54 protein-coding genes and 1 tRNA gene are annotated in these 52,171 nt (G+C 58.7%); 46 read left to right on the top strand and 9 right to left on the bottom strand.

Annotated elements, in window-relative coordinates:
• Nucleotides 1-223 precede the first annotated feature (223 nt).
• Complete coding sequence (locus tag I2E13_RS08985; RefSeq protein WP_022093864.1) at nucleotides 224-478, bottom strand: hypothetical protein; 255 nt, start codon at nucleotides 476-478, stop codon at nucleotides 224-226.
• Between the two features lie 150 nt (nucleotides 479-628).
• Between I2E13_RS08985 and I2E13_RS08980 the strand changes: the two genes are divergently transcribed.
• The 7 genes from I2E13_RS08980 (at nucleotide 629) to I2E13_RS08950 (ending at nucleotide 7,588) form a co-directional block, all read left to right on the top strand.
• Nucleotides 629-1,933, top strand: coding sequence for an aminotransferase class I/II-fold pyridoxal phosphate-dependent enzyme (locus I2E13_RS08980; RefSeq protein ID WP_195404867.1), 1,305 nt, complete (start codon nucleotides 629-631; stop codon nucleotides 1,931-1,933).
• Nucleotides 1,934-1,984: 51 nt separating this feature from the next.
• Complete coding sequence (locus tag I2E13_RS08975; RefSeq protein ID WP_089572422.1) at nucleotides 1,985-2,299, top strand: STAS domain-containing protein; 315 nt, start codon at nucleotides 1,985-1,987, stop codon at nucleotides 2,297-2,299.
• Between the two features lie 153 nt (nucleotides 2,300-2,452).
• Nucleotides 2,453-3,046 carry a twin-arginine translocase TatA/TatE family subunit gene (locus I2E13_RS08970; protein ID WP_195404866.1) on the top strand — a complete coding sequence of 198 codons (594 nt, stop codon included), beginning with the start codon at nucleotides 2,453-2,455 and terminating at the stop codon, nucleotides 3,044-3,046.
• Entirely contained in the window at nucleotides 3,046-3,837 is a 792-nt protein-coding gene (gene tatC / locus I2E13_RS08965) for a twin-arginine translocase subunit TatC (protein ID WP_055285525.1), read from the top strand. The genes I2E13_RS08970 and tatC overlap by 1 nt, the downstream gene beginning before the upstream one ends.
• 6 nt (nucleotides 3,838-3,843) lie before the next feature.
• Nucleotides 3,844-4,200 carry a hydrogenase maturation nickel metallochaperone HypA gene (gene hypA / locus I2E13_RS08960; RefSeq protein WP_117565013.1) on the top strand — a complete coding sequence of 119 codons (357 nt, stop codon included), beginning with the start codon at nucleotides 3,844-3,846 and terminating at the stop codon, nucleotides 4,198-4,200.
• Nucleotides 4,201-4,255: 55 nt separating this feature from the next.
• Nucleotides 4,256-4,939 (top strand): hydrogenase nickel incorporation protein HypB, encoded by a 684-nt coding sequence (hypB, locus tag I2E13_RS08955; RefSeq protein WP_006235936.1) that lies wholly within the window; start codon nucleotides 4,256-4,258, stop codon nucleotides 4,937-4,939.
• Nucleotides 4,940-4,993: 54 nt separating this feature from the next.
• On the top strand, nucleotides 4,994-7,588 hold the full coding sequence (locus I2E13_RS08950) for a DNA topoisomerase I (protein WP_195404865.1): 2,595 nt from the start codon (nucleotides 4,994-4,996) through the stop codon (nucleotides 7,586-7,588).
• 151 nt (nucleotides 7,589-7,739) lie between these two features.
• On the opposite strand, the gene I2E13_RS08945 is transcribed toward I2E13_RS08950, so the two are convergent.
• Entirely contained in the window at nucleotides 7,740-8,783 is a 1,044-nt protein-coding gene (locus tag I2E13_RS08945) for a zinc ribbon domain-containing protein (protein ID WP_195404864.1), read from the bottom strand.
• A 345-nt stretch (nucleotides 8,784-9,128) separates the two neighbouring features.
• Here I2E13_RS08945 and I2E13_RS08940 point away from each other — a divergent pair, with 345 nt between their 5' ends.
• The 22 genes from I2E13_RS08940 to nagA all read left to right on the top strand — a co-directional run bounded on the left by I2E13_RS08940 (nucleotide 9,129) and on the right by nagA (nucleotide 31,452).
• A complete protein-coding gene (locus tag I2E13_RS08940; RefSeq protein WP_195404863.1) occupies nucleotides 9,129-10,040 on the top strand; it encodes a serine hydrolase in 912 nt (303 codons plus the stop codon).
• Between the two features lie 231 nt (nucleotides 10,041-10,271).
• Nucleotides 10,272-10,955: a dTMP kinase gene (gene tmk, locus I2E13_RS08935; protein ID WP_195404862.1), complete on the top strand. Its 684-nt coding sequence runs from the start codon at nucleotides 10,272-10,274 to the stop codon at nucleotides 10,953-10,955.
• Nucleotide 10,956: 1 nt separating this feature from the next.
• Nucleotides 10,957-12,084 (top strand): DNA polymerase III subunit, encoded by a 1,128-nt coding sequence (locus I2E13_RS08930; RefSeq protein WP_195404861.1) that lies wholly within the window; start codon nucleotides 10,957-10,959, stop codon nucleotides 12,082-12,084.
• Entirely contained in the window at nucleotides 12,075-13,775 is a 1,701-nt protein-coding gene (locus I2E13_RS08925) for a PSP1 domain-containing protein (RefSeq protein WP_195404860.1), read from the top strand. The genes I2E13_RS08930 and I2E13_RS08925 overlap by 10 nt, the downstream gene beginning before the upstream one ends.
• Nucleotides 13,776-13,877: 102 nt before the next feature.
• Nucleotides 13,878-14,684, top strand: a complete 807-nt coding sequence (locus I2E13_RS08920) for a ComF family protein (protein WP_271817631.1) — start codon at nucleotides 13,878-13,880, stop codon at nucleotides 14,682-14,684.
• A 10-nt stretch (nucleotides 14,685-14,694) separates the two neighbouring features.
• A complete protein-coding gene (locus I2E13_RS08915) occupies nucleotides 14,695-15,804 on the top strand; it encodes a hypothetical protein (protein ID WP_195404859.1) in 1,110 nt (369 codons plus the stop codon).
• A 733-nt stretch (nucleotides 15,805-16,537) separates the two neighbouring features.
• Nucleotides 16,538-17,548, top strand: coding sequence for a substrate-binding periplasmic protein (locus tag I2E13_RS08910; RefSeq protein WP_229057910.1), 1,011 nt, complete (start codon nucleotides 16,538-16,540; stop codon nucleotides 17,546-17,548).
• A gap of 317 nt (nucleotides 17,549-17,865) precedes the next feature.
• A complete protein-coding gene (gene hpf / locus I2E13_RS08905) occupies nucleotides 17,866-18,450 on the top strand; it encodes a ribosome hibernation-promoting factor, HPF/YfiA family (RefSeq protein WP_055285508.1) in 585 nt (194 codons plus the stop codon).
• 79 nt (nucleotides 18,451-18,529) lie between these two features.
• On the top strand, nucleotides 18,530-19,483 hold the full coding sequence (locus I2E13_RS08900) for a DegV family protein (protein WP_117637062.1): 954 nt from the start codon (nucleotides 18,530-18,532) through the stop codon (nucleotides 19,481-19,483).
• Nucleotides 19,484-19,581: 98 nt separating this feature from the next.
• On the top strand, nucleotides 19,582-20,661 hold the full coding sequence (locus I2E13_RS08895) for an NAD(P)-dependent oxidoreductase (protein WP_195404857.1): 1,080 nt from the start codon (nucleotides 19,582-19,584) through the stop codon (nucleotides 20,659-20,661).
• A gap of 5 nt (nucleotides 20,662-20,666) precedes the next feature.
• Entirely contained in the window at nucleotides 20,667-21,095 is a 429-nt protein-coding gene (locus I2E13_RS08890; protein WP_195404856.1) for a hypothetical protein, read from the top strand.
• Nucleotides 21,096-21,110: 15 nt separating this feature from the next.
• Nucleotides 21,111-21,809 carry a HEAT repeat domain-containing protein gene (locus I2E13_RS08885; RefSeq protein WP_117564743.1) on the top strand — a complete coding sequence of 233 codons (699 nt, stop codon included), beginning with the start codon at nucleotides 21,111-21,113 and terminating at the stop codon, nucleotides 21,807-21,809.
• Between the two features lie 6 nt (nucleotides 21,810-21,815).
• Nucleotides 21,816-22,901: an isocitrate/isopropylmalate dehydrogenase family protein gene (locus tag I2E13_RS08880; RefSeq protein WP_089572410.1), complete on the top strand. Its 1,086-nt coding sequence runs from the start codon at nucleotides 21,816-21,818 to the stop codon at nucleotides 22,899-22,901.
• A gap of 126 nt (nucleotides 22,902-23,027) precedes the next feature.
• On the top strand, nucleotides 23,028-24,131 hold the full coding sequence (locus I2E13_RS08875) for a hypothetical protein (protein WP_195404855.1): 1,104 nt from the start codon (nucleotides 23,028-23,030) through the stop codon (nucleotides 24,129-24,131).
• Between the two features lie 629 nt (nucleotides 24,132-24,760).
• Nucleotides 24,761-25,204, top strand: a complete 444-nt coding sequence (locus tag I2E13_RS08870) for a PTS sugar transporter subunit IIA domain-containing protein (protein WP_117564748.1) — start codon at nucleotides 24,761-24,763, stop codon at nucleotides 25,202-25,204.
• Nucleotides 25,204-25,485 carry a preprotein translocase subunit YajC gene (yajC, locus tag I2E13_RS08865; protein ID WP_117583566.1) on the top strand — a complete coding sequence of 94 codons (282 nt, stop codon included), beginning with the start codon at nucleotides 25,204-25,206 and terminating at the stop codon, nucleotides 25,483-25,485. Before I2E13_RS08870 ends, yajC begins: the two co-directional genes overlap by 1 nt.
• Before the next feature lie 36 nt (nucleotides 25,486-25,521).
• Nucleotides 25,522-26,004: a PTS N-acetylgalactosamine transporter subunit IIB gene (agaV, locus tag I2E13_RS08860; protein ID WP_089572404.1), complete on the top strand. Its 483-nt coding sequence runs from the start codon at nucleotides 25,522-25,524 to the stop codon at nucleotides 26,002-26,004.
• Between the two features lie 90 nt (nucleotides 26,005-26,094).
• Nucleotides 26,095-26,895: a PTS mannose/fructose/sorbose/N-acetylgalactosamine transporter subunit IIC gene (locus I2E13_RS08855; protein ID WP_089572403.1), complete on the top strand. Its 801-nt coding sequence runs from the start codon at nucleotides 26,095-26,097 to the stop codon at nucleotides 26,893-26,895.
• Nucleotides 26,885-27,967, top strand: a complete 1,083-nt coding sequence (locus I2E13_RS08850; protein WP_022094609.1) for a PTS system mannose/fructose/sorbose family transporter subunit IID — start codon at nucleotides 26,885-26,887, stop codon at nucleotides 27,965-27,967. Before I2E13_RS08855 ends, I2E13_RS08850 begins: the two co-directional genes overlap by 11 nt.
• A gap of 185 nt (nucleotides 27,968-28,152) precedes the next feature.
• The gene (locus I2E13_RS08845; RefSeq protein ID WP_117564750.1) at nucleotides 28,153-28,884 is read left to right on the top strand and encodes a GntR family transcriptional regulator; all 732 of its coding nucleotides are present in this window, start codon (nucleotides 28,153-28,155) and stop codon (nucleotides 28,882-28,884) included.
• A gap of 114 nt (nucleotides 28,885-28,998) precedes the next feature.
• Entirely contained in the window at nucleotides 28,999-30,165 is a 1,167-nt protein-coding gene (gene agaS / locus I2E13_RS08840; RefSeq protein ID WP_117640368.1) for an SIS domain-containing protein, read from the top strand.
• Between the two features lie 117 nt (nucleotides 30,166-30,282).
• Nucleotides 30,283-31,452, top strand: coding sequence for an N-acetylglucosamine-6-phosphate deacetylase (gene nagA, locus I2E13_RS08835; protein ID WP_022094606.1), 1,170 nt, complete (start codon nucleotides 30,283-30,285; stop codon nucleotides 31,450-31,452).
• 75 nt (nucleotides 31,453-31,527) lie between these two features.
• Here nagA and I2E13_RS08830 read toward each other — a convergent pair whose 3' ends face one another.
• Nucleotides 31,528-32,112, bottom strand: a complete 585-nt coding sequence (locus I2E13_RS08830) for a flavodoxin domain-containing protein (protein ID WP_118372965.1) — start codon at nucleotides 32,110-32,112, stop codon at nucleotides 31,528-31,530.
• 157 nt (nucleotides 32,113-32,269) lie between these two features.
• On the opposite strand from I2E13_RS08830, the gene I2E13_RS08825 reads away from it, so the two are divergent.
• From I2E13_RS08825 to I2E13_RS08815, 4 genes are read left to right on the top strand one after another with little or no spacing between them, the layout of a single operon-like run.
• Entirely contained in the window at nucleotides 32,270-33,151 is an 882-nt protein-coding gene (locus I2E13_RS08825) for an aldose 1-epimerase family protein (RefSeq protein WP_089572398.1), read from the top strand.
• 59 nt (nucleotides 33,152-33,210) lie between these two features.
• Complete coding sequence (locus I2E13_RS08820; protein ID WP_117648435.1) at nucleotides 33,211-34,146, top strand: hexose kinase; 936 nt, start codon at nucleotides 33,211-33,213, stop codon at nucleotides 34,144-34,146.
• A gap of 37 nt (nucleotides 34,147-34,183) precedes the next feature.
• On the top strand, nucleotides 34,184-34,318 hold the full coding sequence (locus tag I2E13_RS11130; protein ID WP_255413760.1) for a hypothetical protein: 135 nt from the start codon (nucleotides 34,184-34,186) through the stop codon (nucleotides 34,316-34,318).
• Nucleotides 34,319-34,350: 32 nt separating this feature from the next.
• Nucleotides 34,351-34,824 (top strand): YhcH/YjgK/YiaL family protein, encoded by a 474-nt coding sequence (locus I2E13_RS08815; protein WP_089572396.1) that lies wholly within the window; start codon nucleotides 34,351-34,353, stop codon nucleotides 34,822-34,824.
• A 134-nt stretch (nucleotides 34,825-34,958) separates the two neighbouring features.
• Here the strand turns inward: I2E13_RS08815 and I2E13_RS08810 are convergent, their stop codons facing one another.
• The gene (locus tag I2E13_RS08810; protein ID WP_117766459.1) at nucleotides 34,959-35,324 is read right to left on the bottom strand and encodes a hypothetical protein; all 366 of its coding nucleotides are present in this window, start codon (nucleotides 35,322-35,324) and stop codon (nucleotides 34,959-34,961) included.
• A gap of 14 nt (nucleotides 35,325-35,338) precedes the next feature.
• Nucleotides 35,339-35,848, bottom strand: a complete 510-nt coding sequence (locus I2E13_RS08805) for a hypothetical protein (protein ID WP_117766461.1) — start codon at nucleotides 35,846-35,848, stop codon at nucleotides 35,339-35,341.
• A gap of 823 nt (nucleotides 35,849-36,671) precedes the next feature.
• On the opposite strand from I2E13_RS08805, the gene I2E13_RS08800 reads away from it, so the two are divergent.
• Nucleotides 36,672-37,655: a site-specific integrase gene (locus I2E13_RS08800; RefSeq protein WP_195404854.1), complete on the top strand. Its 984-nt coding sequence runs from the start codon at nucleotides 36,672-36,674 to the stop codon at nucleotides 37,653-37,655.
• Nucleotides 37,656-37,686: 31 nt separating this feature from the next.
• On the opposite strand, the gene I2E13_RS08795 is transcribed toward I2E13_RS08800, so the two are convergent.
• Nucleotides 37,687-38,415: a hypothetical protein gene (locus I2E13_RS08795; RefSeq protein ID WP_195404853.1), complete on the bottom strand. Its 729-nt coding sequence runs from the start codon at nucleotides 38,413-38,415 to the stop codon at nucleotides 37,687-37,689.
• A gap of 292 nt (nucleotides 38,416-38,707) precedes the next feature.
• On the opposite strand from I2E13_RS08795, the gene I2E13_RS08790 reads away from it, so the two are divergent.
• The 5 genes from I2E13_RS08790 (at nucleotide 38,708) to I2E13_RS08770 (ending at nucleotide 43,356) form a co-directional block, all read left to right on the top strand.
• A complete protein-coding gene (locus tag I2E13_RS08790) occupies nucleotides 38,708-38,959 on the top strand; it encodes a hypothetical protein (protein ID WP_195404852.1) in 252 nt (83 codons plus the stop codon).
• On the top strand, nucleotides 38,950-39,816 hold the full coding sequence (locus I2E13_RS08785) for a DnaB-like helicase C-terminal domain-containing protein (RefSeq protein ID WP_195404851.1): 867 nt from the start codon (nucleotides 38,950-38,952) through the stop codon (nucleotides 39,814-39,816). Before I2E13_RS08790 ends, I2E13_RS08785 begins: the two co-directional genes overlap by 10 nt.
• A 325-nt stretch (nucleotides 39,817-40,141) precedes the next feature.
• Nucleotides 40,142-40,480 carry a plasmid mobilization protein gene (locus tag I2E13_RS08780; RefSeq protein WP_195404850.1) on the top strand — a complete coding sequence of 113 codons (339 nt, stop codon included), beginning with the start codon at nucleotides 40,142-40,144 and terminating at the stop codon, nucleotides 40,478-40,480.
• A gap of 9 nt (nucleotides 40,481-40,489) precedes the next feature.
• Nucleotides 40,490-42,394 (top strand): type IV secretory system conjugative DNA transfer family protein, encoded by a 1,905-nt coding sequence (locus I2E13_RS08775; protein ID WP_195404849.1) that lies wholly within the window; start codon nucleotides 40,490-40,492, stop codon nucleotides 42,392-42,394.
• Nucleotides 42,395-42,420: 26 nt separating this feature from the next.
• A complete protein-coding gene (locus tag I2E13_RS08770) occupies nucleotides 42,421-43,356 on the top strand; it encodes a relaxase/mobilization nuclease domain-containing protein (protein WP_195404848.1) in 936 nt (311 codons plus the stop codon).
• A gap of 511 nt (nucleotides 43,357-43,867) precedes the next feature.
• Here I2E13_RS08770 and istB read toward each other — a convergent pair.
• Nucleotides 43,868-44,653 (bottom strand): IS21-like element helper ATPase IstB, encoded by a 786-nt coding sequence (istB, locus tag I2E13_RS08765; protein WP_195404847.1) that lies wholly within the window; start codon nucleotides 44,651-44,653, stop codon nucleotides 43,868-43,870.
• A 345-nt stretch (nucleotides 44,654-44,998) separates the two neighbouring features.
• Between istB and I2E13_RS08760 the strand changes: the two genes are divergently transcribed.
• From I2E13_RS08760 to I2E13_RS08740, 5 genes are all read left to right on the top strand, one after another.
• Nucleotides 44,999-45,859 carry a PqqD family protein gene (locus tag I2E13_RS08760; protein ID WP_195404846.1) on the top strand — a complete coding sequence of 287 codons (861 nt, stop codon included), beginning with the start codon at nucleotides 44,999-45,001 and terminating at the stop codon, nucleotides 45,857-45,859.
• Nucleotides 45,860-45,867: 8 nt separating this feature from the next.
• The gene (locus I2E13_RS08755; RefSeq protein WP_195404845.1) at nucleotides 45,868-46,956 is read left to right on the top strand and encodes a radical SAM protein; all 1,089 of its coding nucleotides are present in this window, start codon (nucleotides 45,868-45,870) and stop codon (nucleotides 46,954-46,956) included.
• The gene (locus tag I2E13_RS08750; RefSeq protein WP_195404844.1) at nucleotides 46,957-47,160 is read left to right on the top strand and encodes a hypothetical protein; all 204 of its coding nucleotides are present in this window, start codon (nucleotides 46,957-46,959) and stop codon (nucleotides 47,158-47,160) included.
• A complete protein-coding gene (locus I2E13_RS08745; RefSeq protein WP_195404843.1) occupies nucleotides 47,157-47,498 on the top strand; it encodes a hypothetical protein in 342 nt (113 codons plus the stop codon). Before I2E13_RS08750 ends, I2E13_RS08745 begins: the two co-directional genes overlap by 4 nt.
• 272 nt (nucleotides 47,499-47,770) lie before the next feature.
• Nucleotides 47,771-49,408, top strand: a complete 1,638-nt coding sequence (locus tag I2E13_RS08740) for an ATP-binding cassette domain-containing protein (protein WP_195404842.1) — start codon at nucleotides 47,771-47,773, stop codon at nucleotides 49,406-49,408.
• A gap of 36 nt (nucleotides 49,409-49,444) precedes the next feature.
• Here the strand turns inward: I2E13_RS08740 and I2E13_RS08735 are convergent, their stop codons facing one another.
• Nucleotides 49,445-49,693, bottom strand: a complete 249-nt coding sequence (locus I2E13_RS08735; protein ID WP_195404841.1) for a hypothetical protein — start codon at nucleotides 49,691-49,693, stop codon at nucleotides 49,445-49,447.
• A 298-nt stretch (nucleotides 49,694-49,991) separates the two neighbouring features.
• On the opposite strand from I2E13_RS08735, the gene I2E13_RS08730 reads away from it, so the two are divergent.
• Nucleotides 49,992-51,029 carry a hypothetical protein gene (locus I2E13_RS08730; protein ID WP_195404840.1) on the top strand — a complete coding sequence of 346 codons (1,038 nt, stop codon included), beginning with the start codon at nucleotides 49,992-49,994 and terminating at the stop codon, nucleotides 51,027-51,029.
• Nucleotides 51,030-51,221: 192 nt separating this feature from the next.
• Here I2E13_RS08730 and I2E13_RS08725 read toward each other — a convergent pair.
• Nucleotides 51,222-51,297: transfer RNA gene (locus tag I2E13_RS08725), tRNA-Thr, on the bottom strand.
• Nucleotides 51,298-51,454: 157 nt separating this feature from the next.
• Between I2E13_RS08725 and I2E13_RS08720 the strand changes: the two genes are divergently transcribed.
• Nucleotides 51,455-51,937, top strand: a complete 483-nt coding sequence (locus tag I2E13_RS08720; RefSeq protein WP_117862758.1) for a PTS system mannose/fructose/N-acetylgalactosamine-transporter subunit IIB — start codon at nucleotides 51,455-51,457, stop codon at nucleotides 51,935-51,937.
• Nucleotides 51,938-52,171 lie beyond the last annotated feature (234 nt).

Here is a 52,171-nt window from a genome sequence, read left to right as displayed (position 1 = left end):
GCGGTGTCCCCTCCCTTTCAAGAAAGGGCGGAGGCGGGGCATGCCCCGCCTCTTACACCACATCTCTGTGCGCTACCAGTTTCAAGTCGAGTTTTGCCGATTTCGACCAAAAATCGCTGCTACTAAAAAGGTAACAGTACTCATATTTGCCCTTTTTTGGCCACAAGCCCTAAAACAAGCCTCGCCAAGGTCGGGAAGCGGGCCAAATTGCCGGCCTCGAGGCTTATTCCACCGTTCCGTAGACGGCGCCCCAGCCGTGGGCGGCCAAGGCGGAGTTGAGCTGGTCGCAAAGTGACTGGCGGTCGTAATAGCCGGGCGGTAGCAGGTTGACGATTTCCATGAGATCGGGCGCCAGGTCCAAGATTTCGGCCTGTACGATCAGGTCCAGGCGGTCGATGGCGTGGCGGTCGTAAAACAGCCCGTCGACCAAGCGCTGCAGGTCGCCGAATTCCTCGGCCTGAAACGATCCGTACTCCATAGTGCCTCCTTGGCCGCCCCGCGCCGGCATGCGCGGCGATGTCGTAATTCATTGCGATGAACTTAATCTATCACGGCTTCATAACGTTGGGGCGGTGGCGGTCTATACTTAGACGAACTGCAACGTCCCGCTTCGCGAAAGGTCGCACCCATGCAGACGATCTACCAGAAGATGGAAACCACCGAACTCGATGCCGCCATCGAGGCGCTCAAGGCCGAGGTCGCCGAGGTCAAGGCCAAGGGCCTGGCGCTCGATATGGCCCGCGGCAAGCCGTCGCCTTCCCAGGTGGACATCTCGCGCCCCATGCTCGATATTCTCAATGCCGACGCCGATCTGCACGACGGCAACGTCGACTGCTCCAACTACGGCTGCTTTGAGGGCATTCCCTCGGCACGCAAGCTGGCGGGGGAGTTCCTAGGCTGCCCCGCCGAGCAGACGCTCGTGCTGGGTTCGTCGAGCCTGCTGATCGAGCACGATATTGCCGGCATGTTCTGGCGCTGCGGCTCGTGCGGCAGCGAGCCGTGGGATGCCTACGAGGCCGCGCACGATGGCAAGAAGGTCAAGTTCCTGTGCCCGGTTCCCGGCTACGATCGTCACTTTGGCATTACCGCCGATCTGGGCATCGAGAACGTTCCCGTCGCGATGACCGAGGCCGGTCCCGACATGGACGAGGTCGAGCGCCTGGTCGCCGCCGACAATTCCATCAAGGGTATCTGGTGCGTGCCCAAGTATTCCAACCCCACGGGCATCACCTTTAGCGAGGACACCGTGCGCCGCCTGGTCGAGATGCCCACGGCCGCGCCCGATTTCCGCATCTTCTGGGACAACGCCTACTGCGTGCACGACCTGTACGACGAGACCGACGAGCTCGCCAACATCTTTGACCTCGCTCGCGCGGCGGGCACCGAGGATCGCGTGGTGGCCTTTGCCTCGACGTCCAAGATCACCTTCCCGGGCGCCGGCATCGGTTTTATCGGCGCGAGCCCCGCGGTCATCGCGGAGTTCTCCAAGCGCCTCAAGGCCGGTCTGATCAGCGCCGACAAGCTCAACCAGCTGCGCCACGTTCGCTTCCTTCCAACCATCGAGGCGGTCAAGGAGCACATGAAAAAGCACGCCGAGTTCCTGCGCCCGCGCTTTGAGGCCGTTGAGCGCAAACTCACCGAGGGTCTGGGCGAGACGGGCTGCGCTACCTGGACGCATCCTCGCGGCGGCTACTTTGTGAGTTTCGATGGCCCCGAGGGATCGGCCCAGAAGGTTGCGGCGCTCTGCGCCGAGCTGGGTGTTAAGCTCACGCCGGCCGGTGCAACCTGGCCCTATGGCAAGGACCCGCGCGACACCAACATCCGCATCGCGCCGAGCTATCCCACGGTCGAGGATCTGGAGGCCGCGCTCGACGTACTGGTGCTGGCCGTTAAGCTTGTCGCTGCCGAGATCGCGCGTGCCGAGCGCGCCTAACGCGCAGCTTCCCGTACTATCCGCACTTTCGATACGTAAAGGAGCGTATACATGGATTTGGGTATTTCCACCAATCCCACGCCGGAGCTCTACACCATCAAGGTGACCGGCGAAATCGACATCTCTAACGCGGACAGCCTGCGTAACGCCATCGACCTGGCGCTCGAGCAGCCCACCGAGGCCGTTGAGCTCGATTTTGCCCAGGTGAGCTATATCGACTCGACGGGCATTGGCGTGCTCGTGGGCGCCGCGCACCACGCAGCCGATCACGGCAAGCGTTTTAGCTGCGTCAACGTGCAGCCCCCGGTGATGCGCGTGGTCCAGCTGCTGGGCGTCGACCAGGAGATTTCGATCACGGCGGCATAATCCCTGCCCCAAAAGGGGCGTGCCGTTTGGCATATGTTTGTGATGCGCTCGGACGTTTTGGCGTCCGGGCGCTATACTTGACCGAATGAATAGACGAGTTCCGGCCGAATGGCGCGGTGCGGGCTCGAATCACATCGAGCCTTGGAGGTATGTGTGTTTGGTATTGGAGAAGGTGAGCTGGCAATCATCGTGGTCTTCGGCTTTTTGCTGTTTGGCCCGGATAAGCTCCCGCAGATGGGCCGCACGATCGGCCGTGCCATCCGTCAGTTCCGCGAGACGCAGGAAAAGATGACGGCGGTTGTCCAGACCGAGATTATCGATCCGGTAAGCGAGGCCGCTTCGGCGCCGGTTAAGCCCAAGAAGGCTGCCGCTGTCGATGACGATTCCGATGCGGACGATGATGCCGCCGACGCCGCTGCGCCCGCAAAGAAGGAGACCTTTGCCGAGCGCCGTGCCCGCCTTGCCGCCGAGAAGGCCGCGAGTGAGGGTGCCGCAGAGGGCGAGGATGCTGAGGAGACGGAGGCCGAGGGTGCAGAGCCTGCCGCTGCTGCTGATGCTGCCGTCGAGTCCGAGCCTGCTGCAGAGCCGGAGCCCGAGCCCGAGCCGGCAGAGCCCACGACGGCTGACCTCTACGCCCGCCGTCCCCGCAAGCGCAAGGCTGTCGTCGACCAGCTCGCTCGCGAGCTCGAGGCCGAGGACGCTGCCGAGACTGCTGCCGCCGATGCCCCGAAGGGAGGCGATGAGTAATGCCTATCGGACCTGCGCGTATGCCGCTCTTCGATCACCTGGGAGAGCTCCGTCGCCGCCTGACCATCGTGGTCGTGTCGGTGTTTGCCGCCGCCATCGTGCTGTACTTTGCCACGCCCGTGGTGCTCGATATCCTCGAGGATCCCATCCGCTCGTTTGTGCCGGACGGTAAGTTTTACATCACCACCACGCTCGGCGGTTTTGGCCTGCGCTTCTCGCTGGCCATCAAGATGGCCGTGGTCATGTGCACGCCCATGATCATCTGGCAGATTCTGGCATTTTTCCTGCCGGCACTGCGCCCCAACGAGCGCAAATGGGTCGTACCCACGGTGCTCGCCTCGACGGTGCTGTTCTTCCTGGGCGCCATCTTCTGCTACTTCATCATTATCCCGGCGGGCTTTGAGTGGCTCATCGGCGAGACTTCGGCCGTCGCCACGGCGCTGCCCGACCTGGAGAACTACGTCAACATGGAGCTGCTCTTTATGATCGGCTTTGGTGTGGCGTTTGAGCTGCCGCTCATCATCTTCTACCTGTCCGTTTTCCACATCGTGTCCTATGCGGCCTTCCGCAGCGCCTGGCGCTACGTGTACGTAGGCCTGCTCGTGGGTTCGGCTGTGATTACGCCCGACGGCTCGCCCGTTACGCTGGGTCTCATGTATGGCGCCCTGCTCTCGCTCTACGAGATTTCGCTCGCCATCGCTCGCGTGGTCATTACCGCGCGCGAGGGCAAGGAGGGCCTGTTCGTGAGCCGTCTGGACCTGTTCTCGGACGACGAGGACGACGAGGAGTAAATCGGTATGCACGAGGTTGGCATTGTCAACGGCATACTCGATACAGTGATTCGCGCGGCGCGTGGGGCGGGGGCCTCGCGCGCCGTTTTGGTAACGCTTCGTATCGGGGATATGACCGAGGTCGTGCGCGAGGCACTCGACTTTGCGTGGGAGACGTTTCGCGATGAGGACCCGCTCACGCGCGGCTGCGAGCTTGCCGTGGAGGAGGTCCATCCACAAAGCGAGTGCCTGGACTGCGGCGAGGTCTTTGAGCACGACCGTTTCCATTGTCGCTGCCCCCAGTGTGGCGGCGCCAACGTGCGCCTGCTGCACGGCCGCGAGCTCGATATCGCAAGTATCGAAATCGAAACCCCCGACGATTAGCCCGCTAGCCATCTAATGATGGGGTATAAAGGGGCCAAAGTAAGGAGCGCTAAGTATGGCCGAGAAAACGATTGATATCGCGTCGCCGATTCTGTCGCGCAACGAGCGCTTGGCAGATCAGCTGCGTCAGCGTTTTAATGAGACAAACACCTATGTGATCAATGTACTGTCGAGCCCTGGCTCGGGCAAGACCACCACGATTCTGGGCACCAACGAGCGCCTGCGTGACAAGGCGGGCCTGCGTTGCGCCGTCATCGAGGGCGATATCGCCTCGGATGTCGACGCCATTACCATGAAGGAAGCCGGCATGCCCGCCATCCAGATCAACACGGGCGGCCTGTGCCACCTCGAGGGCAACATGATCATGGAGGCCGTCGACGCCTTCGACCAGGCCGTCGGTCTGGAGAACATCGACGTCATCTTTATCGAAAATGTGGGTAACCTGGTCTGCCCGGTCGACTTTGACCTGGGCGAGAACCTGTCCATCATGATCCTCTCGGTGCCCGAGGGCGACGACAAGCCCATCAAGTACCCGGGCATCTTCCAGCACGCCGGCGCGCAGCTGCTCAATAAGGTCGACGTGGCCCCGGCTTTCGATTTTGACATGGATAGGTATACTAAGACACTCGATGACCTCAATCCGCAGGCGCCGCGGTTTGCCGTGAGCGCGCGCAAGGGCGAGGGCATGGATGCCTGGTGCGATTGGCTCATCGGGCAGATTGAGCAAGCAAGGGCGTAAGTCGGCCGCCATACGGGCGGGCGCAGCCGCAGAGATACGAGATAGGAGCCTCTTTTGAAGCTCATCATCGCCGAGAAAAACGATGCCGCGCGTCAAATCGCCGAGCGGCTGTCCACGGGTAAGCCCAAAAAGGACAAGGTGTACAACACCGCCATCTACCGTTTTGAGTGGAAGGGCGAGGAGTGCGTGACCATCGGCCTTGCCGGTCACATCCTGGCACCCGATTTTTGCGACAGTGTGCTGTTCGATAAAAAGCTGGGTTGGTATTCGGTCACCGAGGACGGCGAGATGTTGCCGGCCGATATGCCCGATGGCCTGGCCCGCCCGCCGTACGACACCAAGCGCAAGCCGTTCCTTGCCGATGGTATCTCCATCAAGGGCTGGAAGCTTGAGAGCCTGCCTTACCTTACCTGGGCGCCCGTCATTAAGCTGCCGGCCGAGAAGGAGCTCATTCGTTCGCTCAAGAACCTTGCCAAGAAGTCCGACAGCGTCATCATCGCCACGGACTTCGATCGCGAGGGTGAGCTGATCGGCTCGGACGCCCTCAACAAGGTGCGCGAGGTCGCGCCGGACTTGCCGGTCGCCCGCGCTCAGTATTCTTCGTTTACCAAAGCCGAGATTACGCAGGCCTTCGATAATCTTGTCTCGCTCGACCAGAATCTGGCCGACGCCGGCGAGAGCCGCCAGCACATCGACCTTATCTGGGGTGCGGTGCTCACGCGCTACCTGACGCTCGCCAAGTTTGGCGGCTTTGGCAACGTGCGCTCCGCCGGCCGCGTGCAGACGCCGACGCTTGCCCTGGTGGTCGAGCGCGAGCGCGAGCGCATGGCGTTTGTGCCCGAGGACTATTGGCAGATTCGCGGCATGGGTGCCGCTCAGGGTGCTGCCGAGGATGACCGCTTTAAGATTGCGCACAAGACGGCACGTTTTACCGATAAAGATGCTGCCGAGACGGCGTACGGCCACGTCGACGGCGCTACGACGGCAACCGTCGCCGCGGTGACCAAGCGCTCCCGCAAGCAGCAGCCGCCCACGCCGTTTGCGACGACCTCGCTGCAGGCTGCCGCCGCGGCCGAGGGCATCTCGCCTGCGCGTACGATGCGCATCGCCGAGTCCCTCTACATGGCGGGCCTCATCAGCTATCCGCGTGTCGACAACACCGTGTACCCCGCGACGCTCGATCTGGGCGCCGTGGTGAGCGACCTGGCAAAGATCAACCCGGCGCTGGCGCCCGTGTGCAAAAAGGTACTCGCCGGCCCCATGAAGCCCACGCGCGGCAAAGTCGAGACCACCGACCACCCGCCCATCTACCCCACGGGCGAAGGCGATCCGTCCACGCTCGATGGCGGCCAGCGCAAGCTCTACGACCTCATCGCCCGCCGCTTCCTGGCGACGCTTATGGGTCCCGCGACCATCGAGAATACCAAGCTCGAGCTCGACGTGAACGGTGAGCCGTTCGTGGCTTCGGGCGATGTGCTCGTGACCCCGGGTTTCCGCGAGGCGTACCCGTACGGACTCAAGCGCGACGAGCAGATGCCGCCGCTAGAGCAGGGCGACACGGTCGACGTGTTCGACATTAAGCTTGAGGCCAAGCAGACCGAGCCGCCCGCGCGCTACAGCCAGGGCAAGCTCGTGCAGGAGATGGAAAAGCGCGGCCTGGGCACCAAGTCCACGCGCGCGAGCATCATCGAGCGCCTGTATGCCGTGCGCTATCTCAAAAACGATCCCGTTGAGCCGAGCCAGCTGGGCATCGCCATCATCGACGCGCTGACGCAGTTTGCCCCGCGCATAACGAGCCCCGATATGACCAGCGAGCTCGACGGCGACATGACTCGCGTCGAGCGCGGCGAGGACACCGAAGAGCATGTCGTGACGCACTCGCGTGCGCTGCTGGCCGGCGTGCTCGACGAGCTGCTCAAGCATACGCAGGAGCTCGGCGACGCCATCAGCGACGCCGTCACGGCTGATGCGCGCGTGGGCGCCTGCCCCAAGTGCGGCAAGGACCTGGTTATGAAGACGAGCGCCAAGACCCGTGGCAGCTTCATTGGCTGCATGGGCTGGCCCGACTGCGACGTGACCTATCCGGTCCCGAGCGGCGTCAAGGTGAGCCCGCTCGAGGGCGAGGCCGCCGTGTGCCCCGAATGCGGTGCGCCGCGCATCAAGTGTCAGCCGTTCCGCCAGAAGGCTTTCGAGATCTGCGTGAACCCGACGTGCCCCACCAACTACGAGCCCGACCTTAAAGTGGGCGAGTGCAAGGTGTGTGCCGAGGCCGGACGCCATGGCGACCTGATCGCGCACAAGAGCGAGAAGAGCGGCAAGCGCTTTATCCGCTGCACCAACTACGATGACTGCGGCGTGAGCTATCCGCTGCCGGCGCGTGGCAAGCTCGAGGCGACGGGCGAGACCTGTCCCGAGTGCGGCGCCCCCATCGTGGTGGTCAACACGGCGCGCGGTCCGTGGCGTATCTGCGTCAACATGGACTGCCCGACCAAGGAGAAGAAGCCCGCCCGCGGTCGCAAGACCACAACCAAGGCGAGCACGGCGAAGAAGACAACGGCGGCCAAAAAGACGACGGCTAAGAAAGCTGCTGCCGCCAAGAAGTCGACCGCGAAGAAGTCGACTGCCAAGAAAGCAGCCGCCGACAAGTAATCGAGCACATATAGACACGGCGGGGCCGGGCGCGCAAATGCAAATGCGCGCCCGGCCCCGCTTCTAAGTTGCGGTGAAATAGGGACTGTTTTTGCTGGTAAAAGGTCTAATTAATCCCTATTTCACCGCAAGTTTTGATCAGTTGTTGGGATTACTTCACTTCGACGGGTGCGGCGCCGGGGTAGCGGTCCTCAAAGTCCAGACGGTATTTGTTGTCGTTGGTGCCCGCTACGTTGTCGCGCGCCAGCGGCGCCACGATCTCGTCCTTGTGGTTGGCGGGGCTGGAGTACTCAAGGCTGATCTCCCAGGCATCGCAAATCACGTCGATGCGGTTCTCCAAGTCGTCGTAGAGCGTGATGATGTCTTTCCACGAGCTGTAGTTCTGCGAGTCGATGGGAACGTCCAGGTCCTCGACCTCGTCCTTGAGGTCGCCGATCTGATCCTCGAGCGCCTCGGCAGCATCGCTGGCCGACTGACGCGAGCTGCGGTCATCCTTGAGATAGTACGTGTTAAACGTGGTGGCGCAGTCGCGAACCTGCTGATCAAAATCGGAGAGCATGCTGTAGTAGGAGCTCAGCTGGTCGTAGACGTTCTGCTCGCCGATGGCGTCGTCATCGTCGGCGTCATCGTCATCATCGTCAAACTTGTTGGGGTCGCCCTTAACGGAGACGTCATCGTCGTCGTGGTCGATTTTGACCTTTTCGATCGTCGTGCCCTTGGTATCATCGGCGCCCTTGTCGAAAGGCTTGATCATAAAGAACACGACCAGCGCGATAATCACGACGACTAGCGCGGCGATAATGCCGATGAGCAGCGCATTATTGTTCTTGGGAGCAGCGGGGGCGCCGGCCTGCGGAGCGGCGGTCGGCATGGGCTGCTGCGGCGCGGAGCCGGCTGGCGTCGCCCATTGCTGCGTCGTGCCGACTTCGGGCTGGGGAGCGGGCATGGGCTGATGGGCGGACTGCACGGTCACGTCCGCCTGCTGGGGCTGAGCCGCCGTGGGCTGCTGCGCAGACTGAACCGTGGTCGCGGCGGTGTCGAAGGCGGCATCGGGCGCGGCGGCATGTTCGGCTGCCTGCGCATCCTCTTGCGACTGAGAAGCCTGGCCATCATCGGTTACCGGCGTTCCGCAGCTGGTGCAAAAACGCTCGTCGTCTTTCAGAAGCTTGCCGCAATGGGTACAAAACCGGGGCATGATGGTTCCTTCCATTCGATGTGTTGGCTAGATTATAAGGTGGTTCAGGTGCGGTTGGGCCGCGCCGACCCAACTGGTTATGTGAGGATAGTCGTGCCGCGCAAGCCCTGTCGTATGCGTCACAATGAGTGCGGCGTGCTGGGTGTCCGGCGCGGCCGTTTATCGACGGCTCGGTAGAATGCGATGGTGGGGAGTGAGTCTGTGTACTGCGGCGAGCAAGGTCGGGGTGGCGGCGACAACGTGGAGGCGTTCCGGTTCCCGCCGGGGGATGCGCCCCTCGCTGTGTGCGATTGCTCGCGTCGGGTGTTTTGTGCCGGGATGTTGACGGGAGCGCTTGCCTCGGTGATGAGTCTCGGCGGTTGTGCTGCGCGCCGCAACGAGGCTGAGGGCTCTGCTGTCCCTGCCAAACAAAAGGCGAATCATCCGTCCACTCAAAAGACGGAAGCTGTCTCCCGGGCTTCTTGGATTGCCGGCCTTCAGCAAGATATCGAAGCCCTTGTCGAGCCATATAGTGGGTCTACCTCGGTCTATGCTGTGGCGCTTGACCCTCAAACGTTCGCGTCGCTCGATGGTGAAGTCGCTGTGGCGCCGGACGCGCGACGTGTGGCGGCAAGCATCATCAAGCTTCCCATTCTCGCATGTGCGCTCGAGACCGTGACGGCGGGAGAGCTGTCCCTCGACGAGCAGATAACGGTAACGCAACAGGATATCGTGGGCGGCAGCGGCAACATTCAGTCGCGCGGCGCGGGTGTGTCGTACAGTATTGACGAGCTGCTGCACGCTATGATCGCCCAGAGCGATAACGTGGCAGCGAACCTTGTTATCGGCAGGCTTGGCATGGATACGGTCAACGAAACGTGTGCCGCATTGGGGCTGACCCAGACCGTGCTCGCTCGTTTGATGATGGATGCCGAGGCCCAGGCACAAGGTCGCGAGAACTATACGAGCGCCCGTGATGCTGCGGCCGTGTTGCAACGGCTGGCGGCGGGGACAATCGCGACGCCTGAGCTGTGCGAGCGAGCACGCGGATATCTGCTGGCGCAGGAAGACGCGCGCGGTATTGTCGAGGGCGTTCCCGGCGGCGTTTTGGTCGCGCACAAAACGGGCAGCCTGCCGAATGCTCAGCACGATGCCGCAATCGTCTACGCCGAGCGCCCTTACGTGCTGGCAATCCTCACCCAAGACCTCGAACGCGAGCAGGCCTTGGCCTTGGAGCGCGACATCTCCTCCGCTATCTATGCCCGCGCCCACTCCTAACTTACGGTGAAATAGGGATTGTATTTGCTGTTAGAAGGCGTATCCAGTCCCCATTTCACCGCAACTTAGAGGGTCGGCACTGGGGGACGTTCCTTTTCGGCCGGCAGTTTAGGAATGTCCCTAACTGCCGCCCCAATGACTAGGTCCGATTTGGGGCGCGCCTGCCCCTGGGGTATCATGACTTGGTTGATATATCTGCATTTACGCGCCTTGTAGGAAGGGGCTGCGCTCATGGCTTTTGAGCCCGCTCAACATAGCTTTATCACGCTCGAGGGCGTCGACGGCGCCGGCAAATCCACGCAGGCGCGCCTGCTGGCCCGCGCGCTCGACCTCGCTGGCTATCAGGTCGTAACTCTGCGCGAGCCGGGCGGCACCGCCATCAGCGAAAAGATTCGCGCGCTGCTGCTCGACCCCGCCAATACGGCAATGGGCGACACCTGCGAGCTGCTGCTCTACGAGGCCGCGCGCGCCCAGCTGGTGCACGAGGTCATCGCGCCCGCCCTCGCTGCCGGCAAGGTGGTCCTGTGCGACCGTTTTTACGATTCCACGACCTGCTATCAGGCGTTTGCCGATGGCCTCGACCGTCAGATGGTACGCGATGCCAACAACCTGGCTGTCGCCGGTACGCATCCGGCGCTCACGCTCGTCTATCACATCACGCCCGAGCAGGCGGCGCTGCGCATGGCGGCCCGCGGCGCGGCCGATCGCATGGAGGCCAAGGGCATGGCCTTCCAGGAGCGCGTCTACCAGGGATTTTGTGCCATTGCTGCCGAGGAGCCCGCCCGCGTAAAGCTCATCGACGCCACTGCGTCGATTGCAGACGTCTTCGCGCAGACGGTCGAGCTGGTTCGTGCGCACGGCCTCGACATCCCCCAGGATGCCGTCGCCGCCGCGCTTGCCCAGGAGGCTGAGTAACATGGCCCCCGCTCAGGCAAGCCTGCTCGCCAAGCTCGACACCCAGGAACGCGTGCGCGACTTTTTGACCAATGCCATCGCAAGCGGCCGTGCATCGCACGCCTACCTGTTTTTGGGCGCGCCCGGTGCCGGTAAACTCGACGCCGCATGGGCGCTCGCCCAAGCCTTCCTGTGCGAGCGGGACGGCTGTGGCTCGTGCGACAGCTGCGTGCGCGTCGCGCGCCATACGCATCCCGACGTGCACTATTACACGCCCGAGAGCGCCACGGGCTACCTCATCGCGCAGACCCGCGAGCTGCTCGACGACGTGCCCTTGGCGCCCATCCGCGCCAAGGCTAAGGTCTACATCATCGATCGTGCCGAGCAACTGCGCGCCAACACCGCCAACGCACTGCTCAAAACGCTCGAGGAGCCGCCCGAGGGCGTCATGTTCATCCTGCTGGGCACCTCGGCAGACGTGATGCTGCCCACTATCGTGAGTCGTTGCCAGTGCGTGCCGTTTCGGCTGGTATCGCCCGCTGTGGCCGCGCAGGCCGTGAGCCGTGCCACCGGTCAGGACCCTGCGCGTTGCCGTATGGCCGTTGCCGTGGCGGGAAGCCCCACGCGTGGCATCGAGTTCCTCAAGAGCGCCGAGCGCCAGGACGCCCGCCGTCAGATGGTTCGCGCCATCGATTCACTCATCGCCGCCGATGAGGCCGATGCGCTCAGTCGCGCCAAGTCGCTCATCGTCGCCGTCAAGGCGCCGCTCGCCGAGGTCAAGTCCACGCAGGAAAAGGTGCTCGAGCAAAACGCCGACTACCTGTCGCGTGGAGCATTGAAGCAGCTTGAGGACCGCAACAAGCGCGAACTCAACGCGCGCGAGCGTTCGGGTATCATGGAAGCGCTGGCGAGCGCGCGGACGCTCATGCGCGATGTGCTGCTGACGCTTCAGGATGAGGCGGCAGACGTTGTGAACGAGGACATGCGCGACACGATCGGGCGGCTTGCCGCGGCGACGAATGTTGCGGGTGCCACCCAGGCGCTCGAGGCGGTTGCCACCGCTGAGCGCAACATCGCCAGAAACGTTACTCCCCAGCTGGCCATCGAGGTCATGCTGTTCGATATCAGGAAGGCACTGAAATGCCGTTAGTCGTACCCGTTAAGTTTACCTACGCCTCGCGCGACCTGTGGTTCGACCCACAGGATCTGGATATCCTCGAGGCCGATTATGCCATTTGTTCTACCGAGCGCGGAACCGAGATCGGCCTGGTCACGGCCGATCCCTTCGAGGTGCCGCAAGACGAGATCGGTCAGCCGCTCAAGCCCGTGCTGCGCGTGGCGAGCGACATCGACCTGCAGCTTGCCGACGACCTGGCTATCCAAGGTGACGAGGCCATGGTCGACTTCCGCCGCCTGGTCAAGGAGCTCGACCTCGAGATGAAGCCGGTCGGCGTCGAGTACCTGTTTGGCGGCGAGAAGGCCGTGTTCTACTTTGCTGCCGAGGAACGCGTCGATTTCCGTCAGCTCGTCAAGGACCTGTCCTCGACGCTGCACATTCGCGTCGACATGCGCCAGATTGGCGTGCGTGACGAGACCCGCCTGGTGGGCGGCTATGCCCAGTGCGGCCAGGAGCTCTGCTGCACACGCTTTGGCGGACAGTTTGAGCCGGTTTCGATCCGCATGGCAAAAGAGCAGGACCTGCCGCTCAACTCGTCCAAGATTAGCGGCGTCTGCGGTCGCCTGATGTGCTGCCTGCGCTACGAGTTCGAGGCGTACAAGGACTTTAAGAGCCGCGCGCCCAAAAAGAAGACGCTGATCGATACGCCGCTTGGCAAGGCACGCATCCAGGAATATGACACCCCGCGTGAGCAGCTGGTGTTGCGCCTGGAGAACGGCAAAGTCTTTAAGGTCAACCTGGCCGACATGACCTGCTCTGAGGGCTGCAAAAAGAAGGCCGCCGAGCAGGGCTGCAACTGCCGCCCCGACTGTGTGACGCGTGACGTGCTCGAGCGTATCGAGTCGCCCGAGATGCGCCTGGCGCTTATGGAGCTCGACCGCGAGAACGGCGTCGACGTGGGCGATGGCCTGTCGAGCGCCGACCGTCTGGCGGGGACGACGATGCCCAAGCGCCGCCGTCGCGATGCGGACGCCGATACCCGTGCCGGTCAGAGCCAGGGCGAGGGTCGCGGCCGCGGTAAGGGCCGCGGCAAGGCCGAGGCACCCGAGGCTGAGGAGGCTGCCGGTGGACGTCGCCGCCGCAAGCGCTCGGGTGCGGGCGATGCCGGCGAGGCCGCTCCCGCAGGCAAGAACTCCTCCCGCGAGCGCGAGGCCCAGCAGCCTCAGCAGCAAAACCGCGGCGGTGGCATGAATCCCACGCGCCGTCGCCGCCGCCATTTGTCGAGCGAGGAGCGCGAGGACGCCTTCCGCGCCGCAGCCGCTCGCGAAGTCGGTGCCGCCCCCAAGGGTGGTTCGGGTTCCGATACGCCTGCCGACAAGGGTGGCAAGCAGCGCAACGATGACGAGCGCGCCCCGCGTCCGCGCCGCCGCCATTCCTCGGGCACGCAGCAAAAGCCCTCGGTGCCCTCCGTGGCCGATCAGGTCTCGGATGGCGAGGTCAAGGTCACACGTCGGCGCCCTGGAGATGGCGGAGGGGCGGCTGCCAAGGCCGCGCGCGGCGCTGCTCGCGACGAACGCGAGTCGCGCGAAGATCGTGGTGGCGAGGGTTCGGCCGACCAGGGCCAGAAGCGCCGTCGCCGTCGTCGTTCCCGCAAGCCGCGTCAAGATGGTGGCGAGGGTTCGACCCCGTCTTCGTCTGCGCCACAACCGCCTACCGGTGAATAACGCCCGCGAGCGGATTTAACCTGCCTGACCCCAAACGCGTCGGGGTACCATAGCGCTGAATCAACAACCCTCCCTGCGACCGAACGTAGGGAGGGTTGTGTCGTGAAGAGACATTTGAACGTGTTGGGATGCCTGCAAGGTGCCGGCATTCTGCCGTTTGCGGACGAATTGCTACCGTTTGCCGAGCTGGCGGCGCACGAGGCGCTTGAGGCGTTGTCGCCTACGCGATGCGCCGGCTGCGAGCGCTCCGGCGCGCTAATTTGCCAAGACTGCTTGGCGGCGCTTGCACTCATCGACCCGCGGCATAGCTGCACTCGATGCGGCGCCCCGTTTGGAGACTTGCTGTGCACCGAGTGCTCGGTCGAGGGTACGTCTTCGGCGATGGCCGAAGCGCTCGACCGGTGCCTCGCATGTGCCGTTTACACGCATCCGCTGCCGCGGATCATTAAAGCGTACAAAGACGCGGGCGAGCGACGCCTGGCGTCGTATCTGGCAGAGCTGCTCTACGACACCGCCCTGCATGCCCAGATCGTAGCGCCCGAACGCTTAGGAGGTGTGCTGTCCAGTGCGGATGCGGTGGTGTTTGTGCCTGCGACAGCGGCAGCGTTTCGGCGGCGTGGTTTTGATCATATGGAGGCTATTGCGCGCCCATTTTGCGAGCTGTCGGGTGTTCCCCTGCTCGATGCTCTCGTCAAGTACGGGCATGGCGACCAGCGCGAACTCGGTCGTGAGGAGCGCCGCGAGCGTGCCCGAGGCATGTACGAGACGGTTGAGGACGTGCACGGCCGCCGCCTACTGCTTATCGATGACGTTATCACCACGGGCGCGACCATGGCAGCAGCCTCGGCGGAGCTCAAGCGCGCCGGCGCTGCGGCAGTCGATGGCCTTGCTATCGCACGTGTTTGGTAGGGGTGGTTTTGTGGCAGTGAAGATTGAGCGGCGCAACGAGCCGACAGGCGAACAGCTAGCGGCTTCCGTAATCCTAACAGGCGCTTCAGCGCTGCGCATGATGCGCGCCGAGCGCCGGCAGATGGGCTATATCAGCTGGAAGGACCTTAATCCCGATGAAGAGCGCCGTGTGCTGCGCATGTCGTCGCCCTCGACCGAGGATATCTATCTTCCCGACTTGGTGCGAATTGGAGCCAAAAGCGGCGAGGTGCAAGAAGATCTGTGCTTGCTGGTGGGATCTGCGGCGCAGCGCCGCCGCATGCCTGGCGTGGGCTGGTCCGTGTGTTCCGGGTTGCCTGCCGGCTCGATTCTAGAGGTGGAACCGGGGGTGTACAGTCTATCTCCCGAGGCCCTTTGTGTTGCCGTTGCCCGCGAGGTCGGCTGTATCCAGGCATTTGCCCTGGCCCAGGAACTGTGTTCCAAGATTTCACTGAGCGATCGCGGGAAGTATCTGCCTCCCTACACCTCGCCTGTTGCGAATAGGCTTGCAAAGGACAAGGACCAGCCAGCAGACGTGGGCTACTTTGAAGTCGAACCGGCGCTGACGCCCGATCGCCTGGCAGATTACCTTGCGACATGCAAGGGGAATGTGGCCAAACAACTGCTGCGTCTGTTTCCCTACCTGTCAGAAAACCTGCTCTCGCCCATGGAGTGCATCATGCTCGCTCTGTTTTCGCTTCCGTTTTCCTATGGCGGATTTGCTTGCGGTCCCTTTAAGACCGACTACAAGATCGAGTTCGATGACCGCGCGCAGGCAATCTCGGGGATGCCGCATGCAGTTTGCGATGCGTATCAGGAAGCAGCCCGGTTTGACCTGGAATACAACGGTGAACTGGGCCATTCCTCCCGGAGGGGACGTATCCATGATGAAAAACGTAACACGGGCTTGATTGCTATGGGAATCGAGGTCGCGACGGTCAACAACGAAATGCTCTGCGACATGGAGGCGATGGAAGCGCTCGCATGGCGCATTCACCAGCGTATGGGTAAGCGGTACCGGAATCGTGTCGATGCCCGCAGGAAGAAGCAAGAGGCGTTGCTTAACGCGCTGCGGGCGTGTTTTGGGCTTAAGCCGGTCTAATTCACGTCGAAAATAGGGGGTTAATCATATGCCCTGGCCAAAATATAGCAAATATGAGTACTGTCACTAAATCAGTAACAGCAAAATCAAGGAATTTAGGACTCGGAGGCGTCATAAAGTAAGAAGATAATAAACAAATGTAGAATAACTAAGCATCAGGTTGGCGACACTGAGCGCATAATCTGTCCGAGAGGCCAAAATTGCCTGTTACTAAATTGGTGACAGTACTCATATTTGCCATTTTTTGGCCACAGCACCCTAGGAAGGGTGCCCCGGAGCTCCCCATAGGGGGAGCTCCGGGCTTCACAGGGGCACGAATAGCCCACTCCGACCTGCGAAATCTGTACTCGCGATGCGAATGACGCCCCTAACCTTAAACTTTAGCTTGAACTTAGCTATAATGCGCTACGTTCCTACCAGGCTGTGGTTGCGGACGGACGAAACGCCCGTCCTAGTCCAAGACAGACGCGGTCAAAGGGATCCACGTAAGCGACCGCGTGCGCGCGGCGCGATCATGGCGCGTCCTAGATGTAAGCCGCACCGTCCGTTCTACTTTCTTTGGGGCAATACCGCCTCGCGGGCGAGCGGGCCAGTCGTGAAGGTGGCTGCGGCCTCCCGAGCAAACACCCCGGTGCGCAAGTGTGGGGTCAAATACCAGGTCAGCTGGTGGGAACAATCTGATATTCCGCGCGACGCACGGATCGTATACGACACAGAAGGCAGGGTAGTGGACATGGTGAGGGGCAGCTTGATGCACGCGTCTCGGTTAGGTGCTGGGACCGCAGCGGTCATCGCCGTTTTGGGCCTGAGCGGATGCGCGTTCAACCCGCTGTCTACGTTCACGACTCCCACGATCGACCAGATCGAGTACGAGACCGTCACGCCCACGGTGTCGGATGATGCCCTGGTCACTCCCGGTACCCTGACGGTCGCCCTCGATACCTCCGATGCGCCGCAGGCCATGCAGGGCGCTGACGGCGAGCTCACGGGGTATGCAGTCGACGCTGCCCGCGCCCTCGCAAGCCGCATGGGCCTTAAGGTCGCCTTTGTCGATGCGTCCTCGGCAGGTTCCGCGCTCGGCGACAAAAAGGCTGATATCTTTATCGGCGAGATCAACTCTACGGACGGGGACGTTAGCTCGCTCGGCACCTGCCTGTACGATGCCGCTTCCGTGTTCGGTAAAACCAGCGATGGTGGGTCGCTAAGCGTTTCCACCGATACCCTTAACACGTCTACTCTGGGTATCCAGATGTCCTCGGCCTCGCAGGAGGCGCTTGCTAAGCAGAGCATCACCGCCAACCAAAAGACTTACTCCAACATCAACGAGTGCTTTGAGGCGCTCGAGTCCGGCGAAGTCGACTATGTGATCTGCGACTCCACGGCCGGCGGCTACCTTGCACGCCTGATGAGCGAGATCTCCTATGTCGGTGCGCTCGAGGCGCCCTCGACGCTTGGTGTTGCGGGCCTCTCGTCCAATGACGAACTGTGCCGTGCCGTGAGCGATGCCCTCGACGGCATCACGGTCGACGGTACGCTCGAGGCAGTCCACTGCGTCTGGTATGGCACGATGCCCTACGACCTCACCACTAAGACAGTATCTGGTGTCAACCTTCAGTCGTCTGGCTCCGCATCCTCCGGCAGCGAATCCTCCGATTCCAACAATGAGACCGCACCCTCCGAAGACAAATCGTCCAGCCAGGAAGACACCATCACCGACGACGACATTAACAAGCTTAATAGCTAGTTATTGCTAGGGGTGGCGTCTCCTATGCGCTAGGAGAGATGCCTCTTCACGGTCTCAACACGCACTGCCGGGCTTCCCCAATAGGGGAGCCCGGCTTTTTCATCTCTATAAAACCAGCAGGTCAAAGCCAATTTTCGGGACCAAATACAAAGTCGCCGGCTCCCTCCTATAGCGCACTTTGCCACAGAAAAGTGCGAGACTTCGGTATGCGGTATCAAGCAATCGTTATTCGGGTCTTTGGGAATCCGCGTGATTAAATGCACGGCAATGGGTACATAGCCAGTACAGTAAGTCCCCGAGGCAGATTGGAGCCACGTATGGATATCAAGGTTTCTGGACGCAAGACGACGGTAACCGATGCTCTGCGTGCGCATGTGGATGAGAAGATCGGCGAGGCGCTCAAGGTTTTCGATATCGAGCCCATGACGGTCGACGTTGTACTTCGCTATGAGAAGAACCCCTCGAACCCCAACCCGGCAATCGTCGAGGTTACGGTTCGTGCCCGCGGTTCGGTGATTCGCGTTGCCGAGCACGGTGCAGATATGTACGCCGCCATCGACCTCTCCGCCGATAAGGTCACCCGCCAGCTGCGCAAGTTCAAGACCAAGGTCGTGGACAACCGCCAGGGTGGTGCCAGCGCAGCGGATGTTGCACCGGTCGAGCGTGTCGAGGATCTGGCCGACCTGCTGCTGCCCGAGGAGGACGACGACCTGCTCGTCCGCGAGAAGGTCATCGATGTCACCCCGATGACTGAGGAGCAGGCGCTGGTGCAGACCGATCTGCTGGGCCACGACTTCTACGTGTTCGAGAACGCGACGACCGGTCTCATCAATGTGGTGTATCACCGTAAGAATGGTGGATATGGCATCATCAAGCCCCGCATCGAAACACTTGACGAGTAAAATACGTTAACTTGCATGAGTTAACGGTTGGCGGCCATCCCATGCGGGTGGCCGCCTTTTTACGTAAGGAGTCGCTTTGATGGACAAGGCCGCATCCGCCGGTCATTCGGACCGTTGCCGCATCGTCGTCGATACCTGCTGCGACTTTAGCCCCGAGGTCGCCGCGAACCTTGATGTCGATATCCTGGGTTTCCCCTTCATTATCGATGGCGAGGAGCGCACGGACGACATCTGGTCGAGCATGAGCCCTAAGGAGTTCTACGACCGCATGCGCGCTGGTGCCCGCGTGTCCACCTCGGCTGTGTCGCTCGGTCGCTATATCGAGTTCTTTACCGAGTGCGCCAAAGAGGGCACGCCCACGGTTTACCTGTGCTTTACCTCGGCACTGTCGTCGAGCTACAACTCCGCGTGCCAGGCGGCAGATGCCGTGCGCGCCGAGTATCCCAACTTTGAGCTCTACGTGGTCGACAACGCTCTGCCCTGTGCGACCGGCGCACTCTTGGCGCTCGAGGCCGTGCGCCAGCGTTCGGCGGGACTGACCGCCAAGCAGCTGGTCGATTGGGCAAACGAGGCAAAGACCTACGTTCACGGCTACTTTACGCTCGAGAGCTTCGACGCACTGGCTGCTGGCGGCCGCATTCCGCCCGCGGCGGCGCAGCTCACGGCAAAACTCGACGTCAAGCCCGAGCTTTCCTACGACCTTGCCGGCTCGCTGTCGCTGATCGGCGTCAACCGCGGCCGCAAGAAGGCGCTCAAGTCCATCCTCAAGTCGTTCCGCGAGAACTACGTGCCCGACCGTACCATGCCCATCGCCATCATGACGGCCGATGCCGAGAAGGACGGCGACTGGCTCGAAGCCGCCATCCGCAAGGAGGAGGGTTGCGCCGACGTCACGATCATTCGCAGCTCCGTGGGTCCCACCATCGGCTCGCACGTGGGCCCCGGCATGGTGGCCTGCGCGTTTTGGGGTAAGAACCGCGCCGACAAGGCGTCGCTTTCCGACCGTATCGCCCGCCGCGTGCGCGGTCAGTAGGCAAGCGCTGCGTCCGTAATCGCCCTCGACTCACAGCCCAAACGCTGGCACCGAGTATTCAACCTGGTAATAACACCCAACCCAAAAGGAAAGGTTTCATGGCAAACAAGCTCTCTGTCGCATTTATCGGCACCGGAATTATGGGTGCCCCCATCGCCGGCCACATTCTGGACGCCGGCTATCCCGTCACGGTCAACAACCGCACCAAGTCCAAGGCTGCAGCGCTCGTTGAGCGCGGCGCCGTCTGGGCCGATACGCCGGCAGATGCTGTGGCGAACGCCGACGTTGTCTTTACCATGGTGGGTTATCCCTCCGAGGTCGAGGAACTCTACCTGGCGGGCGACGGTCTGCTCGCGTGCACCAAGTCCGGCGCGGTCCTGATCGACCTCACCACGAGCTCGCCCGAGCTGGCGCGCGACATTGCCGAGGCCGCCCAGGTTTCCGGTCGCATGGCGTTTGACTGCCCCGTCACCGGCGGCGAGTCGGGAGCTATCGCCGGCACGCTCACGGCTATCGTGGGCGCTACCGAGAACGACATCGCCCCGGTCCGCGATATCCTTTCCACCTTTGCGGCAACCATCTGCTGCTTCGATGGCGCCGGCAAGGGTCAGGCTGCCAAGCTCGCCAACCAGGTGTCGCTGGGCGCCTGCATGGTCGGCATGGCCGACGCCATGGCATTTGCCGAGCTGAGCGGCCTTGACCTGGAGAAGACCCGCCAGATGATCCTGGGCGGTACCGGCAAGTCCGGCGCCATGGAGAGCCTAGCCCCCAAGGCGCTCGACGGCGACTACAAGCCCGGCTTTATGGTCGAGCACTTCATTAAGGACCTGCGCTTGGCGCTCGCCTATGCCGACGACCGCGAGCTTGCGCTGCCCGGCGCCGACGTCGCCTTTACGCTCTACGACATGCTCGACGCCATCGGTGGTGCCAAGCTGGGCACCCAGGCTATCACGGTTCTCTACAAGGAGGAAGCCGACGCCATCGCCGCCGGTCTGGACTGGTCGCAGTATCGTCCCGAGGAGCACGGTGCCCACGAGGACGGCTGCGGGTGCGGCGAGCACGGCGACGAGCATGAGTGCGGTTGCGGCCACCATCACGGCGAGGACCACGAGTGCTGTGGCGGTCACGGCCACGATGACGGCCACGAGTGCTGCTGCGGCCACCATCACGAGGAGTAGCGCTCATGAGCTGGACGTTCGTGGTGCTTGCGCTGGTGCTCTTTCTCTTTGCGATCTACATTGGCTTTTTGTGCGGCCAGTGGGCCTGCGAAAAGCGCGTCATCACCAAGCGCGACTACTGGACCGCCAACTTTGCGGGTGCGGCGGCAGTCGTCCTGCTGACCTGGGTGTTCTCGCTGTTCCCGCTGGTGCAGTTTGCGCCGATCGGCTGGCTCGGCGGCTTTATCGCCGGCCTTAAGATGAGCTTTGGCGAGTCCGTCGGCCCGTGGCGCAAGCACGACGAGGTCTTTAACGTCAACAAGGCTCACCGCGCCGCCGCCGACGCGGGCGATGCCGAGGAACGCCGCCGTGCACGTCGCAATGGCGCGGCCGACCGACAGCTCATCTCGGTCACCGATGACAGCAAGGGTGCTGGCAAGCATGCTAAGAAATAGTAAGAAGAGGTAACTATGGCAGAAAATAAAGACGAACAGCTCACCGACGAGGAGCTGGCACAGCTCCAGCTGGCAGAGGAGAACGAGAACGCCGTCGACCGCCTGGTCCAGGAGCTCGGCTGCCCCACGCGCCGCATCCGCCAGTTTGCCGCCCGCGTGCTGCACCTGCTTGCCGAGCGCGATCCGCAGCGCGTCGTGCCCTGCGTACCCGCGCTGATCGAGGCGCTCGACCGCCCCGAGGCGCAGACCCGCTGGGAGGCCCTCGATGCCCTGACGGCGCTCGCCACCACCTGCCCCGAGCAGTTGGGCGATGCCTTTGAGGGCGCCGAGACCGCACTGTTCGACGAGATCTCCTCCACGCTGCGCTATGCCGCCTTCCGCCTGCTGTGCGTGTGGGGCGCCACGAGTGTCGAGCGTTCGCGCGAGGCTTGGCCCATCCTGGACGAGGCCATCCAGTGCTACCACGGCGACCTTGAGTATCGCGACATGCTCGGTTGCCTGTACGAGTTTTGCCAGGGCGAGATCGACGCCGAGGTTGCCGAGAAGCTTGCGCTGCGCCTTAAGTTCGATGCCGAGAACGGCAAGGGCAGCTATCTCAAGGCGCGTTCGAGCGAGATTTGCGAAATGCTTGTTAAACGTTTTGGCCTGGATCTCTCCAAAAAGAAGAAGCGTGCTAGCGTTAAAAAATCTGACGACGCCGAAGACGAGGAGTAACAGATTATGGCGCACGATGTAGTCCTGATTCCCGGTGACGGCATCGGTCCCGAGATTACGCAGGCCATGCGCCGCGTGGTCGAGGCCACCGGTGTCCAGATCAACTGGAACGTCCAGGAGGCCGGTGCCGGCGTCATGGACGAGTTTGGCACGCCGCTGCCCCAACATGTGCTCGATGCGGTCGCCGAGACCAAGGTTGCCATCAAGGGCCCCATCACCACGCCGGTCGGCACAGGCTTCCGCAGCGTTAACGTCGCCCTGCGCAAGCACTTCGACCTGTACGCCTGCGTGCGCCCCTGCCTGTCGCAGCCGGGCGACGGCTCGCGCTTCCGCGACGTCGACCTGGTCATCGTGCGCGAGAACACCGAGGACCTCTACGCCGGCATCGAGTTCGACGAGGGCGCTGCCGAGGTCGAGGAGCTCTCACAGCTCGTCGAGCGTTCGGGCCAAAAGACCTTCGCCGCCGATTCCGCCATCTCGATCAAGCCGATCTCCATCGCCAAGAGCCGTCGCATTGTGGAGTATGCCTTTGAGTACGCCCGCCGCTGCGGCCGCAAAAAGGTGACGGCCGTGCACAAGGCCAACATCATGAAGGCGACCGACGGCCTGTTCCTGCGCGTGGCGCGCAAGGTGGCCGCCAGCTATCCCGATATCGAGTTCAACGACAAGATCGTCGACGCCACCTGCATGGGCCTAGTCCAAAACCCCAACGACTTCGATGTCCTGGTGCTGCCCAACCTGTACGGCGACATCGTGAGCGACCTGTGCGCCGGCCTGGTGGGCGGTCTGGGCATGGCACCCGGCTCCAACATCGGTGCCGACTGCGCAATCTTTGAGGCTACGCACGGCTCCGCGCCCGATATCGCTGGCCAGGATGTCGCCAACCCCACGGCCGAGATTCTCTCTGCTGCGATGATGCTCGATCACCTGGGCGAGAACGACGCCGCCAACCGCATTCGCGCCGCCGTCTCCGCCACGCTTGACGAGGGCGAGCAGGTTACCGGTGACGTGCGTCGTGCTCAGACCGGCTCCGTCGAGGGGGCCGTGGGCACGCAGGCCTTTGCCGATGCCGTTATCGCGCACCTGGCCTAAGGCACGCACGCTGCAAACGCCTAAATAGTACTTAAGTGTTTGCGTATAACCTAAGAATGAATACGCCCGGCGCCTCGTCGGGCGTATTCTATTGGGGACTATGTTTCCTAACAAGGAGTAATTGATATGGGTCTGATTCAAAAGAAGGACGAGAAGGACGAGAAGGACGAGATCGACGGTATCCAGATCATCGAGCGCGGCGAAGGCCCCGACGGTGACGAGGACGAGAAGATCGACCTGGTCGCCGGCACGTCTGCCGAGCACATTGCCGCCGGCACGACGGCCGAGGAGGAGGACGCCCGTCTGGAGGCTCAGATTGCCGCGGATGCCGCTGACGAGAATTTGATGCCCGAGGCCCAAGATGAGGACGACGATATCCTGGGTTCCGACGAAGACGACCACGCATCCAAGCACAAGAAGACGATGATCGCCGCCTTCGTGGTTGCCGTCGTTATCGCTGCCGTGGTCGGCTTCTTTATTGGCGATGGCGGCTTTGGCGGCAAGGGTGTCGGCTCGTCGACCCTGACCGAGGACCAGCTCGATTCGACCGTGGCAAGCTATAGCTACAACGGCAAGAAGAGCGACATCACCGCGCGCGAGGCCATCGAGAGCCAGTACAGCCTCGATACCGTCAAGGATAGCGATGGCAACTACACCGCTCCTTCTGCCGATGTCATCCTGTCCTACGTGCGCAACAAGATCCTGCTCGATGCCGCCGAGGACGAGGGCATTACCGTCTCCTCTAAGGAGATGAAGAAGTACGCCGAGGATTCCATCGGCACTTCGGACTACAAGACCATGGCCACGCAGTATGGCGTGTCCAAGGACCAGGCCAAGCAGATCGTCCGCCAGTCCGCGACGCTGCAGAAGCTCTACAAGAAGAAGGTGGGCGATAGCTCCGCAAGCATGCCGACCGCCCCAACCGAGCCTTCTGACGGCAACGAGGAGACCGCGAGCAAGGATTACGCCGACTACATCATCAACCTTGCCGGCGACGAGTGGGATAGCGAGAAGGGCACCTGGAAGGACGCCGATGGCACCTACGCTAAGGCGTTCGCCGACGATGCCTTTACGGCCGATAGCGCGACCTATAAGCAGGCCATGACTGCCTATTACACCGCCTATCAGCAGTACTCTTCGCAGGCTTCGAGCGCCAGCTCCAAGTGGACCGAGTATGCTAACGGTCTCTACGCCAAGGCCAACATCAGCATCTACGGCCTGTTTGCGTAAGATCTGTCTGCACTACTGCGCGCTAACCGATCTACCTGATTAAGCCCGCTAGAACGACAACGTTCTAGCGGGCATTTTGTTACCGAAACCACTAGGATAGGACTTGCGCCCGCGCAAGTGCTTCATCGGGTATCCTCAATTCATCCGGGAAAACGGCCGTAAACGATTGCAAATTATCGGTGAACGGTCGAAAACTACCGTTCACCGATAATATCGAAACTGGTTCTAACTGGTATTAAGTCAAAAAGACCAATTCACAAATCTTCACAATGACCTGCATTTTTCTACACGCCATTTTTAGCCACCCTGCGTTGTTTAGACACGAAAAAAGTTCCGATCTTTCGTCAAATCATTTCGAAACGGTTTCAAAACCGCAGGTAGAAGTGTTAATGAGCGGTAAACGGTCGATTTTTCGCCGTGAACGGTACAAAAACGTTTTACTGTATGAATCAACGAAAGCAACCTCTTCTGTGGTGATATAGTGACAACAACACGTCACGTGGTTACTACCAGTTGAGAAACCACTGGTCTTCAAAGAACGCTTTCCAAGAAGCTTTAAGGGCACCCGCCCGCTGGCTTCCGAACATCATCGGACTCAGATCGTACACACCTTCGGAAGGGAAATTTGAATGGTTGGCTTTATTCTTACCGGTCATGGACAGTTCGCACCCGGCCTCGCAAGCGCTATCGCTATGGTCGCTGGCGACCAGCCCGCTTTTACCGTCGTTCCTTTTGAGGGCGACCAGGCTGCTTCCTACGGTGAGGATCTCCGCGCCGCTATTACCGCCATGCGCGAGGAGTGCGATGGCGTGCTCGTCTTTACCGACCTGCTTGGTGGTACCCCGTTCAACCAGGCAATGATGATTGCCCAGGATGTCGACAACGTCGAGATTCTGACTGGAACTAACCTTCCCATGGTTATTGAGCTTCTGTTCCTCCGCGGCAACGCCACGCTCGCCGAGCTTGGCGAGCAGGCCGTGACCGTTGGCCAGACGGGCATCACCGCCCAGACGGTCGCTTCCGTCGCTGGTGCCGAGGAAGAGGATATCTTCGGCGACGAGGACGGCATCTAATGGCCGATTTCGGAGCCAGTGTTCTGAGTTCCTCGGTCGCCCTTTTAGGCCTGCTTGTCATCATGGGCTTGATTTACACCATCTGGTCGCAAATCAACATGAAGAAGAAGCAGAAGTACTTCAAGGAGCTGCACACCGAGCTCAAGCCGGGTCAGGAGGTTCTTTTCGCCGGCGGTATCTACGGAACCGTCAAGGGCATCGAAGGCGAAAAGGTCCAGATCAAAGTCCGATCCGGTGCCGTCGTAGATGTTTCGCGTTACGCGATTCAGGAGATCAAGTAACTGTCGTCAGCAAATAACGAAAGGAAGCTGATCAACATGGCAGAACCCAACATTCTTCTTACCCGCATCGATAACCGACTGGTCCATGGTCAGGTCGCTACCCAGTGGAACTCCACCCTGGGCTCCAACCTCATCCTCGTCGCCAACGACGATGTGTCGACCAACACCATGCGCCAGAACCTCATGAAGATGGCCGCTCCCGCCGGCGTCGCTACGCGTTTCTTCTCCCTGCAGAAGACCATCGACGTCATTGGCAAGGCGAGCCCGCGCCAGAAGATCTTCATCGTGGCCGAAACACCGGAAGACGTGCTTACGCTCGTCAAGGGCGGTGTGCCTATAAAGAAGGTAAACATCGGCAACATGCACATGTCGGAAGGAAAGCGCCAAGTCGCCACCTCCGTCGCAGTTAACGACGAGGATGTCGCTGCGTTTAAAGAGCTGCAGGAATTGGGGGTGGAGTTGGAGATCAGGCGCGTTCCGAGCACGCCTGTTGAGGACACGAGCAAGCTCTTCTCGTAATCCTCGTGATCCACGTTGTCAGGAGTGAAACCCTGACGTTCTGTACGTGATATCCAAAGTGCGTACATACATTTTGAAAGGAGGAGCAAGATGGAATACTCGATCATCCAGGTCGCTCTGGTCTTCATCGTCACGTTCGTCGCGGCAATCGACCAGTTCAACTTCCTCGAGTCTCTCTATCAGCCCATCGTCACCGGCGCCGTCATCGGTCTTATCCTTGGCGACCTCAACACCGGTCTTCTCGTGGGTGGTACCTATCAGCTCATGACGATCGGCAACATGCCGATCGGAGGCGCTCAGCCGCCTAACGCCGTCATCGGCGGCATCATGGCAGCCATTCTCGCTATCGCTACGGGCCTCGAGCCCAACGCGGCAGTCGGCCTTGCCATTCCGTTCGCTCTGCTTGGTCAGCTCGGCGTTACCCTGGTCTTCACGCTTATGTCGCCCCTCATGTCCTCCGCGGACAACATGGCTCATAACGCTGACACCAAGGGCATCGAGCGCCTGAACTACTTCGCCATGGCTCTGCTCGGCCTGATCTTCGCTGTCGTCGTCACCCTGTTCTTCATCGCTGGCGCTACCATCGGTCAGACCATCGCTTCCGCCATCCCGACTTGGCTGCAGACCGGTCTGTCCGCTGCAGGCGGCATGATGCGCTTCGTCGGCTTCGCCGTCCTGCTCAAGGTTATGATGAACCGCGATATGTGGGGCTTCTTCCTCATGGGCTTTGGCCTCGCGCTCATCACCGTTGCCAACGATTCTCTGGCAACCCCTGCCCTGCTCATCCTCGCTCTCATCGGCTTCGGCATCGCTTTCTGGGACTTCCAGCAGCAGACCGAGCTGAAGGGTGCAGCTGTTTCTGACGGAGGTGACTTCGAAGATGGCATCTAATGAGTATGTGATCCCGGAGCACTACGAGGATCTCACTCCTGCTCCGCAGCTCGACCAGAAGACCCTCAACAAGATGGCTTGGCGTTCCTGCTTCCTGCAGGCCTCGTTCAACTACGAGCGTATGCAGGCCGCTGGTTGGCTCTACTCCATCATCCCCGGTCTGGAGAAGATCCACACCAACAAGAACGACCTCGCGGCTTCCATGAGCCACAACCTGGAGTTCTTCAACACTCACCCGTTCCTCGTCACCTTTGTTATGGGCATCGTGCTTTCGCTCGAGCAGAACAAGGTTGACATCCCCACGATCCGCGCCGTCCGCGTCGCCGCAATGGGCCCGCTCGGTGGTATCGGTGACGCCCTGTTCTGGCTGACGCTCGTGCCTATCACGGCCGGCATCACCTCCAACATGGCCATCAACGGCAACGCCGCTGCGCCGATCATCTTCCTGGTGATCTTCAACGTCGTCCAGTTCGCACTGCGCTTCTGGCTCATGAACTGGTCCTACAAGCTTGGCACCAGCGCTATTGACGCTCTGACCGCCAACATGCAGGCCTTTACGCGTGCCGCTTCCATCATGGGCGTCTTCGTCGTCGGTTGCCTGGTCGTCACCATGGGTGGCACCCAGATCAACCTCCAGATCCCCAACGGCACCACCCGTGGCCTCTCCGCTACTACCGTGATCGTCTCCGAGAAGGAGGCCGAGAACTTCACCGGTATGGAGGGTATCGATACCGAGACCGCTGAGGCCGGTACCATCGCCATGACCGATGAGGACGGCAACGCCCTCACCGCTTCCGATGCTGACGGCAACGCTGTCGAGTGCGGCGTCACCGATCTGGGCAACGGCATGGAGTCCGTTACCTACGGCACCGTCACCGAGGATCCGGTCAACTTCTCTGTTGCCGACACCCTCAACACCATCGTCCCGAAGCTCGTCCCGCTTATGCTTACGCTGCTGCTTTACTACATGTTCGCTAAGCACAGCTGGACCCCGACCAAGGGCATCCTGCTGCTCTTCGTCCTGGGCATCCTGGGCGCTGGCCCGCTTGGTCTCTGGCCGAGCATCTGGTAAGGCTCTAGCTTGAGGGGTGTGTCCCTACGCGGCTCACACCCCGACCCCTTAAGCCATGTGTATGTTATAAGCCGCGTGCTCGAAAGAGCGCGCGGCTTTTGTTTTCTTGATGATTCGGGTGTGGCAGACCGATAATGCTTAACGCCCTAGGTAGTTAGCCGAATTCGAGCAAAAGGGAGGATAGGATGGCGATCGGAGCGCGTAAGCAACCGCTGTACGATCAGCTGGTCGATATTCTGACCGAAAAGATTGACCATGAATATCGCGCCGGTGACATGATTCCTTCCGAGCGCGAGCTTTCGGAGCGCTATGGTCTCTCGCGCACTACGGTACGTCTGGCTCTGCAAGAACTGGAGCGTTTAGGACTGGTGGTTCGGCAGCACGGTCGCGGTACCTTTGTGACCGACCGTTCGGCAAAGGCAACCAATCTTATGCAGTCCTACAGCTTTACCGAGCAGATGCGCGCGATGGGTCGCGACCCCGAGACCACGATTCTCGAGTTTTGCGAGATGGAGGCCGATAAGAATCTGGCCGAGCATATGGGATTGCGTATCGGTGATCGCATTTTTAAGCTCAAGCGCCTTCGTTCTGCCGACAACATGCCCATGATGGTCGAACGCAGCTATCTACCGGTTCGTCAATTTCTGTCCCTAAAGCGACCGCTGCTGGAGCGTAAGCCGCTTTACGATGTGATTGAGCAAGACTTTCAGCAAAAGATACGCGTGGCCGAAGAGGAGTTCTATGCGAGCATAGCCCGTCCCACCGATGCCCACCTTTTGGAAATTGTCGAGGGCTCGCCTGTGCTCGATTTGGTTAGGACTACGTATAACGAGTCAAACGAGGTTGTGGAGTATACGCTCTCGGTTGCTCGTGCCGATCAGTTTAAATACAAGGTTTACCACCAGCGTAGCGACTAGTGTTGGCATCGTTTCCATATGATGATTGTTTGTATTTAACTGGTTACTACCAGATAACCAACCGAAGTGTATAATTGCACGTCAGAGGATTACTTCTAGAGAGAGGTATTAGAAATGTTCGAGAAGAGTGTCGAGGAGCTCACCGAGCTCGGCGCCCAGATCACCACGGCCGAGATTGCTCAGCAGCCCGAGCTTTGGCGTGATACGCTCAACATCTATCGCGAGAACAAGGAGGCCATCGAGGCCTTCCTGGCCGAGGCTCGCGCTATGGGCGAAGGCCGTCTGTCCGTTGTCTTCACCGGTGCCGGTACGTCCGACTACGTTGGCGATACCTGCGCCCCGTATCTGCGTCACGCTGGTAACACTGATCTCTACGACTTTAAGCCCATCGCCACGACCGACATCGTGAGCGCACCGCGCGACTTCCTGCGCGCCGAGGATCCCACGCTCGTGGTTTCCTTTGCCCGCTCTGGCAACAGCCCCGAGAGCCTTGCCGCCGTTGCCGTTGCCAAGGAGCTCGTCCACAACGTCAAGTTCCTGAACATCACCTGCGCTCCCGAGGGTAAGCTCGCCGTCGAGTCCGCTGATGATCCCAATGCGCTGACGCTGCTCATCCCGCGCGCCAACGACAAGGGCTTCGCCATGACCGGTTCCTACACCTGCATGACCCTGCTCTCTACCCTCATCTTTGACGAGGCTTCCGACGAGCAGAAGGCCGAGTGGGTCGAGACCATCGCCAAGATGGGCGAGGAGGTCATCGCTCGCGAGTCCGAGGTTGCCGACTACCTCGCTGGCGACTTCAACCGCGTGACCTACCTTGGCTCCGGCTCCTTTGGCGGCCTTGCTCAGGAGAGCCAGCTCAAGATCCTCGAGCTTGCTCATGGCCTGGTTGCCACTTCCTACGACACCTCCATGGGCTATCGTCACGGACCCAAGTCCTTCGTCGACGATAAGACGCTCGTCTTCGTATTCGTGAACAACGACGCCTACACCCGTCAGTACGATATCGACATCCTCAACGAGATCGGTGGCGACAAGATCGCTCAGCACACCGTTGCCGTTCAGCAGGATGGCGCTACTGTCTACGAGGGTGAGTCCTTCACCTTTAAGGGCTATGAGGCGCTCCCCGAGGGTTACCTTGCTCTGCCGTTCGTGATGTTTGCTCAGGCTATCAGCCTGCTCAACTCCGTGCGCGTGGGCAACACGCCCGATACGCCGAGCCCCACCGGCACGGTCAACCGCGTGGTTAAGGGCGTGACGATTCACCCCTTCACCGCTTAATCGCGTCCCCCTGTAAGGGCGCCCGTCCGCTCATAACGGCGGGCGGGCGCTTTTTGTTTTACGTGAACTGGGTATAAGCATCACCACAGTCAACTGCTTTAGAAGCGAGGAGTGCATATGAGCACGTACGCAATTAAGGCTGACAAGTTCTTCTTGCCGGCAGGCCCGCAACTGGGCGGCTATCTTATGGTCGAGGATGGCGTCTTTGGCGCCTGGCAGGCCGACGAGCCCTCTTGCGAGATTAAGGACTACACGGGATCGTGGATCGCGCCGGGTATGGTCGACACCCACATCCATGGCTTCTATAACCACTCGACTACCGATAACGATCCCGAGGGCATCGATATCAGCTCGACCGAGCTCGCCCGTCGCGGTACCACCAGCTGGCTGCCCACGACGTTCACCGATGGCGTCGAGCAGATCAAGGATGCCTGCGCCGCCATCGCTCAGGCGGACGAGGGTCGCGGCCCCGATTTCTGCGGTGCTCGCATTCAGGGCATCTACCTGGAGGGGCCCTTCTTTACCATGAAGCACGTGGGCGCGCAGAACCCCGCTTATCTTATCGATCCCTCCGAGGAGGTCTTCGATCAGTGGCAGGAGGCTGCGGGCGGTCGCATCGTTAAGAGCGCCATGGCTGCCGAGCGCGATGGCGCCGCTGCTTATGCGGCTGCTCTGAACGCCAAGGGTGTGGTGACCAGTATCGGTCACTCCGACGCCACCTACGATGAGTGCATCGCCGCCATCAACGCCGGTGCCAGCTGCTTTACGCATACCTATAACGGCCAGCGCGGACTGCATCACCGTGAGCCCGGTGTCGTGGGCGCTGCCATGTCTACGCCCGAGACCTACGCCGAGATCATCTGTGACGGCAAGCACGTGAACCCTGCCGCCATCAAGGCGCTGCTGCAGGCAAAGGGCTGGCAGCATACGGTACTCATCACCGACTGCCTGGGTTGCGGCGGCATGCCCGAGGGCAGCTATACCAGTGGTGGCATGGACGTCATCATGAAGGACAACCTGTGCTGGCTCGCCGACGGCAAGAGCATTGCCGGCTCGGTGCTCACGCTTGCCCAGGGCGTCAAGAACATCGTCGACTGGGGCATCGCCAGCGCCGATATCGCCATTCGCATGGCAACCGAGGTGCCGGCACGCTCCGCGCACATCGAGGATAAGTGCGGCAGCATCATGCCGGGTCGCGACGCCGACTTTGTCGTGTTCGACCACGAGCTCACCCTCGTCGAGACGTATGTTGGCGGCCAGAGCGTCGGCAACGCCTTTACCGAGTAACGATAGAAAAAGACGGCGGGCCCGAATCTGCTCGGACCCGCCGTATGGGTTAAACGCTCAAAAGCACCTTAACAGTTACAGCTTGTTAGCGATCTTCTTTGCCGTGCGCTTAACGCCGGCCACAAGACCTCCTGCAGGATGCTCCTTTTCGTATGCTAGGCGCTTCTCGCGCTTGGCGTACTCTTCGACGATGATGTCGCCATACTCGTCTTCGATCTTGTCGAAGAAGTCGACGGCGCCTTTAATCTCTTCGGCGGTCGGGTGTCCCTTTTGGACACCGCCGGTGAGTTTGAACGGCCCCCACGTATCAAAGCCGGGGCAGCCGTAGACACCCATAAAGATGGCCTGCCTCATGCGGCAGATGCCATCGATATCCTTGCCGTACCACTTGTTTTTGCCACCGTAGGTCATAAGGCCAAATACCTTGTCCTGCGGCTGCAGCACGTTAGTGAGCACGCGCGCCATATCTTTGTCGATCTCGGAGTAATAAATGCCCGTGGCGACGCCGATCAGATGGTATTCGTGCAGGTCGGGGTACTCGTTTTTACCGAGTGACTTCACGTCGAGGGTATCGATTTCGGGGTGCGCCTCGACGATGGCGTCCACGAGCTTTTTCGTATTGCCGTGGTGGCGTGAGGCATAAAGGATGATGGTTCGCATAAGAAGGCCTTTCAGCTGTAATTGCATCAATGTCTGTATGGTACCCCGTTACATGGCCGGGATACCGGACGCATCGATGAGCGTGCGGGTTTGTTCTATGGTTAGGATTGAAACGGGCGCTTGCGTGAAATAAAGCAGTTGTTCGAAAGGATGGACAATGGAATACGCTCTCTCCAACGATTCGATTTCTATCAAGGTCTCCACGGCCGGCGGCTCGTTTACCTCGATTGAGGCCGGAGGTCGCGAGTACTTGTGGCAGGGTGATCCCACCGTGTGGTCCGGCCAGGCGCCGATTTGCTTCCCGATTTGCGGAGGCTTGCGCGACAACAGCGCCATGACGTTTGCCGGGCATCATGTAAAGCTCGCTCGCCACGGCTTTGCGCGCAAGCAGGAATGGAAGCTGCTGAGCCAAGGCGAGAACGAGTTGGCTATGTGCCTGGCTTCGGAGGATAACGCCGCGCTGCTGAGCGATTATCCGTATCCGTTTAGGCTCGTCGCCCGCTATACGCTCGAGGACGCCGCCGTGCGTGTCTCCTATGAGGTTACCAACGAGGGCACCGAGGACATGCCGTTCTTTATCGGTGGGCATCCCGGCTTTAGGTGCCCGCTCGATGAGGGCGAGGCCTATACGGACTACGAGTTGCGCTTTGAGAAAGAAGAGGCTGCAGAGCTTTGCACCGCTGTCCCTTCGACTGGCTTGATTGACGTGGACAAGCGCTCCAAGAACCCCATGGTGGGAAAGACGCTGCCCCTGTCGCACGAGCTCTTCGATTTTGCGGAGACCATCTTTGACGTGCTCGAGAGCCGCCAGGTCACGCTTTCCAAAAAGGGCGAGGACAAGGGCGTCCGCCTGAGCTTTGAGGGCTTCCCATATCTCATTGTGTGGAGCAAGCCCGAGGGTGATTTTGTGGCAGTTGAGCCTTGGGGCGGCCTTTCGACCTGCTCCGATGAGGACGACGTGCTTGAGCATAAGCGTGGCTGCCTTGTCGCCAAGCCCAAGGAGACCGTCGTTCGCTCGTTCACGATTGAGATTCTGTAATTCCGTTTTGTCGACTCGTATCGCGAGGCACAAGGAGCCTGCGAGATAAGGAGCTAAAAATGATCCTCACCGTTACGATGAACCCGTCCGTCGATACACGCTATCAGCTCGATGAGCTCATTATCGACGACGTTAACCGTGTGACGCCCGAAAAGACCGCCGGCGGCAAGGGTCTCAACGTGGCCCGTGTACTGGGTCAGCTGGGCGACGACGTTGTGGCAACCGGTCTACTCGGCGGCCACATGGGCGCCTACATGGCCGAGCTCATGGATGCCAACGGCATTAAGAATGATTTTGTACCCATCAAGGGCGAGACTCGCATTTGCCTTAACATCCTCCACGCCGGCAACCAGACCGAGCTACTCGAGAGCGGCCCGACGATTGCCCCCGAGGAGCTCGATGCCTTTACCGCCAAGTTCGCCGAGCTTGCGAGCAAGGCCGCTGTCGTTACCATCTCGGGTTCGCTGCCCCGTGGTGTCGAGGCAGGCTACTACGCCAAGATCACGGGTATTGCCGAGAACGCCGGCGCCAAGGTGCTGCTCGATACCTCGGGTGCTTCGCTCGAGGCCGCCCTTAAGTCCGAAATTAAGCCCGAGCTGGTCAAGCCTAACCTGACCGAGATTAACGGCCTTCTGGGCACGAGCTTTACCACCGACGATGTGGACGAGCTCCGCGCCGCGCTCGCCTCTGATGCCCGCTTCTCCGATATCCCCTGGGTCGTCGTGTCCATGGGCGCTGCCGGCTCCGTGGGCTTCCATAATGGCCGTGCATTCCGCGCCAAGACCCCCGATATCCCCGCCGTTAACGCTACGGGCTCTGGCGATTCGACCATTGCCGGCTTCGCGCATGCGATTGCTGCTGGCGCGGATGACGAGACGGTGCTGCGTACCGCCAACACCTGCGGCAAGCTCAATGCCATGGATCCCATGACTGGCCACTTGGTTATGGATCGTTGGGACGAGGTTTACAACGGCGTTGTCGTGACCGAGCTGTAGGAGCTTGTGCGCCGCCCCCGGCATCGGTTGCTTGCTTGTGGTTAGAGTTGACGGCAAGTGCGGTAGCATTATGCCGGGGCGCGACGCCGATGCTGTCGTGTTCAATCCCGACCTTACCCTGGTCGAGACGTATGTGGGTGGCAACAGCGTCGGTAATGCATTTACCGAGTAGCTGCCAAATAAACGATCCGAGAGGGGATTTAGATGATTTACGGTGCATTGGGCGATATCGAGGAATACCGCGGAATGCTCAAGGGCCTCGACGTGCTGATCGACTGGCTCGAGGAGAACGACCCGGCACAGCTCGAGGTCGGCAGCCATCCGATTTTGGGTGAGAAGGTCTTTGCGAACGTCATGTCTCCCACGACGCGTCCCGAGGCTGAGGCTCACTATGAGACGCATCAGCGCTATCACGACCTGCAGATCGACGTCGAGGGTCGCGAGGCCTTCAAGGTCGCTACGGGCAGCCTGACGCTGGTCCAGGAGTTTGACGAGAAGGACGACTATGATCTGGTCGATTCCGACGCCTCGATCGCCGGCGATCTTGCCGACGACAAATTCGCGCTGTTCGTTGCCGGCGAGCCCCACATGCCCACGCTCGAGTTCCCGGGCGATGGCGCACAGCCGGTCAAGAAGATCTGCTTTAAGTTGCTTGCCGACGCCTACTGGGAGGAGTAGCGAGCTGCTCGGCTGAGCTGTTCGTCTGATGGCGTGATTCCCCTAGGGAAATCACGCTAGGACCCCGCCAAACGGGTTTTCCCTAGGGAAATCACGTTTGGCGGGGTTTTCTGTTTTGAATAGGGAAGCCTCATTTATTTGCGAAGAACATCGGCTAGCCGCAGGATTGAAATCATCGACCGATAAGTGAGTTCCACTTTTTCGCCCGCAAGCAGTCGTTTCGAGCCAATCTCATCTAGCCCCACAAGCCGAGAAAACAGCGGGCCGCTCATCGTGCCCTCGTCAATTGATTCCCTTATGGTCTTCAAAACGTCCGTATCATGAAGCGATGCCGAGCTGTAGGGGGCAACACGAGCGGAACTCTCAATTAACGACGAGACAAAAGGATGGAGATGCTTTGGACATAGTCCATCAAACACCACATCCCCATTGTCGTTCGAGCCGACCAGGCGCCAAGTATAATGATCGACCCAGTCATCCCCGTCGTATATGGCGTTCATGAGCAACTTCCCGTCTAGAGAGAGAAACCTATTTGGACATCGGGGCGCAAGACCGCAATCCATATCGGGCCTGCAGCAGCTCCAACCCAACGCACCACATAGGTTCCCTTTCGTACATGTGTATCAATCTGCCCCGAAATGCCGGTGAATGCAATTCCAGACCCGTTTGTCGGATAGCAATCGACGTATTTTTGTTTTCCGCTCACAACCTTGTATAGATATATCGTTCCAGCAAAAGAGAAGGGATCGTTCGCAATTTTGTCCGGAAGAACTTGCCACCTCAAAATCCCGCTACCAATATGGTCAAGCTTGACCGTTCCGCCGTCCCCCTCAAAAGTGGCAAGGGGATTTACCCAAGACTGAGAGTCGGCATCGCCCTCCTTAGCAGTTATCAGCAGACTGCCCGTATAAGACTGCTGAGGCTCACCTTCAGGACAGACAGCCTTGGCCCAAGAAGGGCCACTCAGGCAGAACAGTCCGAGCAGCATCAATACCAACAAAAGAAAACCCTTAGTTCTTTTCATCTATATCCCCAACGTCTCTCGACATTTGTATATCGTGACTATTTTAGATCTATATGGCCAATTCGAGCCCTCACCATGGCAATTGTTGCAGCTGGGTTTCTTTTCATTAAGATTTCACTTTGGTAAATCCCCGCCCCTAAGCATTAAACCCGAAGTCCACCGAGTGGGCCGCTGTTGACGTGGCGATGCTTGGATTGGCGCGCACGCACTCAAAATCGGCAACAAAAAAGCCGCCCGAAGGCGGCTATCTTGAGCAATGGAGCCAGCGACCGGGCTCGAACCGGTGACCCCCGCTTTACGAGTACGTGAATTCGGCATTTGACGAGATGAGGCAAATTTCACTGAATTTAAAGGAAGTGCAGGTAGAAATAGGTAATTATTAATTATCGAGCTAGCTATTAGAATAATATTTCCCACTATTTTCACACTTATAGAGACTTGAAAGTGTGAAAAGTTTCGATTAGGCTTGCAGGCAAAGCCTTTAAAGCTTTGCCTGCAAGCCTAATCGAAAATCTAACGAGGGATATGATTGCAGGGATTGATAAAAAAGACCGCTCGCGGCACATCGGAATGCATCGATAAGAGCAAAGGCGTCTATCGGATTTATTTTTCCCTGGGAAAAGACCCGGAGACAGGACGGTACCGCCGTAGTCCGTCACGCAGGGTTCACTGCAGAAGCAAGAACCCGAAAAACTGGCCGAGTGAAGTCGCCAAGGCGCTGGAGGCCTATAGAGCTGAACTTGAGGGCACTTCCAACCGTGGCAATGGTCCTCTGGGCCTATCAGATTATGCGGACAGGTTTCACACGAACAGGGAGTCGACCATGGGATCACCTCTTGCTTATGAGCGTGAAGGTTTGGACATTCGTCACATACGCGAGCTGTTCGGTAATCCCGATCTCGATCGGCTTAAATCGGATGAGATTCGTGCCGTGTATGCCAAGGTTAGAAAAGATGGGCGATTCAGCGAGAGCGAAATTCGTCGCATCCACATCAAGCTTAAACAGATTATGGAGGACGCGGTCGATAACGACCTTGTAGGAAAAAACCCGTGCAGGGGAGTGAAGCTGCCCAAGCAGAATGTTGAGGCTCGTAAGGCGTTGAGCGCCGGGGAGGCCGCAAGGTTGCTTGCGGTCCTTTTGGAGGAGAAGCCGTCTCCCTTTATCACGTGCACAATGCTTCTGCTTCTCTGTGGCTTGAGAAAAGGAGAGGCCCTAGGTCTTTCATGGGAGGACTATGACCCTGACGCCAAGACCTTAAGGATAGTAAAGCAATACACGAATGACAGGAGGCTGAGGCCGCCTAAATCAAAGATGAGCAGGCGTAAGATCTCGGTTGGAAATGAGCTTGCCGATTATTTGGACAGATGGAAAGTCATCCAGCGAGATGAGTTCGATTCCTTTGCAGTGGGCCAGACCGGCGAAACGCCCATTGTCCATTCCATTGGGGTCGTCGATGCCGTTGACGGCAAACGGGCTTTTGTGACACGGATGGACGGACATAACTATTCGAGGGCGTTTAGGCTGTTCTCGGCGAAAAACGGCTTCGGTACTTTTGAGGAGAGCAGGGAAGTCGTTGGGAGTGACGGCGTCAAACGTACCCGCTATACGGGTTACAGCGGGCTGAAGCCTCATGAGCTGAGACATACGCAGGCGACTTTGCTCGTTGGTGCCAATGCGGACATTAAGACGATCCAGGCGCGTTTGGGCCATGCTAGCCCATCGACGACGCTGTCTATCTATAGCCACTTTATCGAAGCAAACGACCAGAAGGCTGCGTCAACGTTGGACGATCTTCTGAAAAAATAAAACGATAGGGCCCAATTGGGGCCCTATCGTTTTAACGGATTCGATTGATTACGGCATTATACGGAGGTGTCATTTCGACCGACTGATAGTATGAAGCGTCGAGAAGGTTAAAGTAGCAAATAATCGGTGCGGCAAGATGTTCCTCCATGTTGAGGTACTTGCCGTTATCGTCCGCCACGAGTTTCACTTCATCTCGACGGACGTCTTTCATTTGCGGCCATAATTCGGTCGCTTTCTCGAGCTTATCGTTCTTGTCGTACTGGCCGTCGTGAAAGAAGACGAAATGAGGGGCGCAGTATTTGGCTCCGCCGTGTATTTCGATCACGCTAACCTGACTGCATGCCTTTGCAGCGCCTTCGGGTTCCAAGAGGATCCAATCAGAAGGGAAGACTGCAAAATCGTCGCCACGGAGATTTACTCGTCTCATGCCCATGGTAACTTCGTCATCTTCGTACAGATTGGATAGATGCTCGTGGAGTGCGGAGAATTGCTCCTGTTGAAGGCGCTTTGATGCGACGGCCATCTTCTCGGATCCGTCGTGTCGCAGGCGGCTCAGCTCATCGTCAATCGACGAGACGCCTTGGACACAGGTCTTGTCTAGGGCACGCGCGACCTCGGGATCAAGTCTCATGATGAGCTTGAAGACAAAATCGATTGCCTCGCCGGGGGTCCTAATAGAATCCGATTTAGTATTGCGGAGGGACTCGATTTCGTCAGCCGTTTGGAGCTGAACAGTTGTTCCGACTTTAACTTTTTTCATCTTCATGCCTGATACTGGGAGACGTGGCATATTTCCTCCTGTCGTTTTTCATGATGTTAACGCAGGTAAGAAGGTATGTCTATGATTGTTTGATGCTAAGTTGAAAAAAGAATGAAAAAAAATTGAAGGATAACAATTAAAAGAATTAAACTGAGGTTCAAGCAAAAGCCTGACCAGCTGGATTGAAAGGGGTTATTTCGTTTTCGGTCATTGATTAAAAAGCCGCCCGCCCTTCCCTATCTAAGTTTGGCGACGAAGGGGGAGGGGCGAGCCAGCCTGAAAGGATTCTACCATGATTGTAGAGCCTGAACCGTACGCTGCCGTACAGGCATCACCGGCGGTTTCTTCTGATTCCAACTTGGGCCACGAACGCCTTCTTAGCATTTCAGATGTGAGTAAAATGACTGGGCTCAGCCCAGTCACCGCATCGAAGTTTATGAAGGAAAGCGGGCGTGCGATTGCGCTGCATCGCCGCGTTTATATCCTCGAGTCCAGCCTTTTTACTTACCTTCACGAGCTGGAGGTAAGCAAACCATGCCGCTAGTGAAGTCCATGAACGATGGCTTGGATAAGACCGCCCTTGCTATTCTAAGCAATAAGCCCCTTGGGCATATTGAGCACCGTGCGCTCGATGCTCTTCTCGGCGGCGTGCGCCAATATCTGTGCATTGTGCCGGGTGGCCCTGGCACTGGCAAGACTACCTTTATGCATCAAGTTGGAGATTGCTGGGCTATTGCTGGCCATCCGGTTGTAATTTTCGAGGGCGAGCTCGCCCGTGCGAGTATGCTCGCGAAGAGCTTGACCCGCATTTCCGGCGGTGAGCTTACGTATGAGGATATGTACAGTGGTGATATGTCCGTAGGAAAACGTGAGCAATTTGACAGGTCGGTCGAAATCTATGCACGCAGTATTGCCGAGCGCATGTTCATTATTTCTGGTGAAATCAAAAATGCGGGGATGCGGAAGGCGATTGAGGAAGTTGCCGATAAATATGGTGAACCGCCTCTAGTCATCGTCGATTACGCTCAAATCGTCTCTTTGCCTCAGGAGCTGCGCATTGCCGACGAGCGTATCGGTCTCAAGCTCGTTGCATCAGAACTTCGTCGCATTGTGGATGAGGTGCATTGCCCGCTGTTCGCAATCTCATCGATAAACCGAATGAATTACGATAAGCAGACCACCGGGCTTCAGGCAATCGCGGGATGCAATATGTTTGAGTACTCCGCCGATTTAGTTATGTCACTCTCAATAAAAGGTGACAAGCCTGAAGAGCGTAACGCCAACATGCTGCTCAAAAAACGGCCTGTTATTGCTTCGGTAACAAAAAACCGTTACGGCTCCTGCGGCGTTGTCGAGTTCGAGTTCGACGCCCCGGCGGCAACGTTCAGCGAGGTCGGTTAATCATGGAGCCCGGGCCGCGCATCGGCGGATACCGGGCTCCCAATCCGTGCCTTTCGTCCGACGAGCTCGCGCGTGCCGAGAACAGGGACCTTCCTTTGCTCTCGCCAGCCGAGCTCATTTGGGAAAGGAAACGCCTGCTCGACGCTCTTGATGTTTATAGAGAGCAACGGCGGCCATACCGTATATATCTCGGCAGCTTGCCGGGAGTTCCCTTCGATGCCTGGGCGAGGGCGAGGATTGGGCGCATCGGTCAGATGCTTCAAACAATTTCAAAGAAATAAAGGGAGCGGGGCCGATGCGTCGGTCCCGCCCGGATTGGATGGTTATGACTTCCATGAATGCGCATATCAACGTACGGATGAGTCAGGCGCAGCGTAAGGCAATCGAGGAGAAGGCGGCGGCCATGAACATGCCGGCCTCCTCCTTCATGCGCGATGCCGCCCTGCTCTGCGGCGAGAAGCCGGTCAGGGTCGCCGACACGGGGGAGCTTGCCGGTATCAGGACCGAGTTGAAGAAGATCGGCACGAACCTCAACCAGGCGGTCCGCGCCCTCAACACCTACGGGTCCGACCCGGTCGTTCTCGACAACCTCAACCGGGCGACTTCAATCGTCTCGACCGCGGTGGGCTGGGTCAACGACCTGCTCTCCCGCGCAAGGGGTTAGGTGATTCACGTGAAGCAGAAGCTGGTCATGGCGCTGGTTTTTGCGGCGCTGCTTACCGCGGGGTTTGCGCCTCTTGTCGCCATCCCCTTCGAATGTGTGGTCCTCGGACTTCCGATCGAGCTCAGCTCAATCGGATTCGCCCTGAGCGCGGACAGCATCGTCTGGTGGTGGATCAACGTGGCGCCTCATTGCATCCCGGGCTGTCTCGCCTCGTTAGCCCTGTTCCTGTCGGTATACATGCTCATGCAGCTATCGGCTTCCTCGAAGGAGCGGGCCGCCGATGGGGGCGTGCTCGGCGAGGCGCGCGTGAAAGCGGGGCCCGAGGCCGTCCGGGGCTCAGAGATTTGGGATGGGCGTGGACAGCCGAAAAGCAGGGGATTCGTATATGGCTACGAGAAGACGTTATTTGGCTCCAAGTATCTGTTCGAGCCTAGGCGGCATATGTTCCTCGACGGTTCAACTGGCGCAGGAAAATCCAGGTCGCTTCTGATTCCGACAATCGACCTGCTGACGTATGGGGTGAATGATGGGGAATCGAGGCCGCAGACCATCATCGTGTCCGACGTGAAGAGCGAGCTCATCGAGTTGACGGGCGACGAGCTAGAGCGTCGCGGCTACCGGGTGCTTCTGCTGGATGCCCAGCACCCCGAGAGGAGCGACACGTTCAATCCCCTAGAGATGGTAGACAGGCTCGCGAGCGGGGGAGACCTGCCGGGGGCGGAGCAGGCCGCGGACGCCGTCGCCCGTACGCTCATCGCCGGGGAGAGCGATGCGAAGGCGAGCCACTGGACGGAATCCGCGCGGTCGCTGCTCGCCGCGACGATCCTTCTGGCCGTGCTGGACGAGGGCTGCCCGCGGAGCTGCAAGCACCTCGCGACGGTCTACCACATCATATGCTCGGGAACGGAGGGGGCCGGCGAAGACCCATGCGAGCCGCTGAAAGGCCTGTTCCGAGCCCTGCCGCAGGGGCATCCTGCCCGCTCGCGTGCCTCGCAGTTCATCTCGAGCGGAGGCAACGAGCTGAGGAGCATCGTCTCCACGCTCAAGGTCAACCTTAGGATTTACGCTTCGGCGCCGATTGCGCGCATGACCTCGGACGATGATATAGATCCGAGGAGAATCCTGAGCGAGAAGACCGCGCTGTTCCTTCACGTGATGGACGAGGGCTCCCCCTACAACGCGATCGCGGCGGTCCTGTTCGAGCAGCTTTATGCTGCCGTATATTCCATCGCGGACGCAGCCGGCGGAAAGCTGCCACGACCGGTGTCCATTCTCGGTGACGAATGGGGGAACCTACCTAAGGTCGAGTGCCTGCCGAGCCTCCTCAGCCTCGGGCGCTCGTACGACCTGTTCTGGATGGGTGCGGTCCAGAATATCTCTCAGCTCAACAAGTACGGCGAGCGCGACGGACGGAAGAAGATCCTGGCGAACTGCGGCGTCAAGGTCGCCATGAAGCTGGGCGAGGCCGAGGACCGCCAGTATTTCACGGAGCTTGTCGGAAAGACGACGCGGCACACCATGGGAACCAGCTCGAGCAGGGGGCCCTCGGGCGGCACGGGTTCTACATCCTACAGCGAGCACGCCGACGACCTGATCCATCCCTGGGAGTGGACTGAGATGTCCCCCGACAAGGACGGCGTGATCGTGGTGAAGACCGCGGAGAACGGCGTGGGCAGGGAACATGCGGGGTGCTTCCGAGCTCCCGTCTGCGATTGCACGCGGATGCCGACGAAGGAGCACTTCGATCTGGGGACGCGCGAGCACGAGGCGGCCAAGAGGATGGAATACCAGGCCAGGTTGATATCAAGACAAATGGGTCGGGAGGACGGCGTCGATCTCTGGACTCCCGAATTTGAGGGAGACGCCGCGGAGCCGCCTGTTGCCGACGGATGGTCCGGCCTCTTCGTCGACTGACAACGGCTTTTGAAGGGAGTTGGAAAATGACCGCAATCAAGCAGACGAGCGTCATGAGCAGGGAGCACCTCCAAAACCTCAAGCGGTATTTCGATTGGGACAGGGAGAAAGCCCTGGACCACGATACCCAGCACATCATCGATGAGGACCGATGGTTCGAGGAAATGGACGCTACCCGGGAGGCGGCCGGGCACAACCGGCCCGGGAAGCAGGGCGCAAGGTGCACGTACATGCAGCATCAGGTGATCGGCTTCAACCCGGACGAGTGCTCCTGCAACGGCGGGCCGATGACGCCCTCGCGTTGCATGGAGTACGCGAGGGACTACATCGCCAAGCGCTATCCCAATCAGGAGATCGTGATTGTGCTGCATGAGGAGAGGTGCAGGTCGGATGGATCGGCCCGATTCGCCGCTCACCTCGCCATCAATAGGACGGACCTCGAGACTGGGCGGCGCCTGAACGACGGGCCGGCGAGGGCGGCGGCGAAATCCCGCGTGAGAACGGTGAAGGAGCTCGATACGGAGTACGGCTTGAGACAGCTCGAAAGGGGCCTCTCGAACTCGAAGGTGCACGCGCGCCAGCCCGGCCGCGAGGAGCGCGAGATGGCAAAGAAGGGGAGATCCGACAAATCCGAGAACGCAAGAGTCCGAGCGATTATCGCCCGGAGGGCAGAGGAGGTCGGGAGGCTCAAGAGCTGCCCCGACCGCTTCAGGGAGTTTGCAAGGAGGTTGGAATCGGATGGGATTGAGGTCGCCCGATCCAAGCAGGGCGCGCTGCAATACCGCTATCACTCGGCGTCTCTCGGCAAGACGAGGAAGATTAACGGCGCGAAGCTCGGCTACGCCGTTAACCGCTCGACTGGGCGGATCATGAGGTTCACGGCAAGGGGGGTCGAGCTTGCCATGCGGGCCGCGTGGGAGCTGGCTCGCGAGGGTGTGGATGACGAAAGAGGCCGGGACTGACTTTCATATCTGAGGTCCGTGCAACAGCCGGTAAGCCTGTTGCACGGTTCTGCGGGAGCGACTTTGGAGCGGTTCGCACATCCCGGCTTCGGCCGGGCAAGATATTCCGTTGCACGGAATACATATCTTGCATGCCCCGAGAAGCGTAGGCCGAACCGGCCGGAGTGCAACGGGACAGGTGAGCGGAGGCGCAGTGATGGCGACCCAGGGGAGCCATCGAACGGAGCCGGAGCGAGAGCCGGCGGGGCGCGACACGGCGGGGCGATCGCGAGTTGAAGCCGAGTGATTGTCCCGCCGTTCACGGCCCGCCGGCGGCGGCCCGGGGTTCCAAGGGGACTCGTCCCTTTGGCGCGAAGGGGTCCGGGGATGGCGCGAGACATCCCCGTGAAACGCCGCGACGGGCACGCCCCTGTTAGCGTCAATCTAATTTTCACCAGTTTCACTAATCAAACGCGCCGTTAGCGCAAAGGCGGCTTCACCGCTTGCGCTAACGTATTTTCACCGATTCCGGTCACGCCCTGGCGGGTCCGTCCCTCGGCAGGTCCTTCAGCCTGTAGGACCTGCCGGCTATCTTGACCAGGTGGCAGTGGTGGCACACCCTGTCCGCGATCGCGCTCGCCGCCACGTCATCCCCGAACACCCTGCCCCAGCCGCCGATCCCCACGTCGGCGGTGATGATCGTCGAGCGCTGCTCGTAGCGCGTCGATATCAGCCGGAACAGCAGGTCCGCGCCCGCGCTGCCGACGTCGAGGTAGCCGAGCTCGTCGATGATCGGCAGCCTCGAGTGGGCGTAGTACCTGAGCCTCTTCTTGAGGATGCCGCGCGACGAGGCGTCCTCAAGGCCCTCGACGAGCCGGGCGCAGTCCACGAACCTGACCTCGCGCCCCGCCCTGACCGCCTCGATGCCCAGCGCGACGGCGAGGTGCGTCTTGCCCACGCCGGGGCTTCCCACGAGCAGGACGTTCTCGGCCCGCTCCACGAACCTGAGGGTCGCGAGCTCCTCGATCTCGGCGCGAGGGACCGACGGCTGGAAGTCCCAGTCGAAGTCCGCCAGCCCCTTGACGTAGGGGAACCCCGACGACCGAATGCGCTGGTTGGTGATCCTGACCTCCCGGGCGGCGACCTCGACGCGCGTCATCTCCTCGAAGGCGGAGGCGAAGCCCCGCTCGCCCGCGGCGACCATCCTCACGTAGTCGGGCAGGGACGCCGCCATCTCGTGCAGCCCGAGCGCGGAGAGGTCGACCTCGCCAGGTCCATTGCGCGCCACAGCCGCGGCCTTGGCGACCTGTCGTAGCATTCGCTGCCCTCCCGCAGACGGGGCACCGCAGCCCGAAACTCGTCCACGGCCTGACGCCGACGATTATCCTGCCGCCGTCGATGCTGGCGTACTCGATCACGGTGTGGACCAGCGCGAGCGCGCGGCTTAGTATCCTGTTCATGCGTCAGGGCCTTTCCGGTAGGTTGATGTAGCAAGCGAAATCCTACCCTGCCCGGCGCGGAAACGGCCCCCTCTCGGGGCCGTTTCCCTTATATGCGGAACTTTTCTGCATCCACCTGCGGAAAAATTGATGTCTCGCCCACAGAAACTACCGAAGAGCCTAAAATCGGCTCATATTCAAACAGACACAAGGAGGGATTAATTATGGAATGGAGCTTTGACGAAATAAGGGGATTTATCCCGAAATCGATTTCTCTCCCATACTCAAGAGAGGAAAAGAACGGGTACCGCTCTGTTCTAACCGGACGCGATGAGCTGAACTATATCATGTTGAACGGAAGCGGGAGCTACATCGTCTCTCTGTGCGATGGTAAAAACACCGTCGAAACAATCCTTAATCGGATGTGCGACAAGTTTCCAGACGCCAATCCGGACATGCTCAAATCTGACTTAGCCTCGGCAATGAGAGGTTTCAGCGTATCGAGACTAATAGGATGGGTCAAAACTCCGACCGAAAATGGCACACCCATTGCCGATGAGATTTGCGTGGACAATGGGACCCATATACGGCTTGCCCAAGAAAACGATATTCGCCTGATTTGCTCCCTGGCAAGCCAGGCGAGCTCATCAGAACCAGAAAGTCCCACAATTGTCTACGGTTGGCCTCTTTCCGTCGAGCAGTATGAACGACCGCTAGAGGTGCGAAACGGATTGTTCAATCTGAGCAAGGAATTTTTCATTGTATATGAGTCAGGGAGACCAACCGGTCTACTCGGCCTCGCCCCCTCCAGCAATCCTTTACTCAGATACGCAGACATCTGTCTTCTTTTGTGCCCCGCAAGCATCGCCGTTCAATGTATTGCCGCTGCGGCCAGTTTCTATCGTCAAGAATTTTGCGATGTTCCCAATTTTTTCCACCTGAACCTAACCAGCAAGGAAATTGCATCAAACGAAGGAATTCGAAATCTTATCAATGAGCCAGAATTCACTTGCGCTGGCACTTTTCCAGGTGAGTGCAGCGACGGCGACTGCATGAATGTATACTGTTTTTCAGAAGTCTGTTAAGAGGAACCATGGGACGAGTTTCGGAAAACAAGTACACCAACGTTCTCAGAGCGCCACATCACGTCGCCCTTGACATAACAAACAAGTGCAACTTGAGATGTCTGCACTGCTATAACAGCAGCGGCGAGAATGAGGTCATGCACGACGAGTTGACCTCAGATGAACTTTTTGTTTTCGCAAAGGAAATGGCAGACATGTCGCTTTACAGCATGTGTTTCTGTGGAGGAGAAACCTTGTTGCGCAGTAAAGATATCTTGCGCTGCCTTCCCATATTGCGAGATGGGAATGTTGCAGCGAGCCTGGTAACCAACGGGCTTCTCCTCACGGAATCCCTTCTCCGAGATTTAGAAGATTCCGGACTCAAAAGCATCCAATTTAGCCTAGACGGCATTGGGTCAGCTCACGATAGGCTGAGGGGACATGAGAGAGCCTTCGAAATCGTCGAAGAAGCAGTTGCCACCGTACTCAACCATTCCGATTTGCACCTTGCTATCGCATTTACGCCCACGTCGTTCAACACCGAACAGTTTCCCGATGTCATCTCACTATTAGATGAGATTTTCACCAAATCTAACAGGCCGAAGAGGACGCCGGGTGACTTTATCGAACTACGTGTCCAACCCCTCATGGTTTTGGGCCGTGCGCGAAAGAACACATTTATTAGACCGGACTATTCCCAATACCGTACGTTGATTCACGCCATTCAAGAGGACGACTTCCTTCGGAAGCACCCGAATGTCCGACCGCAATGGGGCGACCCCGTCGACCATCTAATTCGCTTCTCTGATAACCGATATCTATTAGATCAGGTTTCAGTGCACGCAAACGGCGACATCGTCGTTTCTCCGTATATCCCGTTAGTGGTTGGCAACATCAGAAACCACCCTCTTGAGGATTACTGGAACAACGGACTTAGCTCAATTTGGTCCACAAAACTGGTTCAAGACCTCTGTAACCACATGTGGACCATTGACGACATGGAGCGTATGTCCGACACAATTTGCGATATAGATATGGGAGGTGATCTACACGTTGACCTGATTGATGATACCGCGGATGAACTGTTGAACTCATCGTTGAAGGAGATGTTGGGTTAAATGTACGAGAAGCCCGTAGTAGACAACATGAATCCGACCAGAGCATCGACTCTTGGAACGGAAACTTGGTTCGACATGTATTACATCGTGTGGGGAGCAAATGTGGCGGTCGGAGTCACCGCAGTTGGAGCCTATGAACTGGTCCTCATCACTTTTGCCGCAGCACTTCCCCTCAGCGAGCAAGGTGGCCAAGACGAGCAATGAGTCCTGAAGAGCTAAGATCATCCATTGGCGGCATGGTAGGAGGAATCTGCTTTCTCGTTGTCGGGGTGTTAATGGTAAAGACCGGCAATCCCGGCCTGATTCACAGTTACCATATCGCTCATATTCCAAGCGAGAAGATTCCTCTTGTTGCCAGATTGGTCGGACTCGGAATAGCGTTGACTGGAGCCGGTCTCGTTCTCGCGGGCATCATTGCCTTTGCGTCCCAAATCCCATTATCGGCATCGGCGGCTTTCATTCTGCCGCTCATCATAATCTTTGCCGGTCTTGGCGTCTCCTTGCTAACGATCGTAGTGTTCACATTTCGACCATGGTCATAATGGATTTCCTATTGCATGAAACTTCAGGCGCATGCCCAACAAACAATGCAAAAAATTACAGCTTTAGTCGGACGGCTGTTTTATTTTTCAGCCGTCCGACTGCCGTGCGCGGCCTATTGATCGAACATAAAATTCCCGTTTCTATGAGGATCCAGCTCGCAAAGACTCTCTATGGAAGCGCTCGTGCCGATTAGTCGCCGCTTCGTTTCCACCGAACCGCGGTGTAAGGTGTCATCAGTTGGTATTTCATACCTGATAGATTGGGGCCATTCTTGATTCGGTACGTCTTATCGAAGTTTAGTAAAACAAAGGGTGCTTTCACGTTCATTGCCATCACGACGATTGGAATCGCCCTTTCCTATGCCGCACCATATGTGAACGGAAAGTTCTTAGATTTCCTTCTTGCCAATCGCAGCGAGAAGGATGCTGTGCTTTTTGCGCTCCTCGTAGCTTCAATAGGGGTCTTTTCTGCCTTATTTTCATATTTTGCAGGAACGTTATCTATCCGTATATCCACAAAGCTTTCTTTTGACCTACTCAGGGAAACCGTCTTGCGCTTTGAGCGAGTTAATTTTCTGACGAACCGAACAACCGACTCAGCCTATACGACGCAAAGGATTTTCACTGACTCAGGTGTTGTTTCTTCTTTCGTTCTAACAAACTTTATCAGCGCTCCCCTGTCTGTTGTCGCCATTCCTTTCGTGTTGCTCGTCATATGGTCGGTTGATCCACTCCTCGCACTATTCTCCATCCTCCTTCTTGTGGCATATCTCTTCGTTATTACCGGATTGCGAAAGCTTCTATATAAAGTCATGTACGAGAAGAAGGAGGCAGATAGCGCTTTCTATGCCGTAATAGCATCGCAGTTGAATCAGATTCTCAACATTCAGTTAACGTCTTCATACAATAAAAGCGAGCTAGCACTTGACACCGGATTTGAAAAGTATTTTCCAAAGGTCTTGCACTCGGGAAAGCTCTCATTCTCACTAACATCGATTGACAGCCTTTTTGCTGCCGTGTTTCAAGCGATAATACTCATCGTATCCGGAGTGCGAATCATCAATGGAACCATGACGATAGGCGAATACACCATCGTCGGTGCATATTTTGCCGTCCTATTTAAAACCTTGAAAAACACGATGAACCTGTTCAAGTCCTATCAGGATGCCAAGGCTTCGTGGGACAGGATGAGCGCCATGGGAAAGGTAGGACCGGAACCAGAGCAAGATCAGACAGGTTTAGTCAAGATTGACACAATAAATCGCATTTCTGTTTCCAAGTTGGATTTTACGGTACCCCTTCCAGACGGATCTCCCCGAAAGGTTCTTGACGGATTTTCCTTCGATTTCTCCGGCCCTGGAACATACTGCATAACCGGAGAAAATGGAAGAGGAAAAACGTCGCTCCTTTACCTGCTCCTTGGGCTGTATCCGTCGGCAGGCAAAGTAACATACAACGACATGCCGATTGAAAAATGCAATTTGGATTACATACGTTCAGACACGATATCGTGCTGCCCCCAACCGTGCTTCGCTCCAGATGAGACGGTTCGGGACCTGTTGGATTATTTCAACACCCCATTTTTTACAAAGCACCAGCATATGAACGAGCTACCGTCGTTGACAACCAGCATAGAGGGCTTGCTTGAGAAACGTTGTCCTGAACTTTCGGGTGGTGAGCTGCGCCGTGTATACTTGTGGTCGGCAATTTCCCGTAATCCATCAGTCTTGGTGCTCGATGAGCCTACAACTGGATTGGATGAAACAAGCCGAGCCGAACTCGCTTCGTATGTCAGAAACAACAAATTGAAACAGCTCATTATCATTGTTTCACATGATAATGAGCTGGCAAATGCAGCGGAAACGATCGTCAGTCTAGATAACGCGTCACACCGTTGCGCAAATCGATAGGACCGCATCGAGTCGCAGCAATTGCAGAAGGCTAAGCTATAATGATTGCCCTTTACCCATGCGTATCTCAAGGCCTTCGATGATGATCCTTGATACCGTGGTGTTGTGTTCCGCCGCGTAGGTGCTCATCTCTTGCTTCTGCTCTTCCGTAACCCAAAAGGTGATGCACTCCCCTTTCTTGCGACTTGTCGAATCCCCTTTGTTTCGTGTGTCTTGATTACCCATGAGGGTCATGCTCGCCTCTCCAACGGGCATGACGCGGCGAGTTGGCTTCTTAATTGCCACCGTAAATCTCCTTATCCTCCTCGATACCCTCCTTCACCTGTTTGAGTAATTGTCCTCTTTGACACCGGCGATATTGCGCTTACACACCGTCCGCTCACATCCCGAATATTGCCGTTCGGCACCGCCGATATTCCCGTCGGCACCGTCCCCCTGGTACGTTCCGGCTGTCCATGCAGCCGAGACCAAGGAGGTACAGCATGGCGAGAAGGATAAGGGCCAGGGAGGCCCTCAGGCTCCGTGCGTCCGGCCTGTCGCAGAACGCGATAGCCCGCGCGGCGCACATTGATTGGAAGGCTGTATGGACGTCAGGCTGCTTGGAAGGAAAAACGAGGGCGAGGGCCTTGGGGTCGCTGTCCCCGTTGATTCAGCTTTTGCAGAGCTAAGAGACAAGAGCGATGAACAGCTGGTGGAAGCCCAGAGATTTTTGATTGACTTTATGAAAAAAGTTGCTCGGCTAAAGGGAGTGAGAATTGATCGGCCCCATTTCCTCCGCTCGGAGCTGAGGAGGAAGGGTGTCCATAAAGATGTCGTCGAGTTTGCCGTGGAAACGACCCCCGTTACCGCCGGAATCGATGTGGGCCTGATCGATAGAATTGCTAGAGAAATAATTGATTTTGAGACAAAGAAGTCGACGACCCTTTCCTTTGCGGCAGGTCTTCCCGGTGGCATCGCGATGGTGGGCACCATTCCTGCCGATATTACGCAGTATTACGTGCATGCATTCAGGATCATGCAGAAGCTGGCATACCTGTATGGTTGGCAGACCTTCTTTGAAGAATGTGACGACGTTGATGACGAGACTCTCTACGAAATGGCAGTGTTGCTCGGTGTGATGATGGGTGTAGGTAGCGCGAATTCGATGCTAACCGTAATCGCCAAAAACGCCCAAGAGGCGGTCGCGAAAAAGGTCGCTCGCCAGTCGCTAACCAAGACCAGTTGGTATCCGATCCTGAAGAAGCTCTTGAGCTTCATGGGTATCAAGATAACAAAGCAGACGGTGGGGGATGCCGCTGGCAAGGTTGTTGTGGGCGTCGGTGGCGTAATCTCTGGTGCTATCACCTTTATGGGTCTTTCAAAGGGGTCGGCGCGCTTGTGTAGGCAGCTTAAGTGCTTGCCGCAGGCAAACGAGCGGATTCCTGGCACTGGGTACTATGAAAAGGATGAGGCCGCGGTTGCCAAGAAGAGGATTGACGTAGCGGAACCCCTCTTTATCGAAAAGTTCGGATTTACTCCCATATTCTACGGCTCTATTGTTGAATATGCTGACCGGCTGGAGGAGTCACTGGCGACTGGAGAAGCGAAGCTGGATGCATATAATCCGGACGTTCTTCTCTGATACTCAGCGGAATTAGGCTATGCGTAACAGGATTGTTGTTCGATCTAATGTGAACGTTGGATGATGCTAACTATTTATGGAAAACAGTTAAAAAAGTTTTTCACCCCTTTTTCACTCCTCGGAGAAGGAGGAAAGAGACGCGAAAACAAAAAAGCTCAGAAGCAATTACGCTTCTGAGCTGCACTAATGCAATGGAGCCAGCGACCGGGCTCGAACCGGTGACCCCCGCTTTACGAGAGCGGTGCTCTACCAACTGAGCTACGCTGGCGGCCATGTGGTGACGCAAGTGAGGCGTCAACGGCTGTCTATGATACGGGACATCGCACATCCGCGCAAGTGTTCTGACGGCTTTTCTCACTTTAAATGCACTAATATTGGAGACGCGATGTCTTGCTCTTACGGGTCTCAAACAGAATGGGGCTGCCATGGCTCAACCCAGGATCCTTCTTACACGTATCGATGACCGTTTCATTTACGGGCATGACGTTGAGCTGTGGAACGAAGCCGTGGGTTCCAACCTTGTCCTAATCGTCAACGATGAAATCGCGGCGGATTCGCGCCAATGGGCACCCATGAGGGTCGCGGCGCCAGAAGGCGTTTGGACGCGGTTTTTCTCGGTGCAAAGGACCGTCGATATCATTCATACCGCAACGCCGCGTCAATGGATCCTGATTATGGTGGCCTCACCCGCCGATGCGCTCGCGCTGGTTAAGGGCGGCGTGCCAATAACCAAGATCAGCATCGGCCATATGCAGGCGGGGGAGGGCAAGCGTTCTGTGACGCCTACCGTTGCCGTAGACAATACGGACATCGCCGCCTTCAAAGAGCTGCAAGCGCTCGGCATAGAGCTAGAAATCCGCTACCTCCCCAGTTCCGCCCCCGACCCCATCGGCAATCTGTTCAACTAATCCTTGGGGACGGAGGAAAACGGATCATTTTGCCCTTGCGAGGGACGCGTGCGATGTCGCCTGTCAAAAACTATGCCCATTTACTACGTTTGATCGGCTATCGCCGAGCATGTCGAATTTGAGAAAAACAAAACCGCAGGTAGACGGCTCGCGAATTGGTACCGTCAAGATTCTTTCGCAAATTGATCGAGGCGGCCTCGGCCCCGCCTTGCTCTAGCCCTCCGCCTTCTTGCT

This window comes from Collinsella aerofaciens (assembly GCF_015554145.1).
GTDB classification, from domain to species: domain Bacteria; phylum Actinomycetota; class Coriobacteriia; order Coriobacteriales; family Coriobacteriaceae; genus Collinsella; species Collinsella aerofaciens_AA.
Note: the sequence above shows the minus strand (reverse complement) of the source record. Positions and strands in the feature narration are given on the sequence as shown.

Coding starts and splice junctions, on each gene's coding strand:
- I2E13_RS08875 (WP_195404855.1), top strand. CDS start 23,028: ATGGGTCTGATTCAAAAGAAGGACGAGAAGGACGAGAAGGACGAGATC.
- I2E13_RS08770 (WP_195404848.1), top strand. CDS start 42,421: ATGACCGCAATCAAGCAGACGAGCGTCATGAGCAGGGAGCACCTCCAA.
- I2E13_RS08720 (WP_117862758.1), top strand. CDS start 51,455: ATGGCTCAACCCAGGATCCTTCTTACACGTATCGATGACCGTTTCATT.
- I2E13_RS08815 (WP_089572396.1), top strand. CDS start 34,351: ATGATTTACGGTGCATTGGGCGATATCGAGGAATACCGCGGAATGCTC.
- I2E13_RS08730 (WP_195404840.1), top strand. CDS start 49,992: ATGGACGTCAGGCTGCTTGGAAGGAAAAACGAGGGCGAGGGCCTTGGG.
- I2E13_RS08985 (WP_022093864.1), bottom strand. CDS start 478: ATGGAGTACGGATCGTTTCAGGCCGAGGAATTCGGCGACCTGCAGCGC.
- I2E13_RS08930 (WP_195404861.1), top strand. CDS start 10,957: ATGGCCCCCGCTCAGGCAAGCCTGCTCGCCAAGCTCGACACCCAGGAA.
- I2E13_RS08845 (WP_117564750.1), top strand. CDS start 28,153: ATGGCGATCGGAGCGCGTAAGCAACCGCTGTACGATCAGCTGGTCGAT.
- nagA (WP_022094606.1), top strand. CDS start 30,283: ATGAGCACGTACGCAATTAAGGCTGACAAGTTCTTCTTGCCGGCAGGC.
- tmk (WP_195404862.1), top strand. CDS start 10,272: ATGGCTTTTGAGCCCGCTCAACATAGCTTTATCACGCTCGAGGGCGTC.
- hypA (WP_117565013.1), top strand. CDS start 3,844: ATGCACGAGGTTGGCATTGTCAACGGCATACTCGATACAGTGATTCGC.
- I2E13_RS08830 (WP_118372965.1), bottom strand. CDS start 32,112: ATGCGAACCATCATCCTTTATGCCTCACGCCACCACGGCAATACGAAA.
- I2E13_RS08885 (WP_117564743.1), top strand. CDS start 21,111: ATGGCAGAAAATAAAGACGAACAGCTCACCGACGAGGAGCTGGCACAG.
- tatC (WP_055285525.1), top strand. CDS start 3,046: ATGCCTATCGGACCTGCGCGTATGCCGCTCTTCGATCACCTGGGAGAG.
- I2E13_RS08825 (WP_089572398.1), top strand. CDS start 32,270: ATGGAATACGCTCTCTCCAACGATTCGATTTCTATCAAGGTCTCCACG.
- I2E13_RS08880 (WP_089572410.1), top strand. CDS start 21,816: ATGGCGCACGATGTAGTCCTGATTCCCGGTGACGGCATCGGTCCCGAG.
- hpf (WP_055285508.1), top strand. CDS start 17,866: ATGGATATCAAGGTTTCTGGACGCAAGACGACGGTAACCGATGCTCTG.
- I2E13_RS08895 (WP_195404857.1), top strand. CDS start 19,582: ATGGCAAACAAGCTCTCTGTCGCATTTATCGGCACCGGAATTATGGGT.
- yajC (WP_117583566.1), top strand. CDS start 25,204: ATGGCCGATTTCGGAGCCAGTGTTCTGAGTTCCTCGGTCGCCCTTTTA.
- I2E13_RS08745 (WP_195404843.1), top strand. CDS start 47,157: ATGAGTCCTGAAGAGCTAAGATCATCCATTGGCGGCATGGTAGGAGGA.
- I2E13_RS08925 (WP_195404860.1), top strand. CDS start 12,075: ATGCCGTTAGTCGTACCCGTTAAGTTTACCTACGCCTCGCGCGACCTG.
- I2E13_RS08940 (WP_195404863.1), top strand. CDS start 9,129: ATGAGTCTCGGCGGTTGTGCTGCGCGCCGCAACGAGGCTGAGGGCTCT.
- I2E13_RS08785 (WP_195404851.1), top strand. CDS start 38,950: ATGCCGCTAGTGAAGTCCATGAACGATGGCTTGGATAAGACCGCCCTT.
- I2E13_RS08790 (WP_195404852.1), top strand. CDS start 38,708: ATGATTGTAGAGCCTGAACCGTACGCTGCCGTACAGGCATCACCGGCG.
- I2E13_RS08760 (WP_195404846.1), top strand. CDS start 44,999: ATGGAATGGAGCTTTGACGAAATAAGGGGATTTATCCCGAAATCGATT.
- I2E13_RS08780 (WP_195404850.1), top strand. CDS start 40,142: ATGACTTCCATGAATGCGCATATCAACGTACGGATGAGTCAGGCGCAG.
- agaV (WP_089572404.1), top strand. CDS start 25,522: ATGGCAGAACCCAACATTCTTCTTACCCGCATCGATAACCGACTGGTC.
- I2E13_RS08750 (WP_195404844.1), top strand. CDS start 46,957: ATGTACGAGAAGCCCGTAGTAGACAACATGAATCCGACCAGAGCATCG.
- I2E13_RS08870 (WP_117564748.1), top strand. CDS start 24,761: ATGGTTGGCTTTATTCTTACCGGTCATGGACAGTTCGCACCCGGCCTC.
- I2E13_RS08810 (WP_117766459.1), bottom strand. CDS start 35,324: ATGAACGCCATATACGACGGGGATGACTGGGTCGATCATTATACTTGG.
- I2E13_RS08975 (WP_089572422.1), top strand. CDS start 1,985: ATGGATTTGGGTATTTCCACCAATCCCACGCCGGAGCTCTACACCATC.
- I2E13_RS08980 (WP_195404867.1), top strand. CDS start 629: ATGCAGACGATCTACCAGAAGATGGAAACCACCGAACTCGATGCCGCC.
- I2E13_RS08910 (WP_229057910.1), top strand. CDS start 16,538: ATGGTGAGGGGCAGCTTGATGCACGCGTCTCGGTTAGGTGCTGGGACC.
- I2E13_RS08900 (WP_117637062.1), top strand. CDS start 18,530: ATGGACAAGGCCGCATCCGCCGGTCATTCGGACCGTTGCCGCATCGTC.
- I2E13_RS08945 (WP_195404864.1), bottom strand. CDS start 8,783: ATGCCCCGGTTTTGTACCCATTGCGGCAAGCTTCTGAAAGACGACGAG.
- hypB (WP_006235936.1), top strand. CDS start 4,256: ATGGCCGAGAAAACGATTGATATCGCGTCGCCGATTCTGTCGCGCAAC.
- I2E13_RS08890 (WP_195404856.1), top strand. CDS start 20,667: ATGAGCTGGACGTTCGTGGTGCTTGCGCTGGTGCTCTTTCTCTTTGCG.
- I2E13_RS08755 (WP_195404845.1), top strand. CDS start 45,868: ATGGGACGAGTTTCGGAAAACAAGTACACCAACGTTCTCAGAGCGCCA.
- I2E13_RS08850 (WP_022094609.1), top strand. CDS start 26,885: ATGGCATCTAATGAGTATGTGATCCCGGAGCACTACGAGGATCTCACT.
- I2E13_RS08795 (WP_195404853.1), bottom strand. CDS start 38,415: ATGAAAAAAGTTAAAGTCGGAACAACTGTTCAGCTCCAAACGGCTGAC.
- I2E13_RS08805 (WP_117766461.1), bottom strand. CDS start 35,848: ATGAAAAGAACTAAGGGTTTTCTTTTGTTGGTATTGATGCTGCTCGGA.
- istB (WP_195404847.1), bottom strand. CDS start 44,653: ATGCTACGACAGGTCGCCAAGGCCGCGGCTGTGGCGCGCAATGGACCT.
- I2E13_RS08800 (WP_195404854.1), top strand. CDS start 36,672: ATGGGATCACCTCTTGCTTATGAGCGTGAAGGTTTGGACATTCGTCAC.
- I2E13_RS08820 (WP_117648435.1), top strand. CDS start 33,211: ATGATCCTCACCGTTACGATGAACCCGTCCGTCGATACACGCTATCAG.
- I2E13_RS08855 (WP_089572403.1), top strand. CDS start 26,095: ATGGAATACTCGATCATCCAGGTCGCTCTGGTCTTCATCGTCACGTTC.
- agaS (WP_117640368.1), top strand. CDS start 28,999: ATGTTCGAGAAGAGTGTCGAGGAGCTCACCGAGCTCGGCGCCCAGATC.